Here is a 57,671-nt window from a genome sequence, read left to right as displayed (position 1 = left end):
TGAAAATATAGGCGAACCGGGCAGTCCTGCTTGGGACTTAGTAGCAGATCCCTTGCTGACACTATCTGGTGGGAGTGAAATCAATGTCTTTCTTAATGCCACGGACATCCCTTCGATCGTTGATTTGGACGGGGATGATGATCTGGATATTCTGGTTTTTAATTTTAGCACGGGTACTGATATCGAATTTCATCGGAATGTTACGACCAACTGTGGGTTGGCTTATGAGAAAGTGACTGAGACATATGGTGGAATCAATGTCTGCGACTGTTCGGACTATGTGTTTGATGAATCATGCTCCGCCTCGGGAAGGCTCAAGCATCTGGCAGGCAAGGCGCTGCTTTCTTTTGACTATAATGAAGATGGACTCATGGATCTCGTAATCAGCGAGGAGGACTGTGCAGAGCTTAACTATCTGGAGAATAAAGGTAGCCAGCTAGCAGCTAGTTTTGATAGCTGGGATACGAGTTTTCCTACTTTCGGTACACCGATAGATTTTACTTTGTTTCCAGCGGCTTATTCCATCGATGTGACTTTTGATGGGATTTCGGATCTTGTGATTGCGCCTAATATGAGGGACAATAATGGGATGACTATCGATATGAAAGCGTCGAGCTTTTTTTATCCCAATCTGGGAAATCAAAACTATGGCGCTGCACAAAATTTTCTCCAGGACGAAATGATTGACGTGGGTGAGTGGGCTTATCCTGTCATGATTGATGTAAATGGTGATGGCCGGGAGGATCTATTGATAGGAAATCGAGGGAGTTTGAGAGCGACTGATTTTGTGAGTAGCTTGACGCTTTATATCCAGCAGATGGATGGCAGTTTTACTTTGGAGACCGAAGATGCATTTTCTCTTTCTGAATTGGGCCATTTGGAAATCAAGCCACAGATCGTAGATATGAATGGTGACGGGCGACCAGATTTGGTTTTCAGTTCGATCAATGAGAGTTTCAGCAATCGCATGTATTATTTGCCCAATCAGAGCGAAACTGGCCTGGAGGTAGATTACAATCAACTGCGAAACATTGACTTGAGCTATGGATCTGGAGACGATGTTTACCTCTACGACATGGATCAGGATGGTCATCTAGATGCTTTGATAGGTAGGAGCTATGGGGAGTTGGACTATCTGAGGTTTACCGGGTCTGTCTTTGTAATGGAAGAAAGAAATATACTGCAAGAGGAAAATAGCAGCGGGCGCTTATCTCTGGTAGTGGCGGACATCGATGAAGATGGAAAAGATGATTTATTAACTACTGACGCTACTGGCAATGCCACGCTCTATTCGAATATTAGAAGTAACAGGAGTCAAAGTACTTCAGTGCAAATAATCTGTGATGAAGTCACTTCTGCTCCAAGATTTGGGCGTGCCTCCAGACCTGCTTTTGGTAGAGTTGCTGGACAAGCGACATTGATGGTGGGTAGTATTCAAGGTGGTGTGTGGGCTTATGAAATCGGTGAGGTAGAAAAGCAAAAATTGATGTTGTTGGTTTATCCTAACCCTAGCCTGGATGATCAGCAAGTAACTTTTTTATCGAACCAAAGGGGCAGCCTATACTTACTCACTGCTTCGGGACATTTAGTCCTCAAAGACATTCCTTTGGATGCGAATACGGCTACTGAAATGGACTTCTCATTCTTGAAACCAGGACTGTATATCGCCTATATCCGGAATGGTAAAAATACAAGCTCTCAGAAGTTGGTTTTGAGATAAATGGAAAATGATTTGATTCGGGTAGGTTGATTTTTTTGGGTTTAGAAAATGTCTTGTAGATTACATTTTTTTATCAACCAATTAAATAATAGTAATGACGATTAAGCGTTTCTTATCTCTTTTTTCAATCTTATTCATTTTTCAACTTCATTCACAAGCCCAGCGCGTACATTTCATTGGTGATTTGCAGTTACTTGGAATAGGTTCGGTTAGTCAAAGCGTTACTTCAGGGTCTAATACAGAGCGAGGTAGTGTAACAGGACTGAGTGGATTCGGCGCAGGAGCCAATATTGATTTACCTTATAATTTTGAGGTGAACGTGTTAGGAGGGTTCTTTTTTAATATCTTATTGAATGCTAATTATTCATCGTCAGGTAAAAGCAGCTCAAATAGTTCTCAGAGTTTAGCAATGCCGAGGACCGGAATGGAGTTCACGTATAATTTGATAATTGAAAAGAAATCATTTGTGAGTGGTATAAGTTTTGGTGCAGGTTTTGATATGCTCTGGGCTGGACGATTTAATAAGTCAGATGAAAATGGTTCTATTAGAGTAAGCTATGATGGTGCTGTTAGTCCTTTTTATAGAATTAAGTTGATTTTTAAACCTTTAGGTAAATTTACGATTCAACCCTATCTATCCTATAGAACCTTTGAGATGAGAGCGAACGACTATAATATCACAGGTGATTATACTGCTCCTGATGAATCTTTGATTAATCTAAAAGGTAGAAATCTTGAGTTTGGAGCGGTAGTCATTATTGGCGCTAAAAACTAATGATCAATTGAACCCAGCTCTGAACTCAAGTGGAGATTGCTGGGTTTTGCTTTTGAACAAGCGGCTGAAGGACTGGGCATGTTCAAAGCCCAGACCATAGGCAATCTCGCTCACTGATAGCTGAGTGGTAGACAACTTTTCTTTGGCCTTCTCTATTAGTTTGTCATGGATATGCTGTTGGGTGTTTTGCCCCGTTAGTACCTTGAGTAAGTTGCTCAGATAGTTAGGCGAAACATTGAGTTCGTCGGCAATCTGCTGTACACTGGGAAGTCCCGCACTGGCCAGATCTTCTTTGTCAAAATAGTCTGTTAGCCAGCTCTCCAGACTATTCAGTATTGCGTGGTTGCTAATCTTGCGCGTGATGAACTGGCGCTGATAGTAGCGCTCTGCATAGTTGAGAAGCACTTCGATCTGTGAGAGAATGATCTTCTGACTGAAGGCATCAATGTTAGCATGATATTCTTGCTGGATGTTTTTCATGATGCCGATCATCGACTGTTCTTCCTTGTCCGAAAGAAAGAGCGCTTCATTGATATCATACCCGAAAAATTCGTATTGCTTGTTCATTTTCGCCAGATGAGAACCCCAAAGAAAGTCGGGGTGAACCAATAGCAGCCAACCAGTGGGGTGTGGCGCTGGTGCTTTATGCACTTTTACTTTGATCACTTGACCGGGTGCAACAAAGGACATCAACCCTTCGTCGAAATCATATTGCTGCTGACCATAGCGAACCTTACCGGCCAGCCCTTTCTTTAACGCAATGGAGTAGTGACTATTTATTACAGTGATCTCATCTTGATCCTTTGGGTAGTTGACCTGACTGTAGTCGACCAAACTCACCAGCGGATGCTCTGGTTTAGGGAGCCCCGCCAGCTTGTGGTATTCGGTGATAGATTCGGTTTTGTACATGTTTATATCAAGGTTCCACCAGATGCTTCGATTCGCTGAGCATTGATCCAGTGCGCCTCTTCGGTACACAGGAAGGCGACAATGCCACCAATATCCTCGGGTTCGCCTACTCGACCCAGGGCTGTGGCTCCCGCTACCAGACTTCTTTTCTTCTCGTTGGTTTTGTTTTCGCCTCCACCAAAATCTGTCGCTACGGCACCCGGAGCTACTACATTGGCAGTGATGCCGCGGCTGCCGAGTTCTTTTGCCAGATAGCGAGTGAATACCTCGATGGCACCTTTCATACTGGCATAGGCCGAAGAGCCAGGCAAAGTAAAGCGGGCTAGTCCTGAAGAAATGTTGATGATGCTACTGCCATTGTTGAGGAAAGGCAGTGCTTTTTGGGTTAGGAAGTAGACCCCTTTGAGATGGATGTTCATCATCTCGTCAAACTGCTCTTCGGTCGTCTCGGCAAAGGGCTGATAAATACCAGTGCCTGCATTGTTGATCAAATAATCGAAGTGCGGATTGTCATAGTTAGATTGCAAGTAATCTGACAGGCGCTGGTAAAAATCATCAAAGCCTTTGGTATCGCTGCTATCCAGGGATAAGGCATACCCATTGGCTCCTTCTGCCTGTACGGAGGCCACTACTTCTTCAGCCGCTGACAGGTTGCTATGATAGGTAAGAATCACATCCAGCCCTTTTTTGGCCAGATTTATGGCCATGTCTCTACCGAGCCCCCTACTGCCGCCAGTCACTAATGCAATTTTTCTTTTTCTCATGGTTTTGTCCTTTTGGTTTCTAATAGTACGACACAAAAGTGATTAGGATAAGAAATAGACATGTAACCAAATCTACGCTTGTTGTAACCAGAATCGAGAATCTAGTTACGTTTCATCTTAATTAACCTGCAAATAGGCCTTGATCCTTTGGTTGATACTTTGTGCCTCATCAAAAACCATGAAGTGTGTTCCGTTATCGATAGATACATGATTGGGACCTTTCCAGTCTTTGACCAGTAGATCCTTTTTGCCTGTGAAGTTGAGAAACTGCGGTTGGTAATCTGCCCTCAGGTCCGTGATTTTGATTTGGCGAATGCACCAATTGTTGAAGCGGAAGTCTGCGTCTTGGATCATGGCCTGGATCACAGGTTTGCTTTCCTTTTGACGAGAGTTGATATAATGCCCCATTACATCTGTCAATATTGGGATTCGAAAGTCAGGCAGGAGCTTGTAAAGGTTCCAGATCAAACCATAGTACATCAGCGGTTGTAGGTCTTCTTTGCTTCTAAAGCTGGAGACCAGAATTACCTTTTGATTTCCCATGGTTTTAGCGAACTGCTGCGCTACTAGCCCACCAAAAGATAGCCCGACCAGTACATCTTCTGATCCTATTTGATAGGTCTCTGCTATTCGATCGCAGTAGGACTCAAAGGACTCTTGCCTGTTTTTGAGTGGAATCCAGTCTGCATAGACAGCTTCGTAATTTGGGATTTGAATTCGCTGAAAGGCCCGATGATCTGCTCCGATCCCGGATATAAATACAATACGTTTAGCCATTAGCTTCCTTTTCCTCAATCAAACGATTGATTTGCTCGAGCGTTTATTAATAGTGAGGATAGATTATTTATTCTAGAATAAATCGAACCTGGATTTTCGATTTGATTTTGATTTTGTCAAAATTCACATTGGCTGCCTTGGGTGCGCTGCTGCCATAGATGGAGGAGGCTCCTCTGATTCTCAGACCAGCTACCCGTCCACTTAGGACTTGGGAGAGATCCGCTTCGTCCATTTCAAAAATATAGATGGCTCTGCCTGCTTTCTGCCCTAGTGCCTGGCTCAGTTTGTCTGCTTTCTTTTTTGCGTTGAGGATGGCTTCTTGTTTGAGGTCCATTGTGATCGATTCCAGATCGTTGTGATCCATTTTGCTGATCGAGATATTGGAGATGCCTACTTCCTCCAACCCTACGATCACCTTAGCAGCACTATGGGCATCATAGACCAAAATCTCATATTCCCTCGTTGAGAAAATGTCAGTTTTTAGAAGGAAGTAGAACTGAAAGTTGCTACCAAGGTCTTGGATTGAAAGTTGTTTCTCGATATCGAGCCCAATGCCTTCTAGTTTATTTATCATTTTAGACTCTAGCTGTTCCAGTGACTCTTTCGCCTTATTGTCTTTTTCGCTGATCACGACTTTTAGATAGATTTCATTCGGCATGATTTCTTTTTCAGCCATGCCAATCACTTCTATATAGTTCTGATCTATAAAGTTCTTGCTTCCCTCTTGTGAGAAGGCATGGAGGGAATAAAAGGCAAAAAGGATAAGCACTAGGTAGGACTTCATCATATAAGAGTTTGAGTTGAGTATAAACTTAGTGAATTTTCGAGGGACCAAAAAAATGAGGTTTTCAAATATCCCCTCTAATCTAGTGTAGCTCTAGGTCACTGTATATCAAACTGATCCCCATCCTGCAAAAATGCAAAGCGCTCGCGGAATTGCTCCAGGGCTTCTTTGTTGATGCTTTGGATGATGACATCTTCTTCATCGCCAAGGAATTGCATCGTAGTGCCTGCATAGTCGTAGATGGCACTGTGACCGACATAAGGGTAGTCATTGCCATCTTTGCCGACGCGATTGATACCGGCGACATAGGCCTGGTTTTCTATGGCTCTGGCTTGTAGTAGGGTATCCCAGGCCTGAATTCTTGCTTCGGGCCAGTTGGCCGCATAGATCAGCAGGTCATAGTCGCAGGCTCCATCGTTGATTTGATTTCTTGCCCAAACAGGGAAGCGTAGATCGTAGCACACCATAGGGCAGATCTTCCAACCCTTGTACTCGACGATCAGTCGTTTTTGTCCTGCGTTAAAGTAGTTTTCTTCCTTGGCCAGTGAGAAGAGGTGGCGCTTGTCATAGTGCTGCATCTTCCCATCAGGAAAGGCAAAAACAAATCGGTTGTAGAAGTTTTCTCCCTGACGCACCATGTAGCTGCCTCCTACCAGAGCTTTGGTCTGAGAGGCCATTTGCAGCATCCATTTTTGCGTTTTGAGACCAGGCACCTCAGCCAGAGGCTGGGGATTCATGGTAAAGCCGGTATTGAACATCTCAGGCAGCAGGATCAAGTCCACTGCCTCTGATATGCCCCAGACCTTTTCTTCAAACATGGCCAGATTGCCATCGATATTTTCCCAATAGAGTTCGGATTGTATGATGGCTATCTTGAGGTCCTGCATGTTTATTTCTTCTTCGGGATTTTTATTTTGTAGTCTGCGTCACACTTGCCTTTGCTGATATTGGCGAGCTTGCCTTTCAGCAGTCGCTTTTTCAGTGGCGTCAGGTGATCGGTAAAAAGGATGCCCTCGATGTGGTCATACTCGTGCTGAATGATACGAGCTTTCATCCCGTCAAATTCTTCTTCGTGCTCTTTGAAGTTTTCGTCCAGATAGTTGATGCGGAGGCGCTCTGGTCTACTGATATCTTCGCGAATACCGGGGATGCTGAGACAGCCTTCGGTAAAAGCCCATTCTTCGCCTTCTTCCCAGATGATCTCCGGATTGATGAATACTTTTTTGAAATCCTCCATGTCCTCTTCATCTTCTAGCGGACTGCCATCTACTACGAACATACGGATGGACTTGCCGATCTGAGGGGCTGCCAATCCGATCCCGCTGGCATGTTTCATGGTTTCAAACATGTCCTCGGCTAGTTTCTTTACATCTATGCTTCCTTCTTCGATGTCCTCAGCTTCTTTCTTTAATACTGGGTCACCGTACACTACTATGGGGTAAATCATATACCTGACTCTAAAAACGACTGCAAAATTATGGTCGCGCTCAATTTATCAACGTTCTCTTTTTTCCTCCTATCACTTTTTTTCATTCCACCACTCAACATCGCGCTTTTGGCCATTTTGCTGGTAAAGCGCTCGTCTACCTGATGGATTTTGTGTTGGGGGAATTTTTTCTGCAGCAAAGTTATAAAAGACCGTACAGATGCCGTGCTATCTGTGTCCTTATTCATCAGATCTTTGGGCATTCCGATCACAAATTGTTCGATATCCTCCTGCTGATGATAGTCAGTCAGGAAGGGAATCAGATCGTGAGTCCGTACTGTGTCTAGTGGGGAAGCAATGATTTTGAGAGGGTCTGTCACTGCCAGACCCGTCCGTTTTTTGCCATAGTCTATGGCCAGTATTCTACCCATTTAGTTAAGCGTCACTTTTTTCTGAAAAAGTGACTTGGAGGCTTTTTCTAATTCCATTGCCTTAGGGAAAAGAATGTCATTTTCTATTCTCGCATGATCCTTCAGCTTAGCATCAAAAGCCTGAAGCTCTTTCAGAATCACCTTGAGCTGTACATCTTCGATCTGATCGGTACTGTAGCTATTGGTGATGCCACGGATACCTGCCATCTCATCGTCTGAATCGCTATGGTGCAGCGCAAATTCCTGAATCGAAAAATCTTCGTGACGAATCAGTTGGTTAGAAGAGTAAGACTGATTGTTGAGACATTTGTCCATCTCCAGCACATAGGCAAAGAACTTGTCTTCCTCTTCGTAGATATGTTTGATAAAGTCCTCGATGAACATCGGTAGCACCATTCTCAAATCTTCTTTCAGCTCAGAATAAGGGCCTTCTTCCATGCGATTGACCATTTTGAGTAAGAAAGGAAGAGAATCCTTGATGAATACCTGATGTGAGTGTTTCAAATATTCGATGAGCAATTTGACCGGATATTTTTTCAACTCCAAAAAGTCAATGGCCTGCTTGGATTTTTTGTTCTCCATCACCGAAATCAGCTGTGAGACTTCTATTCTGTTTTCTGCACAGACTTGCTCCAGGGTCTTATTTCTGGATTCATAAAAGGCCACTCCGAAAAAGTCCAGCACCTTGGCATAGACAAAGTTTTCATTGATAAGCGTTTCGATTGACTTGTGTTGCATGGGAAAAACATTAAAGTTCTATCAAAGATAGAAAAACACAAGGCTAGCCACAAGGTCATTTGTCGACTAGCTGATAAGAATCATCGAAAGTTTATGATTCTTATCAATTCCTGACAAGGGCTTGAAAAGAACTGATTTAGCAGCTAATTTTTTGTGGATATATTTAGGGAGTATTGAAGTAAGTCAATGAGAGGTTATAAGGAGGTAAAAACCGATGTGCCGTCAATCAATTTTTGGGCACTCGAAGGCGATAAAGTATTTCATGCTGTTAGAGGAAAAACTGTGTTGACAGAACAGTTTACTCTAATGAGGCCTCATAGGTTAGAGCATTATGTCCTGAGGTTTATGATATCAGGAGATGGACTGGCCTATATTGATCATGTCCCTGTGCCATTTAAGGCTAATTGGGTTATGCTTGGAACACCGGATCAGATCTCCTGGATCAATTTTGAGGGAGAGACGGAAGTAGAGGTGATAACTATAGCTTTCAACCAAAGATTTATAGACCTAATGGGCTTTCCTGCCGATATTACTTCTACTATTCAGGGAGTAAATTCTTTGCTGAGCAGCATACTTGATAATACAAATGGGGAACATATTCGAAGCTATTTTGATTTGATCCTAAAAGAGTACAAAATCAATGAAGCCAACCTTGCTTTATTAGCAACTTTGACTAAGGGGCTGCTGTTGAAAATGAGCTTAGTTTGTCGGCCACAAAAGGTCTTAACGAAGAGCAAACAGAACTACGCAAACATCTACCGTAGTTTTATGGATGATCTTGCTATCAATTTTAAGATGGATCATTATGTCATAGACTATGTAGAGCGCTTAGGAATAAGTGAAAAGCAATTGAACAGAGCCTGCAAGGCCATGACCAAACATTCTGCCAGCTACGTGATTCGTGAGCGCATAGATTATGAGGCCAAGCGCTTACTTTTTTATAGTAATAATAGTGTCAAACATATTGCCTTCTACCTCGGCTTTAAGGATCCAGCTCACTTCAATAAATTTTTTAGAAATATAAATGAAATGACGCCTGGTCAATTTCGTGATGGGGTTCACTAAGAATAAACTGTCTAGTATTGACAATAAATCACCCTTTTTTTACCACAAACCCATACCTCAAAAGACGTTTAATGCTATATACAAACAGTAAAAAATGTCTAACTAAAATCATCTATCATGAAAAAGAGGGCAATCTTATTAGGCGTGATGGTAGTTTTATTTACCTCATGTTCTAGTTTGAAAATCGCAACGGATCAGAAATCCGGAGTTGATTTCAGTTCATTTACTACTTACGCATTGGATATTGAGTATGATGGAGAACAAAACGAGTTCTTCAATGAAATAAACATTGGGAGATTTGAAGAGGCTTTTACCCAAGGGCTGACACAAAGAGGTTTAGTCGAAATGGAGGAGAACCCGGAGGTAAGGATAAAGGTCACAGGTAATATGGATGTTTTGAAGAACTATAGCACTACCCAAAACAGCTATGGAACCATGGGGCGTGGTAGGTACTACTCCGGTGGTGTAGCGACCAGCGATACTCGAGAATATGAATCCTTGGTGGGAAAGTTGATTGTATCGATAGTCGACCCAGAAACAGAGGAATTGTTGTGGTACTCTTCTATTTCAACTGGGATAGCTGATAATCCCCAATCTGCTCAAAAAAGCATGAGTAAATTGGTTGATAGATTGATGGTTGTATTTCCAATTTATCCCGAAAGGAGCGACGATTTGATTTTATAGTATGTTGAGTTTTTGATGTTGATAGGTAGCCATCTCGAGAGGGATGGCTATTTTCTTATTAAAGAAGTTCTTGTATGATCTTCTCCATACTCATCCCTTCCGCTTCTGCTTTGAAGTTGCGCACTAAACGGTGCTTCAATACGGGCTCTGCAATGGCTTTTACATCTTCGATATCCGGAGAGTATTTGCCACTTAGCAGAGCATTGCAGCGTGCCGCTTTGATTAGGAATTGAGAGGCTCTCGGACCAGCTCCCCACTCTAAGTAAGATTTAGTGATGTCTGTAGCTCGTTCTGAAGTAGGACGTGTCTTGTGTACCAAATTTACGGCATATTCTACGACATTATCAGCCACAGGCACCTTGTCAATTAACTCCTGAAAAGCCAGGATCTCCTTGGCATCTAACACAGGTTTCACACTGTCTTGTGGGACTGTGCCTTGCTTGACGATATCCAATTCAGATTCGTAAGAAGGGTAATCCAATGTCACCATAAACATGAAGCGATCGAGCTGTGCTTCGGGTAGTGGATAGGTTCCTTCCTGTTCGATTGGGTTTTGTGTTGCCAGTACGAAGAAAGGCTTCTCCAGTTCCCATTTCTTTCCACCAACTGTGGCGGCATATTCCTGCATAGATTCGAGCAGTGCAGCCTGGGTTTTAGGAGGCGTACGGTTGATCTCATCAGCCAAAATGATATTAGAAAAGATCGGTCCTTTGATGAACTTGAAGTTTCTGTCCTTGTCCAGCGTCTCAGCGCCCAAAATATCTGAAGGCATCAGGTCTGGAGTAAACTGTATCCGGTTGAAATCCAGATGAAGCGCAGACGAAATCGTCTTGATCAAAAGCGTTTTGGCCAAACCCGGTACACCCACGAGTAGCGAATGTCCCTGACAAAAAATGGAAGTGAGTAGCAGCTTGACTACTTCTTCCTGACCAATAATAACTTTAGAAATTTCATTTGTGAGCTGGGTATATGCCTTGTGCAAGGCGTTCGCAGCTTCTACTTCATCTTTGAATTCAGCCATCTATCTCTTCTAATCTGACATGATACGACAGTAGTCGTATTCCGGTTCTATGTTAATATACACTTCGCCTTTGGCCTCATCGAACCAATCGGACATGATACCATTCCGCTTGTTGGCCAGTGCTGCTGATCGGATCTTCTGATAGTCCTGCAGCAGGTTGGCTTGGTGCGGAGGCACTTTTGATTTGTAATATACAATTCTCACGGCATCTTTTCCATCAGGCATCTTGTATTCGAAAGGTTTGGATATTTCGCCGACCTTCATGGTATCTATCGTAAAGAACATTGTCGGGTCCAGTTCTTCTACAGAGATGCGCATTGCCCCTGTAGCATCACTAAAGAAACCGCCATTTCCGCTGGTTTGTTTGTCATCCGAGTGCTCTTTTGCAAGGATATCGAATCTAAGACTGTCGTCAATTATTCCTGTTCTTAGGCTGTCCAAAAAGTCTTTCGTCTCTTGAATATCTGATAGAGTAGGTCTTGGCATCATCAAAATGTGTCGGGTATTGAAACGGTTACCACGTTTTTCGATCAATTGAATGATATGAAAACCAAATTGGGTTTCTACTGGATCCGAAATTTCACCCGGCTTAAGACCAAGAGCGGTAGCTTCATATTCTGGTGCTAGCTCTCCACGGTTGAAGAAACCTAGCTCTCCACCCTGGCGAGCAGATCCTGGGTCCATTGAATACTTTTGAGCCAGGACACCAAAATCAATACCCGCTTCGATGCGATCTTTGATATCTAGTAGCTCCAGGCGTACCTGATCCTTCACTTTGTCATTCGGCTCAGGGATTTTGGCAATATGGCCAATGGTTACTTCAGTCGAGAAGTAGGGCAAACTGTCCTGAGGGATTTTCGCAAAGAATTTTTTAACCTCTGCTGGGGTAATACTTACTTCGTCGCTGATGATGCCCTGCATTTTTTGCACGATCATTTGTTCTTTGATCTGGTCGAAGAGCTCCTCACGGAATTCCTCCATGGTTTTGTCATAGTACTCTTCCAGTTTTTCCTCTGATCCAAATTGCTGAACAAAGTAGTTCATACGTTGATCCAGATTTTGCTCGACTTGTACATCCAGTACCTCTACTGAATCGATTTCTGCCTTGGCTACCATCAGCTTGTTGATGACCAGGTTTTCCAGAATTTGGCATTTGACATCCCCTTGAGTGATTTCACCTCTGGCCATGAATTGCAAATAGGCATTTTCCAATTCAGATTTCAGTACGATGTAGTCGTCTACTTTAGCGACGATCTTATCGATCACCACGCCTTTATTTTCGTCTTGCGCTTGAGCTACACTGCAACTAAGCAATATCAGTAGCAAAAAGGCTTTAATATGTCTCAAATTCATTGTTTTCTTTTGCTGTTTCTAACAGGTCTTCCTCTAGCTGTCTCCTCAGCTCGACCTTCTTCTTATTGATTAGAATGCTTTCTATATCGTCATGGATGTATTCCAATGGAGAAATTTGGTTAGAAATTTTGTAGTCAAGCAGGCGGATGAAATAATAATTCTGTTCGTCCGAATTTTCGATAAAGCTATTGCTTTTCAGGAAGGAAACCTTGTCCTGAATATTGGCAAAGGGAGTGTTGGCGATCACTTCGTCAAAATCTAGCCACATGTCCGTCTCTAAAGAAGACTGGATGGCAAAGCGATAGCAGTAAGACTGGATTTCTTCTAAATCAGTGTTAGGATAGTTGCGGATCAGTTTTCTAAAGTTGTCGATTTGAGGGGCTTCTGACGGCACTACAGCAAACAAACAGCGAATGATGTTTTGTCTCAAAACGAAGTTCTCTGACTTTTCATTATAATAGGTCTTGATTTCCTCTTCCGAGATGTCTTTTTTCAGCCTTTGATTCACATAGTACTTTTCATATTCGTGCACCATGAGGGCATAGCGATAGTCCAGTACTTTTCTCTCGATGTTGGCTTCATCGAAGTTAATTTCCTGAGACGCTCGGGCAATAGTTAGCTGTTTTCTGATCCACGACTCCACATACTTTTGAACAATCTGTGCACTGTCATTGCTGTCCTTGCTGGAGAATGTCAAGCCTTCGACATCCTCTTCGTACAAATAGATGTCACCTACCCTGGCAATAGGTTTTCTTTCTACTTCTTCCTGAGTCTCTAATGGGGCATAGAGCTTGTCACAGGAGGATAATAGCAATGCTACAAGAATGATATTAATCGAAAGTTTTAACAAATCGTTTTAGTACTTTTTTGTTCAATTCGTATGGGTATATTTCTTTCAAAGACGCTACCCATAATTTTTCTAGATGACTTTGGTAATCAGAAATCGCCAACCCTCGCACTTCATTCAATGCCAGAGGACGAGTAGGAAGAACTTCTTTCACCACCCAAAGCGTATAGAAATTGCCTTCTTTTTGATAGTGGTTTCCGAGTTCCCAATTTGTGTCTAAAAAGGCAATTTCTCCTTTCTCGACCTTTAAATCATCGACCTGCAAAGCTAAAGCTTCTTGCGAATTGAATAGACTATCCAACTGGGAATTTGAGAGATCGAGATTTTGAGAGGCTTTTACTAACGTTAGCGAATCTTGAGCGGATAGTTTGCGTACCTCCAGCATTTCATTTGCCTGATAGTTGGATTGATTTTGCTCGAAGAAGGCCGAAAGACCTGTCGTGTCTTCAAGTGCTTTTTGCCACACTTCTTCTTCCATCAGATTGAATAATAAGATGCCGCTTTCGTACTCATCCAAAATCAGTTTGAAATCCTGATTGTTTTGTTCGAGATAGGCCAATTCTGCATCCATGATGCTTTGAGATTCAAAGCGTTCGTAAAGCTGATTTTTATAGTCAGCCAGGTCAGCATTGCTACGAGATCGCTGGGCCTCTACTACAAATTTGTAAAAGTCCTCTACGCTATAAGTGCCTCCTTTAAGGGAAAAGATTGATTGATCGAGTAGGGTGGAGGTGCTATCATAGGTCCATTTGGCGAACTTGATGGTAGAGTCGATTCCTGCCATCGCCTGCTTGTAAACCGCTGAGTCTAATGTAAAGTCCTGTGATTTTTTGAGAGTGGCCAGAACTTCTTTTTTCGATTCTTTGGAACGGCTGTCTCTTTTGATTCTTGCCTCCAGTTCCTGGCGGATTTCTTCGAGCGGAGGTAGAGGTTTTTTGTCAATTAGTTTGATGATGTGCCAGCCAAACCTGGTTTGAACAGGTTCTGAATAATCTCCTTTGTTTTCCAGTGCGAATGCTACATTTTCAAACTCGGGTACTAAGGCGCCTGTGCCGAACCAGTTCAGTTCTCCTCCTTTTGGAGCTGAGCTTTTGTCTTCTGAGTAGATTTTACATTGTTCGTTCCAGTCAGCGCCTGATTGCAGGTTTTCGTAGATGCTAAAGATTTTTTTCTTCACCTCTTCAGCTAGGCTGTCAGATTGATTGCGGATCATGATGTGGGCCACTTTGATCTGGCCTCTGGCAGGTCTTTTGTCAATCACTTTGAGGAGGTGATAACCAAAACGGGTTTTGATAGGACCTACTAAGCTCCCTACTGGGTTGTCATATGCTGCATTTTCGAATGGGTAAACCATCTGAAGAGAGCTAAAGTAGCCAAGGTTTCCGCTATTCATGCGAGCACTTGGGTCTTGAGAATATTTCTTAGCAGCTATCGAAAAATCTAAGCCATCTTCGATTTCGGATTTGATGTCCAGTAAGCGATTGTAAACCTGTAGCGTGTCGGCAGGCAGCGCATTTTCATCTACCCTTAGGAGTATGTGAGCAGCAGACACTTCAAATTTCTTTCTTTCGTAAGCTTCCATCACCAACGAATCGTTGTATTGGGTAGCAGTTAGATAAGGCTCGGCCAGTTGAGATTTGTATCCTTCCAGCTCCTCGATAAAGGCTGGATCCTGATCCATGTTTCTGTTTTTCGCCTCCAGAACTTTTAGTCTAAAGTTGATATAAAGGTCCAGGTATTCTTCAATTTTGATCTGTGCACTGTCAGCGGAGGGCCTTTCAGAGTTTTTCAGGAAGTAATATTCGAAGGTACCCAGATCGTAGGATTGATCACCCAGTGTAAACAGCATTTTGCTATTCAAACTGTTTTGTGAGTGGGAAATTAACGGGGTAGTAAGTAATAAGAGGATTAGTAATAAAGTGCTTCTCATGAATGTTTAGAATTTCTTCATCATTCGGCAAATGTTGCGATTCTTTTCTATTTTGAACTCTACTTTGTCCATAATATTTCTAACCAACATGATGCCCAGTCCGCCTTTTTTTCGTGTTTTGATGATTTCTTCCAGGTTGGGCTCCTGATACTTGTCGTATACAAACCCCTTGCCATGATCGATAATTTCGAATGAGATTTGATTGTCTCCCAGATCTTCGACAAACAATTCTAGTTTTTCGGAGGCATTGCATTTGTTAGAGTGGATGATCAGGTTGGCACAGACCTCATCCACAGCCAGTATGATTTTATGCGCTTCTTTTTCAGAAAGACCAATATCCAGGAGTACCTCCGAGACAAAGGCTCGAATCTCCCTCAATTTTTCTTTCGCACACGATGTCTGAAACTGGTGATGCATTACTTGACGGCCTCCAGGGCTTCCTTTTTTTCGTTTTTAATCACTAACAATTGATCCAGACCCAGGATTTCGAAAACTTCGAAAACCTTTTCTTTCATGCCGAAAAGCACAAAATGAATGGATTCGGATTCTATTTTTTGAATGTTGGACATAAATACGCCCAAACCTGCTGAAGAGATATAGTCCAGATCACTTAAGTCAACCAGAATGTGCTTGCTGCTATTCATCGCTTCGGTAATGGCCTCATCCAAATGAATGGAAGAGGAGGCGTCTACTTCTCCCGATACTTTGAGATCGTAGTAGCCTGTCTGCTCATCTATATGTTTTTTTATGTCTACCATATTTTATTTGAATTTCAGAATAACCAGGGTATAGTCATCGTCCAATGACCGCTTACCGCAGAATTCGTAAAGTTCATTTATGATTCCCTGTTGAATGTTTTTTGGTGGCTGGTCGGCATGTTTCGTCAAAGCGCTGAGTAGACGCTCAGTTCCGAACTGTTCTTTGTCGGCATTGCAAGCTTCGGTGACGCCATCGGTATACAACACCAAGACGTCATCCTTCTTATATTCGAAATCATTGACTTGTACGTATTTATGAAAATTAGAGTTTCTCAAGATACCGAGCCCTAGGCCTTTGTTCTTAAAATAATCAGCACTCTGCCTCTCCGTACTATAGAATAATGAAGGACAATGTCCTGCACGGGCAAAGTGAACTTTCTTTTCTAAGCTGTCGATCAAAAAGTAAGACACGGTGATAAAGGAGGTAGTCTCCAGACATCTGCTTAGTGCATTGTTGGCATGAATCAGAAAGTCCTTTGGGTCCAGATCCAGCTGAACCAATCCCTGAAAGATTCCTTTCATCTGTGCCATGTTAAATGCGGCAGAAGTTCCCTTGCCCGATACGTCTCCGATAATCAACGCACTGCGATGATCATCTAGCTGGAAAAAGTCATAGTAATCACCCCCTACCTCATCAGCAGCCACTGTAAAGGCATGAATATGGAATGCTTCATTGTTCTTCAGCTGAGCAGGGAGCAGCTTGCTTTGCACTCGATTGGCAATTTCTAACTCCTCCTTGTAGCGTTCAGTTACGATAGCCTCATTGAGGAGTCTAAAGTTTTCTATGGAGATACTAGCCTGATTGACAAAAGTATCTATGATGTCCACCATCTCCTTGTTAAAGCCATCGTCTACTTGCTTTAGTAGTGCGAGTGTTCCGATCTTCCTGTTTTTTACCAATACTGGAAAATATAAAATCGACTTAAAAGTCGTGTTTCGTAGATTGGCGGAGATTTTTGGGTATTGCGGATTTTTTTCAAATTCCGAGTTCAAGGTTTTCTTAAATCGGCTGTTATCAAGGGCCGTTTCGATATCCTTGATTTCCTTTTTTTGAAGGTTGTAGGTCAGGGTTAGTTTGACTTCATTTTCTTCATCGTTGATAGCTAGCCAGGCTGCATCCGAATAGACTGCACTTACCGCACTATCCAACAGAATCTCATATACCTTCTCTTCACTCTCGCCAGCGGGTATGGATTGGCTCAGACGCTGAAAGTTGACAGCCTCCTTGATTTTCCTCTCAAAGACCGAAGTAGTAGGTAGATTGAAAAGAATCACCAGGAAGGAAATCAAAGAATACACCACGATGAAAGTGATGATAGATAGCACAAAAACGCTATTAAGAAGATCTCGTACCAGCACCGTCTGTTCTGAGTAGAACATCAGGGATTTGAAGAAGTACCAGATATAAATAACTACCAGTGCGATGAAAAGTATACTTCTCCACTTCTGCTTGAAGTTGAGGTAGGCGATCCATTTGAGATTAAAAGAAAGAAAAACCCCAATAATCGCTAGAATAGAATATAAAACTAAAAAAGCGGTGTCTTGATAATCGTGAGAAAACCAGTCGAAGATCAAAGTGGCCATCAGGCAGTACTCGAATATCTGCCAGGCAGCCAAAAGTGATTTTGATTTTTGGTATAGAATCAGGCGCTTCCATACGACATAGGTAGAGATCAAAAATCCAACGACCAGACCTAATATGATGTGGTAGAAGAAATTAATGATCAAGGCATTGTGCGCGAATTTGTGTGATCCGAAAAGCGTGAAGAAAAACTCAATCGCAAGTGTGACCAATGTGGCAATCAGCCCAAATACAAATACCCGCCATAGCAGCTCCACGAAATTGACACTTTCTGCCTTGCCAATGTTGTATCTATAGAAGGTAAGAACAGAGATGATGAAGAAAGTCAAGAGCATGTTGGACACGAAATTGGGCAGTCCAAACACGATGTTGTTTTCCTGACTAAATAAAGCCATCAGGTCTGTAATAGTCAATAGCGACCAGAAGATCGATCCGAATATTACACTGAGCCGAATGATGCCTTTTTGGGATAGCATAGGGTTTTTACAATTCGGGGCAATTTAGTAAGAAATGTGAAATTAGAATGTCATCTCATTTTGATCTAAATGAAAAAAGGCCACTTCAATAAAAGTTGAAGTGGCCTTTTGAATATTCTTTACTCAAAGATTATCTAGAGTAGTTCGGTGCCTCTCTAGTAATCTGAATGTCGTGCGGGTGAGATTCTGCCATACCTGCACCAGATACTTTCACAAAACGAGCAGTTTTAAGTGCTTCTACATTTTGTGCTCCGCAGTAGCCCATACCTGCTTTCAGACCTCCGGTCAATTGGTAAAGTACTTCTGCTACCATTCCTTTGTATGGCACGCGTCCTACGATTCCTTCTGGTACTAGCTTTTTGATGTCGTCTTCTGCATCCTGGAAGTAACGATCCTTTGATCCATCCTCCATGGCCTCTACAGAACCCATGCCTCGGTAAGTCTTGAACTTTCGTCCTTCGTAAAGGATTACCTCTCCAGGAGCTTCTTCCGTTCCACCTAGCAATGAGCCAATCATGATACAGTTGGCACCAGCTGCGATGGCTTTTACGAAATCTCCTGAGAAGCGAATACCCCCATCTGCAATGATTGGCACTCCACGACCTTCTATCGCTTTGGCTGATTCGTATACAGCAGATAACTGTGGCATCCCTACTCCAGCGATGATTCGGGTAGTACAGATACTTCCTGGTCCTACACCTACTTTGATGGCATCAGCTCCGGCATCTGCCAATGCTACGGCTGCCTCGGCAGTGGCTATGTTACCCACTATTACATCTAGGTTTGGAAACTTAGCTTTGATTTTTTTACAGGTATCGATTACGCCTTTGGAGTGGCCGTGAGCCGTATCGATGGATACTACATCTACGCCTGCTTCGATCAGTTTTTCTACTCTTTGTTCGATATCTGGTGTTACACCTACTGCAGCACCTACTCGCAGACGACCGTATTCATCTTTACAAGCCATCGGCTTATCGATGTTTTTCAAGATATCCTTATAGGTAATCAATCCGGTTAAAATACCTGCATCATTAACGATAGGCAGTTTTTCGATTTTGTATTCTTGAAGGATGGCTTCTGCGCCTTTGAGGCCAATACCGTCTTTGGCAGTGATTACATTTTCACTGGTCATCACCTCTTTCACGCTAAGACCCGGGTCTTTTTGAAAACGAAGGTCACGGTTAGTGACTATACCTATCAATTTTCTATCCTTGTCAATGACTGGAATACCACCGATTTTAAATTCCTTCATGCATTTCAGTGCATCTGCTACTGTTGCCGTTTCTGGAAGAGTGACCGGATCGAGAATCATACCGCTTTGCGATCTTTTCACAGCACGAACCTGTGCAGCTTGCTGCTCGATGGTCATGTTTTTGTGAATGATGCCGATACCTCCTTCTAATGCCATGGATATAGCCAGTGCTGATTCAGTCACTGTGTCCATTGCTGCAGATACCAAAGGGATGTTAAGTTTGATATTCTTAGTCAAGTATGTACTCGTATCCGTGTCACGTGGTAATACTTCAGAATATCCAGGGAGTAAAAGCACGTCATCGTATGTGAGTGCCTCAAAAACTAGTTTAGAACTGTCGAAATGCATGGGCAAATAAGTGTTATTATTTGCCGGGCAAAACTACATTGAAAACATGACTTTCGTCACACCTTTTTTTTAATATTTTGCTAAAATCATCAGAATCGATGTTTTTGTTATTTAAAACGATTATAAATAATCTCGTCGGTCTTGCTATGACATTGATAATTACCTTTTTGACCTATTTTTGTGCACTGTTTATTAGATTAAAATATGCACAATCAGTTTAAAGCGGTAGGACTATCATATAAAAAAACACCTCTTGAAATAAGAGAGTTGTTTTCTATGGATGAAAAAACCAGCAAGGCTTTTTTGGCTTTACTTTCCGACTATGCGGAAGTGTCAGAAGCAATGGTGGTGTCGACCTGCAACAGAACTGAAGTCTATTACTCCGCTACTAGTGATCAATTCGAGACAGTAGTTAAGCTGCTTTGCTTATCCAAGGGAATCACAGATACGGCCAACTACCTTCAATATTTCTTCAATTACACGGACCACAAGGAAGCTGTGCTTCATTTGTTTCATGTGGCAATTGGTTTGGAAGCCCAGGTAGTCGGAGATTTGCAAATCATCAATCAGGTAAAGAACGCGTATCAGTGGTCGGCTGATGAAGATATGGCTGGACCATTTATTCATCGCTTGCTACATACTATCTTTTACACCAACAAACGCGTGGTTCAGGAAACTGCCTTCAGAGATGGGGCTGCTTCTGTATCTTATGCCACTGTAGACTTGATCGGTGAGCTGACCTCAGCGATTGAAGAACCTAAGATTTTGGTTTTGGGTCTGGGAGAGATTGGAGAGGATGTGGCTAGGAATCTGGAGAAGATCACAAGGAAGCAGGTGAAGGTGTGCAACCGAAGCATCGAAAAGGCTGAAAACATTGCTGCTGAGTTGGGATTTGATGTAATAGATTTTGCTCACTACGCAGATGCGGCATTAGAGGCTGATGTGATTATCTCTTCTGTAAGCATTAGCGAACCAATTATTACCAAGGCACTCTTTACTGATAATAAGTTGTTGAGTCATAAATATCTATTCGATCTCTCTGTGCCTCGCAGCATTGAGCAGGATATAGAATCGGTCAATGGACTTTTGCTCTACAACATAGATAACATTCAAGCCAAAGCTTCTAAAACACTGGAGCGTCGATTGGCTTCTATTCCAGATGTGGAGGCTATTATCAATGAAGCTTTAAGTGATTTTGATAAATGGGCGCAGGAGATGGAAGTGTCACCGGTCATCAACAAGTTGAAAAATGCACTTGAGGATATCCGAAAAACAGAAATCGCCAGACATCTGAAAAAAGTAAGCACAGAAGAAACTGAGTTGGTCGACAAGGTAACCAAAAGCATGATGCAGAAAATTATCAAGCTACCTGTGTTGCAACTGAAAGCGGCCTGTAAACGTGGCGAGGCTGACTCCTTGATTGAGGTTTTGAATGACCTCTTCAACCTGGAGCAGCAAGAAGAACAAATCAAAAAGTAAGTGAGGGGATTTCAACTAAAGGCTAAGATTTTTTTGCTGGCCTTATGTTTTCTATCCAGCCTGTCGTTGTGGGCCTTTTCGCCGACTCCCTATGTTTTTTATACCGAAAATGGCAAGACCGGTCTTAAAGATGAGTCGGGTCAGGTGCTGATTGCGGCTCAGTATGAAAAATTAGGCTGGAGCAAGGGGTTAGAACACCCTGTTAATGAAGTTATAGGTTATTTTGATGGGGAACGATGGGGTTTAATTTCATTGAAGGACAGGAGAGTCACCGCTCCTAAATTCTACACTCTGGAGGCAGTTCACAGCGGTCTTATTATTGCTTCTATCAAGGGGCGCTTTTCAAACCTACTTCTATACGGTACTATCAATTCTAAAGGACAGACTGTTATTCCTTTTGAGAATCATTCTTTGAAAGTTCAAAGTGATTTGTTGATTGCTTCTAAAATTGAAAGTGGTCGGACTAGATACGGTCTCTATTCTGAGAACAGTAAGGTTTTGTTGCCCAAGCAATATACTCAAATTGAGCACTTTGATGAGAGCTTGTTTGTTTTCAGGGACACTATGAATCTTTATGGTGTTATTGATAAAGCCGGTGAAGTAAAAGTTGCAGCATCATTAGACAGTGTGGGCAGCTTAGAAAATGATTTGGCAAAGATCTATCGCGCAGGTAAAGTTGGTTTGATTAATCAATATGGAGAGCTGAAGTTAGAACCCAATTTCAAGGAGGTTTCTGGCCCATTTGAAACCGAGTCTTTCAGCTCATTCGAAATCAAAACAGCTAGTGATAGCCTTTTGGGGCAATGGTCTGCAGATTCGATATTTTTAATACGAGGTCAGTTTTTGGCGGTATGTGCCAATGGTTGGGTAGAGGTTTTTGATGAAAATCGAGAAAGCATTTATGTAGGGTTAATTCCTGATCAAGTAGATGCCTTCAAGAATCACCTTATTATTTCGGATCACAGGAAATCAACCATTATTCCAGCAAAAGGGGTAAAGTTTGGGCCCAATGTTTTTGAAGAAATAAGAGTGGATGAGCATGTGCTTTTTGCCAAGAGCAAAAGTGGCTGGAGTATCTATAATGCCTTTGGTAGAAAGTTGACGAATAAGCAATTTGAATCAGTACAAGTCGAAAGTAATAATTTGATTCCAGTTAAAAGAAATGGTTATTGGGGGTATTTGGACCTAAGAGGGCAAGTGGCCATTCCTTTCAAGTATGATCAGGTGAGCCCCTTTCAACAGCAATTGGCAAAAGTTAAAAACATGGACTTTGAGCATTTGATCAATCAGTTTGGTGAAGTGGTAGGCCAGGCTTCCTATGATTCAATCGCACTCAATGACAATAATACTGCTGTGGTGAAAAGTCGTACTCGTACTGATATTGTCAATGAGGATGGGTTGGCACTATTTCAAACCTATAATCAGCTGGTCCCACATGAATTGGGCTATTTAGAAAGAACTACCGATGGTAAAATGGGGTTGCTTTCAGAAGGAGGTGAGATTTTGTTTTACCCTAATTGTGATACTATATCTGGGTTAATTGATGGACAGTACCTTATTCTGAAGAAGAAAGACCAATGGGCTGTTTCTTCTAAAAGTGGTCAATTGTTACTCCCCTTTAGTGATAGATTTGAAGAGGTTTCACTCATCTCTGAAGGTCTGATTGCGATCAAAGAAAACGGTCAATATGGTTTTGTAGACTTGAATGGCCAGTTGAGAATTGCCAATCGCTACGATAGTGTGGGTGGATTTAGCGAAGGTCTATCGGCTGTTAAGCTCAATGGTCATTGGGGCTATGTCAATTTAGGTGAAGAACTTGTGATTCAGCCTAATCTAGATTTTGTAACCCCTATGAAAGCGGGCATGGTCATAGTTAAAAGAGCGGGTCTTTATGGAGCGCTAGATGCCGCAGGAGATGAAAAGGTGATGATTGAGTATGATGCCATCAAACGAACAGAGAATGGTTTGTTCATTGTAAGAAAACAATTTAAATACGGATTGTTTGACCAGGCAGGCAAAATGATCTTAAACCCTTCTTATGATAAGATTGAGTCCACTGTAGATGGGAATTTCATTGTTCGACGTAGAGGGAAATCTGGCTTAATGAATGACCGTGGGCTTTATGTAATCCCTTTGCGTTACGATCTGATTCAGGAATTGCAAGAGGGGCAATATACCTGTCGCCGCTCTGGTGATTAGATAGTTAGTCCTCTAATACCCGATCTCAAAAAGTTTAGGCACAAAAAAAGCAGTCACTTTTCTGTAACTGCTTGATTTTCAATGTTGCTCCTCAGACTGGGCTCGAACCTTAGTGTTAATTAGCTCATTTTCAGCCCATAATGTTTTCGTTTATCGTAAAGGGTACCGATTTGGGGACCTTCGATGTTTTTATCTCGATATTATAAGGAACTACTATTAACTTGCGGGCTATTTGAAATTTAGTATGACAGGATTAATTAAGCCCGCTAAGGAATTAGAAGTAGTAGAATATGTATCCGAAAAGTATCAGGAAGTTGAGAAAGTGGTTTTTGATAATGCCTCAACCCTATTAGTTTCTGAACCATCTTCTGGTAAAACTACCCTTGCTAAAGAACTGATGATGAAAAACAAAAGCATCGGTGGTAGATCTGTTTTTTGCTGTGGATTAATGGGTATTCCCAATCAAATGCAAAATGCAAGTTGGAAATGGGATTTGGTATGTAATTCTGAAGATGAGAAATATAAAAAAAGATTAAAGAGTGGTGAAATCTTAAAAGAGGAAGATTTTTTCGTAGCAGCCACTTTTCAGCAATTTGTTAAGCTTCAAAAATACTTAAATGAAGAGGACTTAATAATTATTGATGAAGCTCACCTTCTTATTTCCTGGATTGATCTAGTAAAAGAGATGGCAGCTGTTCGAAGTATTCTAACGGAGAAAAAGTTTAGAATTCTCTATTTGACAGGAACACCATATTTGTTTGATATTTCGTTGTTAGACATTGAGTCGTGGATTCAAATAAAAGTAAAAGACACCTTTAGAACTAATCTTGATCATTATTTTGTGAAACATGCAAAACATCTTGATCCAATTTTGTTTATCACAGAAACACTGTTGGATTGGTCTAGAAAGCTGGATTGTTTTGTAATCTTCAATAATAATAAAAAACAGAATCGTGGGATACAGGAGTTTCTAAGTTGGTATAATTTTAAATCATACTTGTATGATGCTGATCACAAGACAGAGCAGCATTATAAACAACTAATAACCAATGGCACGATTCCTAAGGATGCCAAAGTATTAATTTGTACTTCTATTGTTTCAATAGGGTTAAATATTTACGATCCAAGAATTATGGCCGGGATTGTAATTGGCAATGAAAGTCCAATAGTAGTTAAGCAATTTGCGAAGCGTTCTAGATGTGTTAAGCAAACTGGTTTTCATCTTCTGTATTTTAGTCTTGAATCAGAGTTTTTGAAACAGAAAGGCAAGATTAAAGATGAAAGGGCTGTCATTAAGGATACATTGATGGATGCTAAACGCTTGCCAAAGAAACTCCTTGAATTAAAGCATCATCCTGAAATTGATTCTGCTCTAGAAAACGAACTTGAGCTACCACTTGGGTTAACTTATAAAACAATAGAAAAGGCATACTCCCCCGGTTACATTCATTCAAGATTTTCTAAGTATTGTGATTTCAATGTTCAGAGTACTTACAGTATCCTAAACTGTAACCCTGACCCAGGAGTTCTGACCTCTATCCAAGTAGCCAATGCAAAACAAGAGAAAAGCCTTAATGAGTTATTAGACAGGATAAATACAGATTTCAATTATTTTAAATCAACTTTTGCTCATTTTTATAAAATCCCTTCCATTCGTCAGAACTTGTTAAGTTGGAATAATCGAGAATTATACAAGCACATATTTCTATCAGCAGAAATGTTCTTAACGAACCCTAAACTTGAGTTCTATGGTGCAGAGATACAAGAGTTTTATCTCACATATACTCAATTCACTGATCGAATAAATTTATATTTTCACTCATTTTGTTTGATGTGGTCAACAGATCTTTTTGCCAAAGAAAGAAAAACTTCAAATCTGGATAAGGAGAATTTTTATTATGAAACAACAAAACGGTTGGTTCAAGACTACAGATCCTACAATAGGTTGATCACTTACCTACAAGTTAGGTTATTACTCTATAGTGAAGACTCTCAATTGGGTAGCTTGACGAAGGAAATAGAGATAAGTATTAATAAGACAGGGAGAATGATTCATATCCCCTCTCTAGTGAATGAATTTAACAGATTACCATACCTATCCTTATATAATTCATTAAAGCTTGATTCTTTTGAGAATTTCAAGATACTGCTGGAAGCAATTTATGGTTCATTAGGAAGAAGAAGGGAATCTATTAAGGAATCAGTTAAGATGGCTTTCGGATTAAAGAATCAATCTAGAATTAAGTATTATCAAATCTAGCCCCCCTCCCCCCTCTTATTATAAATTAAAAAAGAGGGGGGAGGGGGGACATCATGGCGTTGGGAAGGAGGTTTACAGGTCCTTTCAATAGGTGATCTAGAACAAATCCCCAACAGGCCTGGCCCCAAATTCTTTGGCCAGGAATAGAATGGCCTCTTTCAGTTTTCGGGCGGCCTCATTTCTTCCCTGGCCCAAAAGAATCACAGGTGAGGGAAATTCCGACATCTCCCAGGTTGGATTGCCATATACGCTCTCTCCTGAGTTTGAGAACTCCTTTGATTGGTAGCCTTTCTCCATGAAGAGTTTAAGAATAACATACCCATCCTCTTCAAGGATAGCAATGTTCCTAATTCCTTTCATATCAAGGAGATTCAAACAGGACACATCATAAGCCTTCCAATTCCTGTGGATGAGCATGATCCCTTCCTTGTTTTCAACATTTCTCATCTGCCACTTCTTGAGAAGCGAATCATCAAAGCCCTCACCGAACGCTATATCATAGGAATAGGAGGAAGGTTGGTTGCCATAGACCAGGGATTCTATATAGAGTTTAACCTCCTCTGTGGTTTGAGCATGAATGGAAGTTGTAGCACACGTCAATAAAACAATTAATAGTTTCTTCATGGGATTATAGATTTTGTAGGCCTGGAAGGGTGTTTTGCTCATTAGTGCAATTTTGGGTCTCGTTCCCTGTGGCTTATTTCTTTCTATATGAATCTTTTCCCGTAATTGCCTCTATATGGGCGAAATGGCTCCCAATCGTTGAAGAAGGAAACTTTTCTTTCCTTCAATACCTATTGGGAGTCGAATGGAGCGAAGGGAAGGTGCATGTGCGCGGGGCTGTGTGGGCGCGAGCCGTCTGCGAGTATGAAGGAGGCCAGCCAGGAAAAGCCTTGATAAAGGCGACTGGCTGTGAGTAGCATCAGGCGCACATTCTTATTTCCTTCATATAGCGCCTGGTGACTACTGTCCGACTGAATCCGCAGGCGAGCCTAAGTTGAGCTGTGGATGGATTTGTCTGAGTCTTACCTCCAAACTAATCACTCAGGCAAAGACATAGGAACAGCTGTGAGGATTGACGCCAGGAGAAGCAAAAACCATGACAGACAATTGACAAGCAAACAAGGATGTCTATTCCTAAAAAGTTCTATATGAAAAGTCTGGCGTGGTTTTATGCTCGACAAGGAAAGACGAACGCCGCTTTACCAAGGGAGATTCGGCCTTCTACTACAGTTGCTTAGCGACCAGGGGGAGCTACCTAAGCCGGTGAGGACTATTTGCCCTTCCAGAGTAGTCCTTTTTGAAATGATTGTAGCAGGCTAAATGTATACTCAATGTTGCTTCCTGATTGGCGGGACCATTCCTTTGCTATTCCCGATTTGCCTATGTCCTCAAGGTTTTCGGAAATGATGCGATTAATGGCATTTCGAAATTCACTTGATTTATCTAGGTACTTCTTGGCCTCCCTCCCTAAGACCTCTGCTGCTACTCTTTTCTCATCAAAGTCTTTCACATCGGTTACATCGAGAACATCATAATGCTCTTCAGTAATTTGATCAAACTGGAGATCATAGTAATGTTCTATGATTCTTAATATATCACTGAGATCATTGTCCCGGTCTTCTGGACGATCATTCCAGGCGATTAGCTTTAATAGAATCATACCAGACAAAGGAGGGATGTTGACCCAGCTCTCTTCTATTTGAACAGACTCCGGTGTTTCTAATACTTCTTCAAACCCAATGATGTGTAAATCGGAGTAGCGTTTGTCAAAATCCTCTGTATCGTTTTCTTGAATCTCACCAAATGGCAATAAATCAATTACCACATTATCTTTTTCAAAGAAATAAGTCCAGGGCTCTTTTGCCTTTCTAAATCCCTTTCCTTCCAGCGATTTACCAATCGCTTGATATTCTTGCATCGAGGAGATCATCAGCGCAAAGTCGATGTCTTTCGTTCCTCGACTTGGTTTGATTCCCGTTTTGAGCAGTTCTAAAGCAATGGCACTGGCACCAATGAGGTAATAAGGTATCCCATGATCTTTCATGACTTCATCGATCAGATGAAACACTTCTGCAAAGTGGGGAATGGCTAATTCTTTATAAGATTGGTTCGATAAACTCATCGAAAATCAATTTAGCGGTTTCCTTGTTTCTTTTCCCACCTTCTATGATCAAATCTGCATATACTATTAGTGGAGGTGCGGTAAATGGGCTTTGATTGAACTCCTCTTCCCAAAACATGTCATAGACTTCAATCTCTCCGTCTGTTTTGGGCTGTAATTGATAGTTCTTGATAAGGTCTGCTTGATTCTCCCTGGTATACATCTGAAGCTTTTCAGCTCTTAGGTGCATGGTTAAATTCTCACCAGCTGGCTCGCCACTCCATACCGTTCTTCCTGTATTCAACCCTATCTGCTTCCATGGGATCCTTGGTTGATAATTCCCTTTTTTAAGGCTAGGCTTTAAGGTGGTTTGGTAAGCTTCAATCCATCGATCGAGCAACTCCTCTCTATTGTTCCACAGATACTCTTTATCATTCAATGGCAATAAATACCCCGTTTTTTTGAGCCCTTCAATTACCTGTGGGATATTGCCTAGGGCAACACCTGTAACATCCGCAATTTGCCTTTGAGGGAATTTGATCAACTCAGGTTTCTGTAACAAGTGAAAAAGTACTTTTAAACCTGTCTTGGTAAAAGCACGATTCCCTTTTTCTTTTGGGAACGCTTTCGTTTTGTTGGTATCTACGAGCAAGAAAGTGTTGTTATTTTCAAAGTAGATATTCCCATTGGCTTCAATATAGGGAATATGTTGCTCTCGTAGTTGCTGCTTCACTTTGGCTGGAATGTGCTCTGCCACTAGTATGACATGCTGATATTCCTGGACATATTCTGCTAATTGGTCTAGTACGTACTTCCTGACCCCTCCTTTGATTACTGCATGGAGATGATAGGTTTGGTCTTTGTGGGTTAGGCATATATTTCCATCCGGTTGGCCTGCCTCACGGTATTCCAACTTAATTGGTAGATTCTCTTCTACATTTTTTATGGCGATATGAATAATCCTTTCGTTCATTTGTTCACAAAAATAACATGTTCACGACACGTGAACAAATAAAAAACGTGAACAAAAAAACTGAACATAGTCAAAAGGATTCTCACTGGAGATATCTACACTAAATAAGAAGTCTTCAATGAGAACACCTTAAATCCCCCTCCCATCAGGAAAGCGATTAGGATCATACTCTAGTGAATCCCAAAAATCGCTATCTATTTTCTTGAGCTCAATTACCTGTTCTGTTTGCATGCCCAAGCTATATTCATAGATGTAACTAGAGAGTAAGGTTCCATCTATCAATACAATTCTTACAGAAGCTAATTGGTTGACATATTCAATTGCCCTTTGGAGAAACTAGAAGTGGTGATAAAAACACCTTTATCAGATTGTGCAGCGGCTAATGCCCCTACAAATTTTTGGATGCTTTCTCTTAAGTATTTCTTTGCCTAGATGTGAATACGCTTAGTTCAATAATTTGTTAAGTGCTTTTTGCTGCAAAAACAATCAGAACAAGTGAAAACTACTTGATAGTTTTTGGAAACGTTTTTTGATCAAGCTTAATGATCGATTTAAATTAGAAAATACCAAATTATAGGTATTGCTAAAATAATCTTGTGCTCATAATTTCATGTTTTATCCACTTAACTAAATAATCATGAAAATCACCAATTTGAAACCTAAGCATTTGATTGTCAAATCAATACTACCTTGTTTGATAATGCTATTTCTGAGTCAGAATAATTGTAATGCCCAAGCTGAAGTTGCTCTAGCAGGTCAAACTGTTAATGGCATAGTAGATAATTTCGCTGATCGGATCGACGATATTATTGCAAATCTCGATAATGTAATAACCAAGCAATCATTCGATATAAGATCACACCTTCAACTAGTTCTTCAGCAAGCGGATTATATTGTTGGAAAAAATATTGATAAAACCTTCGAAAAGTTAACGAAGGAGCAACAAGACCTACTTACTGATATAAACAATACAATTTCTCAGGTCGAACAAACTGGACAAATACTGATTCAGGATGTTGATCAGATTCTTAATAAGGGAGTGGCCTTAATAGGTACTCTACCAGGTAGTAAAAAGGCACCAGTTTTAACTGGATTATCACCAACATATTATGGAAATTCAGAAAATCAAGATGTTTCAGTTAGAATAGACGGTGCATGGCTAGCTCATAAGGAACCTTACATACTTATTGATGGTGAAGAATATAAACCAACTACAAAAATTGATTCTCGTCTGGAGTTTTTACTGCCATTAGATTTATATAATGACTCAACAAGAATTAATCTAAAAACCGCAGAGTTGATTGTATTTAAAAAGAGACTTTTTGGTTCAAAAGAACAAAAATACACTCTGGGATTTTATTTGGTTCCTGAAATGATGGGGACTTTTAAATTATTAATAAAGACAAATGAAGTAGACTCTCTATATAATTATCGCGCCGAAAAATTTGGGCACAGAAATAGGCATTGTCAAAATTCAAGAGGAAAAACTTGGGTTTTTAATTCAGCTGGACCGAAATGGAAAATTGATGTCAATTCTGTAGAATTATCGGGAGTACATGTAAGTAGAAATTCAACTAGGCCTAATATAGAAAATAAAACTGCCAATGGTTTTAGAGTATCGGGCGAAGTAAGAAATTATGGTTCTTGCAGAAGGATATTAGGAGAATATGTTTACCGGGACGCGAGAGGGTCTGTGAACGGAACAGTAGAATGGAAGGAATTTCGTACTATAGATACATTGTCTGAATTGAATGAAATAGCTTCTGGAACTCTTTACTGGAACACCGAATATGGTATAGATTTAGGGCCGAATTTAAATTCGTTCCGTTTGGAAATTCTACAACTGAATGGTGAAACGAAGATTATTGATGAAAACGAAGTAGAAAAATGGTTCACAGTTAAATTCAATAGAACAACCAATTTTCTGCAAATTGAACCAAATAGTTTAAGTACTGCACTTTATTGATTATTATACCCAGTAAGCACCAATTCTATTGATCTTACTGGGTTTTATAATGCCTTCAAATCAAATGCGTAGTGATAGCTAATATACGAGCGAGATACTTCGTTATCGATCCAACCCTTTTCCTGATGACTGATTTCTACGATTTCATAGGGTTTGGTATCTTTAAATCTCGACTTAATTGTATCCAGAACCATCATTTCATTTTCAGAAAAGAGTTCATTTCTTAGTGGTCGGTCTTTTCGTCCCTGGAGATACTGCTTTTGCCCTCCCTCTGGCAACTCGTCATACCAGATATCTATTACATCTTTTTTGGCTAGACTCTCAAAAATTGACTCAAAACTGTTAGGAACAGGACCATAGGGTATGGCCTTATACATAGCTCCACTTACAGAGTGCCCTTGTTGTTTGAACATTAGAAAGTCAGAATAAAATAGCAGCTTGTTCATTTTGGTCTTGTAGCAGGGCACCTCCTGTGCAAAAAACACTATCATTTCAGTAAGCTTCTCATAATCTGGAGTCTTAAACCCAGTGTAATGACTAGCTTTATGCCCCCCCATCAAATAGCTTTCAAGATTATTAATAAATGAGTTTTCCTGATCAATGAGTTTTCGTACTCTTTTCAATAAATCAGCCTTTGGTTTATCAGAACTCGTTTCCCAATCTTTGACTAGATCAAGAAATTTTTCAGGGTCATTAGCCATTTTCAATAGTTTGGCGTTAGCCAATGATGGTAAATCTCCTTTTTCATATTGACCATAAGTATTAGGGCCAAAACCCAATATCTCACCCATTCTGGACGCTGACACCTCATATTGCTCCCTAATGGATCTAATCTCATCTGGGAGGGGAATGTGATGCTTTGTCCTGAACTGATTGTAAACCATTCGCATGTTTAATTCATCCACTTCAGTGGTAGTGAATTGCTCACCTGAATCCTCACATAAGTAAAATTGGTATGGAATTTCAAACTGCTCTTTTCGAAATGGTATGGTTCTCCATTCGTAGCTGAGTTGCATTTCTTTTCCAGTAATCGGGCTGTTCATATCTCTATTTTTTTAATGGATAGGACATTGGATGCTCTGCAATGTGAAATGATATGCAAATGCTCTTTGCGTTTTCTGCACCCAAGGTAATCTTAATGTAGACCTCTTCTCCTTTCATTTGTCTTCCGAAAACCCACATCTCTTTGCTACCATACCAGTCTTCTGGCAATGGTCCTTCGCTAAAGTCTTCGGCTACTAAATCATCCAAAACCTGCTCTCTATCTACAGGTCGTATATCCAAGGCCGTTAAAGTATTGAAGTTTTTGCCTCGGTCATCTTTGAAAAAGATTCCCCATATCTTTTTCTTCTCTTTGAAGCTCCTTAGGAAAGCTTCTACCTCTTTCTTTTTATTAACGTCCTGCAAAGATACATGTTTTCATTAAATCACTATAAGGTTGCAAATATAAAGATAATCGTGGTATACTCACTTTATAGTGGTGATTAGGTATTAAACGTCTCCTACTAACCCTAATCAGGTTTACGGTAAGTTCTAAACCAATCGATAGTACCACTTTTAAATATCATAGGACTACCCATAATCAGGGTGGTTAAAAATAGAATTACGAATCCAAAAACGCTTATTAACGTATCTCCAAAGGTATCTGGATACAATTCATGGAAGCTATACCCAGCAATTAGAGAATGTACAAAACCAATTATCAACCAGGTAACCAAAAATACTTGGCCAATGCCAATATTAATTTTTGATGGAGAGAATTCACCTGCCTTACCAGAAAAGACACTATTGGAGATTTTGATTTCTTTGTATCCATCTAGCCTATTATAGCAGAAGGCCCCAACTTCAATTGCTTTTTCTGAAGCAAAATCTTTGTGTTTTTCTATGGCGCCTATGGCACTTTCATAAACCTCATACCAAGCCTTTGATGCCTTACCTAGTTTAATCCACATTATGGAAAAAACAATCCCTAAGAGACTCAGAAGAAAGCAGACCACATTGATTGAGATGAAAACTTTATCCTTGTCAATACTATCCACTAATTTGGATAAGGCCGAACCATAACCGGTAAAGCAAAGAATCAGAAATGCAGTGAAGAAAATAGACCTTTGCCAAAGGTTGTTGATTTCAAAATCACGACATTTCCAGATAGTCTCATAGATGTCATGAGAATTTATTTTAGTGTTTTCAGAATCGTTACTCATATTTTTTATTCAGAATCTTTAAGTAACCTATCGAATTGTGACCAATTCACAGATATTGATGATTGGGTATATCTGGGCGTCCAATCTAAGCCCCTTTGGATATAGTACGCAACCCTAGTTTGTTTCGATCTTGTACTATTTCCAATTCAATATCAGAATTTCCAATTTCAGTGGAGGGAAGAGATAGTTTTAAATTGTGTTTAGGCATGTCAATATATTTTTAAGTTTTAATTCAATTTGTAATTATTATACTCCTCTTTACTCATCCAAAACTCCCCATCCGGATTGGTGTTGTGCAGTACCTCCAATACTTCTTCGTAGGTAAGCTCATAGAGTTTGAAGACCATCGCGTCGATTTCTTGTTCTAGTGAACTGGTGTTCTTTCCTTCGGATTTGTCGGATAGGATTTGATTAACGAGTGGTTCAAAGACTACTTCTTCTTGATCGTTTGGATATAGAATCGGAAGGGTTTTAAATACTACTTTATTGATCTCTCTTGCATTCCCCTGTACTTCTGGAAATTCCTCTTCAAAACAGAACTTAAAAAGTTTAGAGTTCAAAATCGCTAATAGATATTTTAGCTTTTCTCCGGTCAGAATATAACATTTCTGATTGGTGTAAAACCCAGTATCATCGTACGAAAAGGCAATTTCTGATGACATATTGGGGTAAATAATTTTGGCATTTTCAAATTGTTGGAGATAAGCACAGTTACGTAGATTACTCCAATGATCACCTTGATCTGCTCTAGCAATAAGTTCCTTCTCCCATTTTTGTAAGTGCTTATAAATTAAAGGAAAGTCTTGTTCAACATTGATCCTTGGTAAGTCTTTCTTTTTTATACCATTGTGAGTATTAATTAGATATGAGTTATTGAAATTAACCTGATACCTGTTCACATCCCTTCCTCGCAACATTGGCTTGATGATGGATGCTTCTTTCGGTGATTGCTCAATGATGCTTTTTCTTGTCTCCCCATCTATCCAAAAAGCGTCATTAAGACCTGTTTTAATACCGTAATTGATATCTATACACCACTCATCAAGGATTTTACCTTTACTTCTGACTTTATCAATAATTAGCTGTGATTGTTTGTCCGTTACCGTCCAAGCATTGTCATTAAGGTTTTGAATATCTACTATGTTTTGCCCCACATAGACATCGAACTGATCTAATGAGACATTTTTCTTTCTCGTAATTCTCAATGCATTAAGTACGCGGTTGGATTTAGTTTTCTTGAATTGAAATATTGCCGTTCTAACTGTTGCCGTTTCAAATATGTCGGAATCTGATAAGTCGATAAGACATAGTGGAGAAGTCTCATCAATGAAATATCGCCTCAATATCTTCCCGTAGTTTGCTCGTAACCATGAGTTGCTAGTAATGTATATGAGATTACCTTTTACCTCCTTTAGTAACTTATTGCCTAATTCAAAGAAAATGCAATAAACGTCTCCTGTTCGATTGAAGGTATCGAAATTGGATGCTTTAATCAAATCCGCCTCTTTACCCATTTTTTGTATTTGCACATATGGCGGATTACCTATTACAATATCAAAACCTCCCGTATCAAAAACCTCTTTGAAGTATAAGTGCCATAGGAAGTAATTCTTTTCTCGTGATTTTTCCTCTTCCACAAGCTTCTCTTTGATAACTTGAAACTTGGCTTGTTCTTGGTAAAGCTTTTGGAGCAAGCGCTCTTCTTTTTCCTTTTTTGTTTTTGCTTTTTTCTGAACCGCTGGCGAGGTTTTAGGGTCTATTTTGATGGATACAAGACGGGCTTCAGTTTCTGCTATGGAAATGGTGATTTTACTTTCTTCCAAACCAATATTGTACTCGATATGCTCATGCACTAGCTGGTCTATCTCTTCTTTGATCTCTTGCTTACGAGCAGGCGTAGTACAGGCAAAATATTCATGCACCAGCGCTTCGAGTTTTTGTTGGTTTTCGGTACTGAGATGATGCTGTTCTTTTACCTTGGTATTGCCATACAAAGATGCCTGACCATCTTCCTCTACATAAGATATAGTGTAGGGCTTCATTAAGTTATTCAGGGGTATACCTTCATAACTTTCCAGCAAGCTATTGCCCTGCATGATCTTGTAATCCAGATTGGGCAGAGGCTTAGGAGTAAGCTCATCCACCACCAGCGAGAGCCAAAAGCGCAATCGAGCAATGTCTACCGCACCCTTTTCTAAATCTACACCATATATTGAGTTTTGAATAATATCGGTTTTGACTTTAGCGGGCTGCCAGTTTTGGTCCGTTTCAAAAGCAATGAGTTCTTTAAGAGAAAATATCTCTTGCAGTAGTCCCATGGGGAAAGCTCCTGATCCTATGGCCGGGTCACAGATTTTCACCTTGTTCAGTAGTTGGCCTATTTCCTTGAGCTTGTCTGGTTTCAGGCCATTGCTTACTTTGTCTTTGATGAACGGCTCGAGATCTTTTCTGGAGAGATTAGACAAGTGGGTGAGCAGGTATTCCATAAGGCTCTCTTGCGTCATGTAGTGTACAATCTGCTTGGGTGTGTAGAATGCGCCTTTGTCTTTGTTGTCTTCCAGTAGGTTTTCGAAGATGTGGCCGAGCATCTCTGGGTCTACCGCTACGGTGTGGTCTTCAGGGCTGTCTTCATAGATGGTGAAGTTGTATTGGTTAAACAGCTCGAAGAGCTCTTCAAACAATGCAGAAGGAAACTTAATATCTGCGTAGGCATCTGACTCTTGCTCGAAAAGGCCACCGTTTAGGTAGGGAATCTTTATTTTGTTGCCATCTGGCATGGTGAAGCTGTCTTCCTTACGATCAGGATTATTGAGCGTATCGAAAAAGAGCTTGCTAAGATACTCAGGATAAAAGTCCTCTGTTTTGCCACTTACTTCAAAGAAATCTTGCATGAAGTTGAGGTTTCCATCTTCATAAGCCAAAGTGGAAGCACCCATCCAGCCTTTCTTTTGGATAAAGTAAAGAAAGACCACACGACCCATAAGTTTTTTGGCAAAGTCTCGGGCAAACTTTTCGTTACCATCGAATGCAGATGCCAGGAATGGGGAAGCTTCGCCTGTTTTTTTTTCTACCTGTTTACCTTTTACAGTGACCATTCGCTTTCCTGTGAGGTACTCACAGAAGTTTTGGTAGTGTTCCCTATAATCGTTGAAGAAATCTTTGGAGATTTTCTCCACATTAAAAGCCTCTTTGATATGAGCCAGATCGATACTCGACTTAGCTGCCAGGTAGGTAAAACGATCAGTTGCAGTCCGACAGGTCTCACCAGGTCCGAGGACATAGGTATATCTTTTGGGATTAGTTTCTATCTGTACTACATCACCATCTTCAAACTGACTATCGAACGCAATAAAGGAGAAACGCCAGTTTCGATCCGTGGCATCTGCATAGGCAAAGCTTGCAAAGACAGCATTGTTTCCAATGATATGTTTTTTCACAATGTTACCGACAGATACTTTGTTTCGCTCTATTACTTTGCTGTCCTGCAGGGTCACTTCAAATAAGTCTATTGTCCTTTTGTCTGAGGTGATGATCTCACCGTACTTGATTATACTTTCAGCAATAGCTTCTTCTCCATCAGTAAGTAATACTTCCTCTACTCGACTCTCATCGTATATAACCAAGCTGTCAACTTTACCTTGAAATACGGGCAGAATGAGCTTGTCTATGAAACTTTGTTTGTTGTATGGGCTGGATAAAAGATCAATCATTGTGGTCGGGTAGTTAATGGTTAGTAAATGTCTCGGAAATCACAATCTGAGGCTTGGCAAATGCCCTGATTGCTTTTTCATGAACATCAGCAGTTGATGAGTTTTCGATATCCGTTTGGAAGTTAAATTTCTTCAATACCTGATCATACATAGAGGAGAGCACAAGTGCTGGATCATTGATTTTCTCTTTTTTTGATTGTTTGAAGAACTTATCCAGTTCATTAGGTAGCATTCTATGAGATCCGTTTTTTACTTCTTCTATGGTACGAGCCATGATTTTTTTCATAAAATCATCTTTAGCAAAGTCTTTATAAAATTCCAGCTTGGGAATAATCCTTTTCTCAGCAGGTGACAGGTCTCCTTTGACTACTTTTTTGGTGGTCTCTGCTTTGAAAGTTCTTTTAAAATGATCCACAGCACTACTCACTTGCTTGTGATGCGTTTCTGTGATTTTTACTCCTTCTTCAGATTCCAATGTTTTGAAAATTCTGGCGGCTTCCACAAAGTTGAGTTCATGGTTGACATTGGTAGCATCGGTAAGGTAGAACACTCCTGGATGATTTTCTGACTTGATGTATGAAATAGTAGCTTCAGGTAGCTTTTCGTGTGCATTGGTTACATTTTCCAGCTTTCTTCCAATTCTGGCTTTTTTGGGAATCAGCTTTATTTTGTTAAACCATTGGGGATTCTCCATTTTGAAATCACGTAGTTCCTGTAGATATAGCAGCGTTTCACTCACTTCTTCTTTGAGCTGTGATCCATATAGTCCAGCTTCACCTATCTCTTCTAGTTGAGAATAAATCTGACTGTCTTCACCAAAAGCGGTATGGAAAGCCTGTAGTTTTTTCAAGGCATTGTTGGTGAGTTTAATATGGTTGTCAGACTTATCTGTTGGGTAGAAGTTATAAATGTTGATTTCAGATGCCTCTGTACCGATACGATTGACCCTTCCAATCCGCTGCATCAGTCGGGTGGCATTCCATGGTACATCGTAGTTGATAATGACATTAGAGCGATGCAGATTTATACCTTCAGCTAGTACCTCAGTTGTAAGTATAAAATTGTATTGCTTTTTCCATTCTTTTCTATCCAGATTAGCGTCAAAATTTTCTCGAATGGTTCTCTCTTTATCCTTCCTATTATCCGCACTTATGGCCAGCGATTTGTTGAACCCCGCAGCTTCCAAATGCTCTTCAATGTAGTCGATTGTTTCTTTTGATTCAGAGAATATGACCAGCTTACCTGAGTGGTTGTTCTTCTTTTTCAAAAAAGTCTTTTTCAGGTCAATCATAAACCTTTCAATCTTTGGGTCAAATGTTACCTTGTCCCAATTTGAAACGAGTTCATCAATGATAGCCTTATCCTTTTTTAGATTGTCAACGAATTCATCATGAAAGTCTGACGCTTCATAGGCCTGATTGTTACCTGCCTTTTCATTGATCTTTTCTTCCAGCTCATCTTCTTTACCCTCATCCAAGTATTTATTGACATCTACGTCTGGGGCAATGTAGATTTTGTCATTTTCAAACATATCTATCATGTGCTGGGTGTTCTTCTGGAAACGGTAAAGAGACATTTTAAAGGCATGGAAGCTACTTTCCAATCTTTTGACCAAAAGTGTTTTCATGATGGCAGCCAATCTGCCCGAAATGGATTTTACATCACCATACTTTGCCTGATGCTCTGGTAGTAAAAACTCAATGGCTCTGTAACGATAATAGTCCAACCCAGGAGCTTCGCGTCCTTTCTCATCCAGGCTAGTGATATATGTCACTGTCAAATCAAATAACTTACTCAGCTCATCATCAAATTCATAATATACTGGATTGGGTGGGTTGATATTTGGAAAGACAATACCTTGTTCTTTAATGTCTTTGACGTATTCTTTATTGTTTAGGATGTCTGTTCTGGTTCTTCTGATTACCAGCGGTTCTATCACCTTGTCTCGGATTTCATCAAAAATCTTCTTTACTTTTTTAACATCTAAACGATCTTCTCGCTTGAGGTCTTTGTACCGATCTTTGAGTGGCTTAAAGAATGATTGAAGATCTTTTACCTTAGGTAGGTTTGCGTTTCTTTTGTCCTGGAATAAGTAGACTTGATTCTCAATATCTGCCGGTTGGTTATTTAAAGGGGTAGCGGTCAGAAGCATTACTTTCTTTCTCCTGTCTCCATCTTCTCCCGGTATCCGCCTATCTGTTTTGGTTATGGTCTGTAGCTTCTCATACATCTGAGAAGTGTCATTCCTAAATTTATGTGCCTCATCAATTATAATTAAATCATATTCATCAGCATTAGGGTAATCAGCTGTTTTGTCATCCAGTATTTTATGAAGGCTTCCAGTTGTTATGAAATAGCAATTGTTAAAAATATGGAAGTCTCTTATCGTGCGTCTCCAATTGTCTTCAAGGGCTGGCGGAAACACTATCAGCACCTTTGTATGGTAGCCATTTTCATAGATAAATTTTTTAGTTATTATCGCACCAATTACAGTCTTACCTAACCCAACTACATCAGCGAGAAAGAACCCGTTGTACTTAAGCAATTTTTCATAACCTTCAATGGCTGCTTCGGCTTGGTAGGTGAGTCTTTTAAAATTGTCTGGCAACAATAGATCTATATTGGCTGGGTCATAATCGATCCTTTTTCCAAAGTATTCAATAAGTAATTTGATATACAGTTCATAAGGAGTGAAATTGTCATTTAGATAAGTTTCATTTTTGATCTTCTGGAGATCGACTGGCAATATGTCTATCGCCTGTTCCCATAAACGCTGAAACTCATCTGTTGCGAATTGTACATCTGAGTGATCTCTAAGCTCAACGTTGAATTCATAGTTTGATGATTCTGTGGTACCCAGACCTGCATCAGTTAGATTGGAAGAACCCGTTATTACGCTAGCAGGTGTATATTCATTAAAGTCATTAGGACGGAGAATGTATATTTTTGCATGTAATTTCCTGTCTGGATGTGCTTTTACTTCAATCTTTCCATTAACCAAATCTTTTAGAAACTGGAATATTCCATCTTCAACCTTTTGGTCATATTCAGCTTCCTGAATATCATTTTTAATATGCTTAATAAATTCGTCTTTTGTATCCTTTGGATCCCTTAGGTATTGTTGACCTATTGATTGATATTTTTCAATTAGAGTATCAACATTGATTCCGACGAGGATTCGAACTTTCGGCACTTTATCAATGAATGGCCGGATACTGAAATAACCTGATGCACGAAAATACCCCACCATGGCATCAAACATATCGATATTGGGAATATGCTTAAACGCACCTTCGAATTTTTTTAGCAGACTATTGTCCTTTTCATTTGTGAAGAACTTTGTAGACATCCAGTTGGTATTGTTTTAGAAGTAGCACCCAATTTGTTAAAAAGAATAGTGCTTTCCAAGCAATTAAAATAAAACAGATAAAAGCCTCACAAGAGGCCCTCATCCGCAAAGCTTTTATATCCACTATTAGAAATGATTAAGTGATCAATCAAGGGTAACTCCATGAGTTCACCCACCTGCTGAAGCCTTCTAGTAACTGACAAGTCCTGATTGCTGGGGTTGAGCTTTCCACTGGGATGATTATGTGCCACGATGAACTGTGAAGCATTGCACAATAGGGCATGCTGAAATATTAGTTTCGGGTCAACCAGCGTACTTGATATTCCTCCAATTGATATGATAGAATATCCCAGGATTTGATTGGCTCTGTTGAGAAACAAGGCAATGAATGCCTCTCTATGCTGAATGTCCACAGGGAATACTTCTCTAATAAGTGAGTTCACCTGCTGAGAACTATTAATTGTTGTTAGATTGATCGGTTCATTAGAATGGTAGGTAGCCTTAACCTCGGCTACTCGCTTGACCGTTTCGATTGTACTTTTCATATATGTTTTTTGAAAGGCACAATGGGTGTACTGAGCTTATGCCAGGCTTTCACCTGGCATACTATCAAAGATTCAATTCGCTGATTCGCAACACTTTTTGAGCTCTATCATTTCCTTCTGCATCTTTCCATTTGTTAGTGACCAATCGGCCCTTTACAGAAATACTCCTTCCCTTGACGAGAAAGTCAGCAACCTTAGGAACGGTTTTACTCCATTTGAAGCATTTGTGAAACTCGACAGTATCTACCTTGTTACCTTCTGTATCGTAGTAGATCTCATTATCTGCTAGAGAAAAGCTTAAAAGTGATTTTCCATTGTTGATAGTTTTGACCTCAGCATCTGCGGTCAATCTTCCTGAAACGACTAATACATTCATGTTTGTAAAATTTAAGTATGACTTTTCTGAAAGGAATGGGTGTATGGACTGAACTTAAGATGACTACAATGATTTTGCTGTGTAAAACATCTCCAGAAAGTGAGGGCTAAGTAAGGTTTTATCAATTGAACATGTCAAAATAAATATGCAACTGTGTTGCAAGAGCAGCGAATTATTCTCATTTTAATTGGTTAATTTTATCGGAAATCGGCAGTCTTATTAAGGCGTGAGAACTGCACTTAATATGAATTGAATTAACTGCTGGAATTGAAGGGTATATGAGTGGGTGCTGCTTTCTGATATGCAAATAAAAAATCCCCCGGGGTGCTTTTCCATTTGGATTAGCCCCGGGGGGTTAGTAATAGGTGCCTATGTGTATGGGGGATATAATATTAAGCCCTTACCTCATTGGCTTTCATGACGGCCATGATCTCATCATAATCGTAGAAAATGGTTCCGTCCAATTTTGCATATGGCAATGTGCCATTGATCCGAAAATTTTGAAGTGATGACATTGAAATGCCCAACATTTCGGCAACCTCCTTCGATCGCAACCATCTTTTTTTGGATGCTCCTGAATGTGCCAATGCTTGTTGGAACCTTTCATTCATTCTTTCTTCAAAATCAGCCAGATCTTTCTTAGTTAATAAATCGTTAGTACTCATGAGACTCTTTTTAAATATTTAACACTTTGTTCATCAACCTTATTCTTGAGGTTTTGAAAGTGCTTAGCCAACCCAATATCCCTCACCTTTGCATAGTGCTTTTGAGTGATGGTTACATTAGAATGACCAAGGGCCTTAGACACAATATCCATAGGCACATCATTAAGTATCAAAACTGTTGACGCGAAGGTCTTACGCGCAACGTGGTGAGTTAGTCTCTTTGTGATTCCACACAATTCGGCTATCTCTTTTAAATAACTATTAACTTTTTGATTAGAGTATACAGGCAGCAAGGTGCCCTTTATCTCACACAATGGATGATTGGCATACTTGTTAAGCAATGCCTCAGCTTTCGGAAGCAAGGGGACGCTATAGGAAAGTTGTGTTTTCTTTCTTACTACTTCTATCCACTTGAATCCGTCCTTTAGTTGTGAGATATTAAAAACACTTAATGCTTCAGATTCTGCATAACCCAATCCTGTATAACATGAAAAAAGGAAGAAATCTCGAACATACTCCAGACGTTCTATTTGAAACTCCTTTTCCTCTAGTCTCTTCAATTCATCTTCATTAAGAAACACAACCTCTTTATTCACATGCTTCATTCGATAATTGCGAAAAATGTTCTTATCAATCAACTCATGTTCTTCTGCATAATTCATCACGTGTTTGATGCGTTGTATTTCCTTATTTACGGTGATTTGCTCTACTCTCTGCAAACAAAATTGTTCGTATCGAGATAGGAAGCCTTTCTTCATTTCGGATAACAATACATCATCCAAGTCCATTTCTGTTTTCAGGAAGTTCTTGAGGTGCTTTTGAATGTACTTGAACTTATTGATAGTAGATTGCTGATAGCTTCTTCCCTCCAATTTTTGAATACCACTGATATACTGGTCAAAAGTATTCATTAGTGTAGCTTGCTCAATTCTTTCACCTTTCAATGCTTTGATGATCTTATCAGGACTCACTTGCATGTTTTTTCTTTCAAGATCGTAGGCTATGTCTAATACCTGAGACCTTAATCGATCGAGCTGGTTATTGTATCGAGTTACTTCAGTACTCCTGCCTTTAATTCGGTTTTTGGAAGCGTCCCAATCTTTCTCAGGGATTTTAATTCCGGTAGAATACTTTGAGCTTTTTCCGTTGATTGTAATTCGTAAGTATATAGGTGCTAGGCCTTTGCTATTCACCTTAGATTTATAATGATAAAACAGCACATTAATTCTCTCCATATAATTGATGTTTATTAAAAGGTCTTATAATAAGTTAATAAAAGTGACCAATAGAAACAAATATAAATGTCTGAAAATCAATGCTATAACAACTATTTTAAGAGTTGTTATAATAGGGGACCGATTTTGAGAATGGGGGACCGATTTGGATACATTCAATCTGCTTCTAATGGTTAGAAACTGGGAGGGTGTAAAAGCAAAAAACCCACTAGAAGTGCTTTCTAGCGGGTTTTGTATCTCTTTAATTTCTCTTTGGCTCCTCAGACTGGGCTCGAACCAGTGACCCTCTGATTAACAGTCAGATGCTCTAACCAACTGAGCTACTGAGGAATAAATCTGAACCATCTTATTGGCTCCTTGATTTTGGGAATGCAATGTTAGCAGCTATATTTTAAATTCACAAAACAAGTACTAAAAAAATATCTAGTTTTTTCATTGTTCAGGAATAGAGTTGGAAGATTCAGGGTTCTTAGGGAATATTTTTAAATCACCTCAGATAATTGCGGTCATAATGACATGTTATTTTGCTATTAATTCGCAAAAACGGACTTAATGACAGTATTTTGTCTGAAAAATTGTATTGGCATAGAACTCGCTATACACTGAGTGAAATTGATTATTAAACTTAAAATTTTAAAGATATGTCACTGATTAAATACAACCCAGCAAAATCAAGAACACAAGGTGTTAGCAGATTTTTTGATGACATTTTTAACGACAACTTTTTCAATACAGACTTGTCGCTTGAAAGATTCTTTATTCCACAAGTAGACATTTCTGAAACTGAAAAAGATTTTGAACTACAGTTTGCACTGCCAGGCTTCAAAAAGTCAGATGTCAATATTGATTTGAACAACGGTGTTTTAACTGTAAGTGGAGAGAGAAAGTTTGAGGAGAAGAAGGATGAGAAAAACTTCCACAGCGTTGAAACCAGATATGGTTCATTTAGCAGGGCTTTCCAATTGCCAGATAATATTGACGATGAGAAGGTAGATGCTAAACTTGAAGATGGAATTCTAAACATCGTCGTACCAAAAGATGTGAAGAAAATCCAAAAGAAGAACATTGCAATAAAGTAAGTTTAGGTTAGGTTGGTTTAGCCCCGGTTATTAACCCTTATGGGGTTTTTGCCGGGGTTTTGTGTTAAAGATTGTTAAGCACTGGATCAAATAATTTTTTATATCGTTAATTGTTCAGATTCCAAATACTAAGAGATATGAGTACAAGAAAAAACTTTATAGGAATGATAGCTGCTTCACTCATAGGAGGTGTAGTAGCGATAGGTGGTTATCATATATTGATAGATAACGAGGTAGTTGAACCAGTAAACCCACCTAAACAAGAAGTTCAGTTTTCTAATTTTAGTAATAGCCCTAAAGCTTCAGTTCCTGCGGAATTAAACTTTGTGGATGCTGCCAAGGTGGTGACTCCTGGGGTAGTGCATATTCGCAGCACAGTAGAGGCTCAGCCTGCTGCAGGTAGATCTAGAGATCCATTCGAACAATATTTTAGAGAGTTTTTTGGAGCACCAGGAGGAGGGGGATACCAGCAGCGACCTTCTGTAGGCACTGGAAGTGGAGTTATTATTAGCCCTGACGGTTACATCGCAACTAATAATCATGTGATTGAAAATGCTGATGATATAGAGATACTACTCAATGATAATAGAACCTACAAAGCCAAGATGGTGGGTACGGACCCAACTACTGATTTGGCCCTGTTGAAAATAGACGAAAAGGGATTGCCATTTGTAAAATTCGGTAATTCGGATGCCATTGAGGTAGGTGAATGGGTGCTAGCAGTGGGTAATCCATTTGAATTTAGATCTACTGTTACAGCTGGTATTATTAGTGCCAAAGGGAGAAATATCAACATCCTAAGAAATCGAAACAGACTTCAGATTGAGTCTTTCCTACAAACCGATGCGGCAGTAAACCCAGGAAACTCTGGTGGAGCATTGGTTAATTTGAATGGTGAGTTAGTTGGAATTAATACCGCTATTGCCACTCCTACGGGTTCTTATGCGGGTTACTCTTTTGCCGTTCCATCCACATTGGTAAAAAAAGTAGTGGAAGACCTTAAAGAGTACGGGGTAGTACAGCGAGCCTTACTAGGTATTAATATTACAGATGTCAACGCCCAGTTGTCTGAAGAGGAAGACTTAGGTGTATTGCAAGGGGTATACGTAAGTGGAGTGAATGCGAATAGTGGAGCTGATGAAGCAGGCATCAAAGAGGGAGATGTGATTATTGCAATCAATGGAGCGAGAGTCAACAAAACTTCGGAATTGCAAGAGAAAGTGGCTCTGAATAGACCTGGTGATAAAATCGATGTTACCATTCTAAGAGATGGAAAAGAAAAGACGGTAACTGCGACTCTTAAGAATACATTAGGCACTACTACTACTGTAGCAGCTACTAACAACAGTGTCATAATTCAGGGGGCGACTTTTGAGGATTTGGCCGATGAAGATAAAGAACGGTTAAATCTGGAAGGTGGAGCCAAATTGGTAGTGCTGGAATCTGGTATCTGGAAAGAAGCCGGAATCAACGAAGGTTTTATAGTCACTAGAATTGACAGAAGAAGCATCAGTAATGTAGAGGATTTGTCCAGAGCATTGACTGCAGCTAATGATGGTTCTGGCGTTTTGATAGAAGGTATTTATCCAAATGGACAAAAGGCATACTATGGTATCGGTTGGTAATCAATGATGTATAGATAAATAATAGAGCCGTTGGACAATAAGTTCAACGGCTTTTTTGTTTAATATCACAAGGGAAGTTACATTTTTGGATGAATGCATGGCATTATTCGATGACTCATTTGATTTTAAGCTTGTAATCTTCCTACATTTGTTTGTATTATACCTATTTGCCGAACCAATATGAAAAAGTTAAGCACCCTTCTCCTTCTTTCAATCATTTGCATTACTTCAGCTTGTATCACTCAAGACAATACGCCAGAGATAGAAGAATTAAGAGAGGAACTACTCGCTGAAATTGACGCACTAAAAAATTTACTAGATCAAAATAATTCGATAACTGAAGTTAGAGTAGAGGCGAACAACCTCGTGCTTGTATTCAGTGATGGATCAATTATAAGTACTCCATTGCCTGAACAACATGTTCCTGTAGTGGGTGAAAATGGTAATTGGTTTATAGGGTCGGTGGACCTTGGAGTTCCTGCCGAATCCGAGATACCAGTCATAGGTTCAAATGGTAACTGGTGGGTTGGCGGTCAAGACACTGGAGTGAAATTTGAAGTAACTGATGGAGTAGATGGTACAGATGGACTGACGCCTTACATAGGATCAAATGGCAATTGGTGGACGGGAAGTACTGATACAGGAGTGCCAGCAGAAGGAGTGAATGGTACAGATGGTCAAACACCCTACATTGGCACGAATGGTAACTGGTGGTTTGGTACAACCGATACGGGAGTTCCTGCCCAAGGTCAGGATGGTGTGGATGGAACTAATGGTACCAACGGTACAGATGGAGCAGACGGTCAAACACCTTACATTGGTACGAATGGGAATTGGTGGATAGGTACAACTGATACGGGAGTTCCCGCCCAAGGACAAGATGGAATAGATGGTACGAACGGAACAGATGGAACAAACGGAACTGATGGTGTGGATGGCCAGACACCCTATATTGGCACTAATGGTAATTGGTGGATTGGAACTACAGATACAGGAGTTCCAGCACAAGGTCAGGACGGTATTGACGGAACGAATGGTACAGACGGGGTTGATGGAACGAATGGCGTAGATGGTCAAACACCCTTTATCGGGACTAATGGCAACTGGTGGATTGGTACGGTAGATACAGGAGTAGCAGCCGCTGGAACGAATGGAACGAATGGGACTGATGGTGTGGATGGTGAAACTCCTTATATTGGTACCAATGGCAATTGGTGGATCGGTACAGTGGATACAGGAGTTTTAGCACAGGGGACCAACGGGCTGGATGGGAATGGCATTGCATCAGTTTCCTATGACCAAACTACTGGTATTCTTACTATAGTATTGGATGATGCCACTACTTATGATTTCTTGTTATCCTATGAGGCTTCTTTGACTGGAGTAAAATTGAATGATCTTAACGGAGAATTCTTGCTGTCAGCAATCTATAATGGAGATGTTCCTTTTGTAACCTTTGATTATAACATCGATGACAGGTTGCAAACCATTACTTATAATACGACTGTTTTAAATGTCCCTACTAAGTATCTGACTATCGATAGAACCTACACCGCGGATGGTGATATTCAGACTCAAACATTCACTGAATTTGCTACTAAGAAAAAAGCGATTCAGGAAGGTGAAGTGTGGCCTGACAAGGAATTGGGAATCAAAATGACTTTAGCTGATGCGTTTACCGAAATTACAGGCGGAGTATATGATCCCACATATGAAAGCGAGCTGTATACGGCCATGTCAACGGATGGGATTTTCAATGATAGTTTGTTATATGTTGTTGTGAATGAATACAATGAGACCACTGAATTGTACGAAGATGTCGTACGTAAGTACATGGTTAGAAATGCTGATGCCACTCAAGAATTTGGTATCGTGGAAGTAGGGCCTGAGGGAATTTATGCATGGTCTACTCCTTACAATGAAACGGATGGGATTTGGTCTGGCACTTACAATTCAATAAACGCCTACGACATTGACTTGAGCTACTATGACATGACCAATAGCCAATTTGTATTAGGTGGGTATACCACTATCAATTATTATCCATGGGGTCAGCCAGCTTTCCCGACTACCTTACCTGTTGATAACATTGATGCTACGGTTACACCAGATTTAATAGAGGATTTTACTGAAATAGCAAGTACTGACTATGAGAATCCAGGTCTTGGTTTGTCAGGTGCTTATAAAACGCTTTTCAAGAGATATTCAGGATACGAGCCAGGAGAAGTGATGGACTCATACACTTTACAGTATTCTTATGATACACCAGGAGGTAATTTTAATCTGCAATCAGATATTGATGGTACGTTTGAGGATGTCGTTAATGTAACTGTTACCAATGGGCAGGTGACGAATGTGGCGGTTTATAATCCGAATTTAGAGGTACCGGGTTTTGAAGATTATTTAGGCTTTACCTATGACGCAAACGGGAAATTGATCAACATAAGTGTAATCAAGGAAAGTGCGCCAGATGTAGTGAGTATTTCATATGACACTGAGGGCAACCCTATCGAGTTTGCAGTCAATCCTTCACTATTGCAGGGGGATGGAGACACAGGTCCTGATCCAACAGTTTTAGCCTCTTTGGGATTAATTTATGCATATGACGAATATGACGCCACTTTGGGAATGGTGGTTGAAAAGTACCATTACCCGAATGACTATACTCCGATGCTGAGTATCAAGTATGACTATACGATGAAGGATTTTATGAATCACACCTTTATGGCCGCTAATCCATTATTGTCGTTCTTTAAGAATTCCAATGCGATCAAGCAGGTTTCATGGGCTGGTCATGGTAGTGCCATTTTCAATGAATATACTGCATTTAACAATGGAGGGTATCCTACCCAAATAAAGACTTACCTTCAGGTATCCGCTAGTGATGTGCCTTTGGATCTGAGTGCAGAACTTGAAGATTTTGGTATTCCGATCAATGGATCAGTAGCTGTGACCTACAATCTGGAGTATATCCAAAAGACAGCTCCTTGATAGGAGCAAAAAATATATTTAATTCAGAACCCTGATCTTATAGATTGGGGTTTTTTAATTTTAGTCTATGCTCACCAAAAATACTTTACTGCTGTTATTCTGCTGGGGATTTTCTTATTTGACCCTAGCCCAAGAATTAATTAGTGGTAGAGTAGTGGGTCAAAATGGAGAAGGTATCTCGGGAGTTCATGTAAAGGTACTAGAAGGAGAAAGGGCTACTTATTCAACTAATAGTGGAGCATTTAGCCTTTCCTGTGAAACTCCCTGCCAATTGAGTTTTACTCATGTCAATTATGAGTCATTTTTCATCAATTTGGTAAAGCCAACAGAGTTGATGGTTAGTTTGAAGGAATCTGATCGAACGCTGGATGAGGTCAAGGTGGAAGCAGATGTGGTTAGTGATATTGAAAAGGTCAAAGCTATTGATATTCAAAATTTGGCCACTCTGTTTGGAGAGGATGATATTGTCAAATATCTGGTAACCCTACCGGGGATCTCCAATATCAATTCTTTTGATGCAGGAATATCTGTAAGAGGTGGTAGTACTACCGAAAATGCCTTTTTAGTCAATGGGGTGAGAATTGCAGATCCGAAACACATTTCTACTTTGGTTACAGCTTTTGATCCTTATATTTTGAATAAGGCGGAAGTATATAAGGGAGGTTTTCCTTCATTGTACAATGGCAAATTGTCGGGTTACGTGGATATGAATTCGAGTCCCGAACTCGAGGCTACAGAATTGGCTGTATCTGCAGGAGTGATTTCTTCTTCAATTAAATTAGGAAGTGCTTTTGGGAAGGAAAAACAACATAAGCTTAAAGTGTCTGGGCGTCAGTCCTATTTGCATTTGGTTTCCGATATGTATGAAAAGCGAGAGAAATTGGATCAAATCCCAAAGTATTCTTTAAGAGATATTACTTTGTCCTATGAATGGCAAGTGAGAGATGATTGGACTGTTTCATTTTTTGGATTGTCCTCATCGGATGATTTGCCATTGGTTTTGAACAATGACAACCTCAACAAACTGAATTGGAAGGCTAATTCTGGGATAGTTGGGGTAACTAGAAAGCTTGCAAATAGAGGCGATCTAAGTTTACAAATTGGATATAATGATAATGACTCTAGATATCGTAATGAGTCTGCGAATCAAAAAATCAGAAGTACATCAAGTAATTACTCCTCCCTTCTCAAATGGTCTCAAGCCTTTAATGACAAGTTATCTCTTATGGCAGGTTATCGATTTGAGCATTCCAGCTACAATATCATCGAAGGAGTGGATGTCGAAAACGAAAGTAATTTGAATACCAGTTTACATAGCTTGTTTATGGATTGGATCTATTTCCCAACAGACCAGTGGAGTTTTACTTTGGGTGCTAACGCCTCCTATTTTTCTAGTCAGGCGGATTTTATAGATCTGGCTCCTCGATTCAAAATTCAGCGTTATTCGGATCATTTGGAGCTGTGGTTAGATTATGCTCGAACTAATCAATATGAAGAAAAACTTCCCTTTTTTACTATTAGAAGCCCGATTGATATTCCGGTGCCTTTGGGGGAGGATAATAAATCTGCTACTAGCGATCAGATTTCTTTAGGAGCTAGATGGAATTTGCTTGAAGGACTGAGCGTAACTGTATCACCATTTTATAAATACATGCAGCATGTGAAAGATTTTAGTGCTGACAGCCGTTCTAATTTGGACTTTGAATCGATCAGGATGTTGGAAGGAATAGGTGAGGCCTATGGTGTAGAATCTTCCCTTCAACTCAATAGTGAGAAAATAGAAGCAAGTATCAATTATACTTATCTCAAATCAATCCGTCTCTTCGACGAAATCAATGATGGAGATATTTTTAGCCCACCGTTTGATATTACTGCTAATATTTCTTCTAGTATTATCTTTCATCTGAATCAGCATTGGTCAGCTACCGCATTTTGGACGTATGCATCAGGTGTATATGTCACCATTCCAGGAGGAATAATTGTTGCAAAGGATTTGACGGATCCAAATTCTATCGTGAACTATGTGCCAGTTTATGGCGATCGATATAATTACCGACTGCCAGCACGCCATAGGTTGGATCTGGGGGTGAATTATTGGACTCAAATGGGAAGCAAAACATCACTAAAAATTGCGGGCGGTACCTACAATACATATAATCGACAGAACGCTGATTTTGTCTATTTCGAAGTAGAGAAGAACGATGAATTCTTTGTTTCGTTCGTGCCAAAATCCAAAATGGTCTTACCTTTTGTGCCTTATCTTTCACTCACGTTTTATTTCAAATAAGATGAAAGGCACATTGAAATATATCGTCATCTTCTCCTTGATTCTCTTTGGTTGTGATCTCGAAAGAGAATTGGACATTCAAAATGTTGATATCGAGCGTCAGTATTTCATCGAGTGCTATTTGCAACCGGATTCTCTGTTCAATTTATCCGCTACAGAGGTCTCGCCTATTTTTGAGGATTTTATCTTGGACTACTCCCTTGATTTCGATGTGTTTATCATAGAGCAAGATACAGTCGAACTTTTACAGAGCCTTTTTATAGAAGATGAAACGGGGTATATATACAATTTTGGGAGTGGCCGACGCTTGCGACCTGAGGCAAATCAAGTGGATTTGCTGGTTGTTTCTCCTCAGGGAGACTCTATCAGAGGATTTACCAAAGTACCTTCCTCCATTGATATTTTGGAAGCCAATTGGACAGACAATCAAATTTCCATCCAATTCGAAAGCTCTGATAATCCACAAGAAAATTACTTTCTCTACATCATCAATTATCAGGTAGAAAACCAAGGCGAGAGGCCTCAGGAAAAAAATGAGTTGACCTATCTGGATTATAGTTTTCTGGAGGAAAGGCAAACCTTGAATGCAGTAATTGATTCAGATTCTTTATCACTAAGCTCAGAAGTAGACGTGACTTTAATGCGAGTGACGAGAGAGAATTTTAGGTATCAAAAGTCACTTGATGCAGCAAAAAATGCCAGTCAGGATAATGTGACTTTCCCATCGCCATTAGAAGGAAACATCATGGGAGGTCTGGGTATTTTCACATGTTTCACGCAAGATCATCGCTTGCTAATAAGGAGCGACAATCCCTAGATTTTATTCACAGAATCGATATGCATTGCATAGATTTGTCTAAACACAAATACCCAAAATATGTCAAATTTTTACGGAATTAAGGAGGCGCTCGATAGTCTTCAATTATCAGCATCCGAACTCGGTGTGAGTACAGGGACCGAGTGGATCAAAACTTCAGGAGAAACCATCATATCTTCTTCGCCTGCCGATGGCAAGGAAATAGCCAAAGTGCTAGCAGCTGATACGGATGCTTATCATCAAGTCATAACTAAAGCCCAGACGGCATTCAAAGAATGGAGAATGGTGCCTGCTCCTAAAAGGGGAGAGGTAGTTCGGCAGTTAGGAGAGGCCCTTAGGAAAAATAAAGAAGCTCTAGGGAAACTGGTTTCTTACGAAATGGGAAAGTCGTATCAGGAAGGTCTTGGCGAAGTGCAGGAGATGATCGATATCTGTGATTTTGCAGTTGGATTATCGCGGCAGCTATATGGGTTGACGATGCACTCTGAGAGACCGGGACATCGCATGTACGAACAATATCATCCACTTGGGATAGTCGGAATTATCTCTGCTTTTAATTTTCCAGTAGCCGTTTGGTCTTGGAACACCGCCCTTGCCTGGGTTTGTGGAGACGTGACGGTTTGGAAGCCTAGCGAAAAGACTCCTTTGACAGCCATTGCTTGTCAAAAAATAACGGCAGAAGTTTTTGCCAAAAACCATGTTCCCGAGGGGGTGAGTAATTTGGTCATTGGGGATGCAAAAATCGGACAATTACTGAGCCAGGATAAGAATGTTCCATTGGTATCAGCCACTGGATCTACCCGAATGGGTAAAGCAGTAGGAGAAGAAGTCGGTAAACGACTAGGCCGTGCCTTGTTAGAATTAGGAGGAAACAACGCCATAATCATGACTAAAAATGCCGACCTGGATATGTCTCTGATTGGAGCTGTATTCGGAGCAGTGGGAACCTGTGGCCAGCGATGCACCACTACTCGTCGATTGATTATTCATGAGGATATTTTTGATGAGGTGGCAGAGAAATTAAAGAGCGCATACGGTCAATTGAAGATTGGCAACCCACTGGATGAATCGAATCATGTGGGACCATTGATCGACAAAGATGCAGTCCAAATGTATGAAAATGCCATTGTCAAAGCTAAGAAGGAGGGAGCCAAAACGATAGTCGATGGTGAAGTATTGGCTGGTAATGGATATGAATCTGGGTGCTACGTGAAGCCTGCTATTTTTGAGGTAAAGAATGAAATGGAAATCGTGCAGAGTGAGACCTTTGCTCCTATACTCTATCTCATCAGGTATAGCGAATTAGAAGAGGCCGTTGCGATGCAAAATGATGTGCCACAAGGTTTGTCTTCGGCTATCATGACCAGAGATATGCGCGAGTCCGAATTTTTCTTATCTCATCAGGGATCAGATTGCGGTATTGCTAATGTCAATATTGGAACTTCAGGCGCTGAAATTGGAGGAGCATTTGGAGGTGAAAAGGAAACTGGTGGAGGAAGAGAATCGGGTTCGGATGCCTGGAAGGTCTATATGCGCAGACAGACCAACACGATCAACTATACCAATGATTTGCCTCTGGCTCAAGGTATTAAATTTGAATTTTAAGAGCATATTATCTTTATCTGTTAGGGCTTAAGTGGTTTTTAATTAAATTAGATAACACTTAAGCTCTATGCAGATTTATTATTTCCTCGCTTTTGTAACCATACTATGGACGTCACTTACGGTGAATGCAGGCGAATTGCGTCAAAGCACCCTTGGAAAGGAACAAAATGGAGCTAAGCCTAAGCTATATTTCAAACATATAGAAGGTCTCAACAACAATCAGGTTACCGCTTTTGCTCAAGATAGTGAGGGCTATGTATGGATAGGAACCAATGATGGGCTTCACAAATATGATGGCCACTCTTTTCGACTTTTCCTAAAAGGAGGTGATTCAAGTGCCATTAATTCCAGCCGTGTCAAATGTTTGCTAACGGATCGATATGGTGAAGTATGGATGGGGGCGACAGATGGACTCTGCAAGTACAATCGAAATTTGGATCGGATCGATGTCCTGCATGTAGAGAACCGATATTTTCCTGAGTTGCAAAATCCAAATGTGATCATGGAACTGGAAGAGGATTCGACCAGAGGTTTGATTTATGTGGCCAGTTTGAATGAAGGACTTTTAGTCTATGATTATAACTCTGATGTAATCGAACCTTTTTTTCCTAAAGGAGAGATAGAACCTATGGCAAATTACTTGCTCAAGAGTATGAGCCTTCGAGCCATTGCCTTGGATAAAAATAATGATCGACTCTGGATTGGTCATAGCGAAATGGGAATGGAATATTTGGATCTCAAAACAAGGAAAACCCATTCCTTTCCTTTGGTGAATAATGAAGGTGACACCATACGTCAGGTCGTGTCTATAGTGGTGGGTAAGGACAATCAACTGTGGGCTGCTACCCCGAATGATGGAGTATTTTTAATTAAGCTTGGACCGAAGAATCCAGTGGTTTTGAAAAATTTTATTCATACCAAGAATGATGAGTTTTCACTATTCAATAATCATATAGTCTCTATTTATAAAGATCGGGAGAGTCGTATTTGGGTATGCAATGACAATGGCGGCTTACACCTATTTGATTCAAATATTGACGGGTTTTATCGATATATACCTGACAACTCCATGAACTCCATTACCAATATTTCAATTCGCTGTGTTTTTCAAGATCGGCAAAAAAGAATGTGGATAGGAACCGCATTAGAAGGGGTAGATGTAGCTGACCCTTATCGTTTCAAATTTCATCTGATCAAAAAATCTAAGGAGAAGGGCGAAAGTTTAAGCAATAATATTGTCAGAGACCTTCATCAGGATAAAGAGGGAAAAATCTGGATAGCAACCGATGGTGGCGGAATTAACATCTACAATCCAGATAACAATAAGATAGAAGTCATCCGTTATCAGGAAGCGTCATCTAATTCAATTAGCTCCGATGCGGTATTGTGTTTTTTAGAAAGACCTAATGATGAAATTTGGATGGGAACCTGGAATGGTGGCATCAATATTATCAATACTCAAACAAGGCAGATAAGGTTATTCAGGCCTGATTTGGCCGAATTGCAAAGTACATTTGAAATGATCACGGATCGGGATGGTGATATTTGGGTCACTGGTTTTAATCAGGGTTTAAGCAAAATTAATCCTGAGACCGGATCTGTTATGAATTTTAGGGCTGACGAATCTATAGCGCATAGTCTCAGGAGCAATATGACTTATGCAGTGTTTGAGGATAGCAAGGGTAATATCTGGGTCGGCGGAGAAAATGCTGGATTGTATCTTTTGAAATATGAAAATAAGGACAAAGGAATTTTTGAGCCTTTGATTTTTGACCAGGTAGAAGGATTGGACATAGCCAATGACTGGGTTTCTCAGATTCATGAAACTAGAGAAGGGAGGATCGTATGTGCAACTTCATCGGGGTTGATTGAGGTCGATTCAGAAACGATGACCTATTCTTTTATCCTTAGTGATAAACTACCCATTGCTGACGTTCGGTCTTTAATTCAAGAAGACGAATCGAGTTATTGGCTGGCTACCACGGCAGGTCTTACCCGATACTTTGTGGAGTCTGATTCGGTGATTAATTATTCTAAACGAGATGGGCTACAGGAAGGCAATTTTACAAAAAACACAATACTTCAAACCAGAGAAGGATTCATCTATGTGGGTGGAACTGGAGGCTTGAATTATTTCGACCCTAAAAACATTCCATATAATGATCAAGCTCCTCAAGTGCACATCACTTCACTCAAACTTTTTAATCACAAAGTAGGTATTGGTGATACGACTCAATTGCTAAGTCGACATATTTCACAAACGGATAAGCTGACTTTTGAAAGTCATCAATGGAGGTTTACATTCGGGTTCGTTGCGCTGAATTATACGCGTCCGGAGTTTAACCAATATGCCTATATGATGGAAGGAATGGAAGATGGTTGGAACTATGTAGGGAATCAGCGGGAGGCCACCTATACCCATCTCAATCCAGGAAAATATACCTTTTTGGTAAAGGCATCGAATAATGATGGAGTGTGGCAAGAAGAGCCTACGCGTTTAGATATTGTGATCTTGCCACCATGGTGGTTGACTTGGTGGGCTTTGTTGATTTGGGCTTCAGTATTCGCTTTGATCGTGTTGGGAGTGATCCAATGGCGAACCTACCGATTGATGAATCGTGAAAAAAGATTGAAGCAAATGGTACGTCAGCGTACTACACAGTTAAGCGAAAAAAACAAGGAACTGGAGCAACTCAATAAGGCAATAATGGATCAAGCGGAAGAATTGAGAACCTACAATGAAGCCCTAAATACCATGAATGAGAAGCTAGAGGATCTGGTGGAGATTCGCACCAAAGAAATTCAGGATAAGAATGGTAAACTAACCAAGTTTGCCTTCGACAATGCACATCGAGTCAGAGGCCCATTGACTAGAATATTGGGTTTGATGAACTTATTGAGAAAAGAAGAAGAGGAGAAACAGAAAGATTTTTGGTTAGATAAGATTCAGGAAGCCTCACAAGAAATGGATCAAATCACGCGTAGTATGAGTAGTGAAATTGATAATGATTTGAAAGACGAAAAATAATGTAGTTTTGAGCTGGGATCAACCAAATTCACATGACTAGTTCTAAATGGCTTCTAGCCGCATTGATTTTATTTAGCTTTTCTTCTTACGGCCAAAATGATTTTCGCGAAGGTTATATAGTTTCCTGGGATCAGGACACGACCTATGGATTTATCGACTATAGAGGGACTCGAATGAACTCCGAAAAATGTTTCTTCAAAAGAAACTTGGAGGGAGAAAGAGAAGAATTCAGTCCTAAAGACATTAAGGCTTATAGATATACTGATAGTAAGTATTACATATCAGAACATATTGAAACAGCTGATGGTTCAAAACAAATTTTCATTGAATACCTCATAGATGGGATTGTAGATATCTACTACTATTTTGATGATACAGGAGGGCATTATTTGATAGATAGTGACGGGAAACTCCTGCCATTGGAAATAAAGGAGAGGGAGGTCTATAAGGATTATAACACCTACATAATGGAGAGTAAAGAATATGTGGGATTACTAAAATATTCTTTCAGTCAAAGCCCAACTCTTATGCGAAAAGCGGAAACTGCTCGTCTAGATCATAAGAGCTTGATCTCGCTATCATATCAATATCATCAGGAAGTTTGCGCTGATCAATCTTGCGTTATTTATGAAAAGCAGATGCCGTCAGTTTTGGTGAATTTTGGACCTTTGATTGGTAGCCAGATGGTTTGGTTGAAAAGTGGTGAGAATGCTTATCCTAATGATAGGAGATATCTAAATGGCAATTTTTATACCTCTACCCCATCGGCAATTATTGGCATTTTTGCACGAATTAACTTGCCCAATGTGGATGAGCGAGTCCATTTGCAATATGAGGCAAGTTACCAAAACTGGAGCGCGACTGCTCTCAACTCTCGGTATTCAGACATATATAATAGCGACATTCGAAACGAAGTGACCTTTGATAATCAGTTATTTAGTAATTCAATTATGCTTAGGTTTCATTTCCCTTCATCTCGATTAAGACCGGTTATAGCTCTTGGTGGTTTTGTTGATTATATCATCAGTAATGATTTCTATCGAGATAGATCAGTATATCAATATGATGATGGAGTTTTATTACCTGTTGGAAGAATTGAATTATTAGACCCTTATCAACAATTTAATTATGGGTTTGCTGTTAGTTCGGGTTTGCTATGCCAGACTGCTAATAAGAGAGAGGTTCATTTAGATCTAAAATATCAATTTTCTCCCAATTATTATATTAGTATGACTTCTCATCAAGTATTGTTGACTTTGGGATATAGTCTAATCAAGATGAAATAAAACCACCGCCTGATTGTCAAACGGTGGTTTTGTTATCCTATAGTTTGGAGACTATTGAGCTCCTTTGATGATTTCATCTACTACTTCTGGGTTTAAAAGTGTAGAAGTATCACCTAAGCTGCTGGTATCGTTTTCGGCTACTTTGCGTAGGATTCGTCGCATGATTTTACCAGAGCGTGTTTTTGGTAGCCCTGGTACAATTTGCACTTTGTCCGGCTTGGCAATTGGCCCGATGATCTTGTTGACCG

General features: G+C 40.2%; 47 protein-coding genes and 1 tRNA gene (2 of these 48 only partly in view). 17 read left to right on the top strand and 31 right to left on the bottom strand.

Annotation, left to right across the window (positions count from 1 at the left end; genetic code table 11):
- On the top strand, nt 1-1,720 hold the 3' portion of the coding sequence (locus N7U62_RS15585) for a T9SS type A sorting domain-containing protein (protein WP_264138929.1). It extends 383 nt beyond the left edge of the window; only the last 1,720 of its 2,103 coding nucleotides appear in the window; its start codon lies off the left edge, out of view; its stop codon occupies nt 1,718-1,720.
- A gap of 94 nt (nt 1,721-1,814) precedes the next feature.
- Nucleotides 1,815-2,495 (top strand): hypothetical protein, encoded by a 681-nt coding sequence (locus N7U62_RS15580; protein WP_264138928.1) that lies wholly within the window; start codon nt 1,815-1,817, stop codon nt 2,493-2,495.
- 3 nt (nt 2,496-2,498) lie between these two features.
- On the opposite strand, the gene N7U62_RS15575 is transcribed toward N7U62_RS15580, so the two are convergent.
- From N7U62_RS15575 to N7U62_RS15540, 8 genes are all read right to left on the bottom strand, one after another.
- Nucleotides 2,499-3,404: a helix-turn-helix domain-containing protein gene (locus N7U62_RS15575; RefSeq protein WP_264138927.1), complete on the bottom strand. Its 906-nt coding sequence runs from the start codon at nt 3,402-3,404 to the stop codon at nt 2,499-2,501.
- 2 nt (nt 3,405-3,406) lie between these two features.
- Complete coding sequence (locus N7U62_RS15570) at nt 3,407-4,168, bottom strand: SDR family oxidoreductase (RefSeq protein ID WP_264138926.1); 762 nt, start codon at nt 4,166-4,168, stop codon at nt 3,407-3,409.
- A gap of 117 nt (nt 4,169-4,285) precedes the next feature.
- Nucleotides 4,286-4,945 carry an alpha/beta fold hydrolase gene (locus N7U62_RS15565; RefSeq protein ID WP_264138925.1) on the bottom strand — a complete coding sequence of 220 codons (660 nt, stop codon included), beginning with the start codon at nt 4,943-4,945 and terminating at the stop codon, nt 4,286-4,288.
- 67 nt (nt 4,946-5,012) lie between these two features.
- The gene (locus N7U62_RS15560; RefSeq protein ID WP_264138924.1) at nt 5,013-5,729 is read right to left on the bottom strand and encodes an SIMPL domain-containing protein; all 717 of its coding nucleotides are present in this window, start codon (nt 5,727-5,729) and stop codon (nt 5,013-5,015) included.
- A 98-nt stretch (nt 5,730-5,827) separates the two neighbouring features.
- Nucleotides 5,828-6,616: an amidohydrolase gene (locus N7U62_RS15555; protein ID WP_264138923.1), complete on the bottom strand. Its 789-nt coding sequence runs from the start codon at nt 6,614-6,616 to the stop codon at nt 5,828-5,830.
- A 2-nt stretch (nt 6,617-6,618) separates the two neighbouring features.
- Complete coding sequence (gene def, locus N7U62_RS15550) at nt 6,619-7,176, bottom strand: peptide deformylase (RefSeq protein WP_264138922.1); 558 nt, start codon at nt 7,174-7,176, stop codon at nt 6,619-6,621.
- Nucleotides 7,173-7,586, bottom strand: a complete 414-nt coding sequence (ruvX, locus tag N7U62_RS15545) for a Holliday junction resolvase RuvX (protein WP_264138921.1) — start codon at nt 7,584-7,586, stop codon at nt 7,173-7,175. The genes def and ruvX overlap by 4 nt, the downstream gene beginning before the upstream one ends.
- The gene (locus N7U62_RS15540; protein WP_264138920.1) at nt 7,587-8,324 is read right to left on the bottom strand and encodes an iron-sulfur cluster repair di-iron protein; all 738 of its coding nucleotides are present in this window, start codon (nt 8,322-8,324) and stop codon (nt 7,587-7,589) included.
- Nucleotides 8,325-8,510: 186 nt separating this feature from the next.
- Between N7U62_RS15540 and N7U62_RS15535 the strand changes: the two genes are divergently transcribed.
- Both N7U62_RS15535 and N7U62_RS15530 read left to right on the top strand, forming a co-directional pair.
- Complete coding sequence (locus N7U62_RS15535; RefSeq protein WP_264138919.1) at nt 8,511-9,389, top strand: helix-turn-helix domain-containing protein; 879 nt, start codon at nt 8,511-8,513, stop codon at nt 9,387-9,389.
- 117 nt (nt 9,390-9,506) lie between these two features.
- On the top strand, nt 9,507-10,073 hold the full coding sequence (locus tag N7U62_RS15530) for a DUF4136 domain-containing protein (RefSeq protein WP_264138918.1): 567 nt from the start codon (nt 9,507-9,509) through the stop codon (nt 10,071-10,073).
- Between the two features lie 58 nt (nt 10,074-10,131).
- On the opposite strand, the gene N7U62_RS15525 is transcribed toward N7U62_RS15530, so the two are convergent.
- From N7U62_RS15525 to guaB, 8 genes are all read right to left on the bottom strand, one after another.
- Entirely contained in the window at nt 10,132-11,094 is a 963-nt protein-coding gene (locus N7U62_RS15525) for an AAA family ATPase (RefSeq protein WP_264138916.1), read from the bottom strand.
- Between the two features lie 9 nt (nt 11,095-11,103).
- A complete protein-coding gene (locus tag N7U62_RS15520) occupies nt 11,104-12,447 on the bottom strand; it encodes a peptidylprolyl isomerase (RefSeq protein WP_264138915.1) in 1,344 nt (447 codons plus the stop codon).
- Nucleotides 12,428-13,297 (bottom strand): peptidyl-prolyl cis-trans isomerase, encoded by an 870-nt coding sequence (locus N7U62_RS15515; RefSeq protein WP_264138914.1) that lies wholly within the window; start codon nt 13,295-13,297, stop codon nt 12,428-12,430. The genes N7U62_RS15520 and N7U62_RS15515 overlap by 20 nt, the downstream gene beginning before the upstream one ends.
- On the bottom strand, nt 13,278-15,143 hold the full coding sequence (locus tag N7U62_RS15510) for a peptidylprolyl isomerase (RefSeq protein ID WP_264138913.1): 1,866 nt from the start codon (nt 15,141-15,143) through the stop codon (nt 13,278-13,280). Before N7U62_RS15510 ends, N7U62_RS15515 begins: the two co-directional genes overlap by 20 nt.
- An 87-nt stretch (nt 15,144-15,230) precedes the next feature.
- Nucleotides 15,231-15,602 carry an ATP-binding protein gene (locus tag N7U62_RS15505; RefSeq protein WP_264138912.1) on the bottom strand — a complete coding sequence of 124 codons (372 nt, stop codon included), beginning with the start codon at nt 15,600-15,602 and terminating at the stop codon, nt 15,231-15,233.
- Between the two features lie 38 nt (nt 15,603-15,640).
- Nucleotides 15,641-15,982: an STAS domain-containing protein gene (locus N7U62_RS15500; RefSeq protein ID WP_264138911.1), complete on the bottom strand. Its 342-nt coding sequence runs from the start codon at nt 15,980-15,982 to the stop codon at nt 15,641-15,643.
- A gap of 3 nt (nt 15,983-15,985) precedes the next feature.
- The gene (locus N7U62_RS15495) at nt 15,986-18,040 is read right to left on the bottom strand and encodes a GAF domain-containing SpoIIE family protein phosphatase (protein ID WP_264138910.1); all 2,055 of its coding nucleotides are present in this window, start codon (nt 18,038-18,040) and stop codon (nt 15,986-15,988) included.
- 130 nt (nt 18,041-18,170) lie between these two features.
- A complete protein-coding gene (gene guaB, locus N7U62_RS15490; protein WP_264138909.1) occupies nt 18,171-19,640 on the bottom strand; it encodes an IMP dehydrogenase in 1,470 nt (489 codons plus the stop codon).
- A gap of 204 nt (nt 19,641-19,844) precedes the next feature.
- Between guaB and hemA the strand changes: the two genes are divergently transcribed.
- The 3 genes from hemA to N7U62_RS15475 all read left to right on the top strand — a co-directional run bounded on the left by hemA (nt 19,845) and on the right by N7U62_RS15475 (nt 25,578).
- On the top strand, nt 19,845-21,119 hold the full coding sequence (gene hemA, locus N7U62_RS15485; RefSeq protein ID WP_264138908.1) for a glutamyl-tRNA reductase: 1,275 nt from the start codon (nt 19,845-19,847) through the stop codon (nt 21,117-21,119).
- Nucleotides 21,120-23,318 carry a WG repeat-containing protein gene (locus tag N7U62_RS15480; protein ID WP_264138907.1) on the top strand — a complete coding sequence of 733 codons (2,199 nt, stop codon included), beginning with the start codon at nt 21,120-21,122 and terminating at the stop codon, nt 23,316-23,318.
- Nucleotides 23,319-23,562: 244 nt separating this feature from the next.
- Nucleotides 23,563-25,578 (top strand): DEAD/DEAH box helicase family protein, encoded by a 2,016-nt coding sequence (locus N7U62_RS15475; RefSeq protein ID WP_264138906.1) that lies wholly within the window; start codon nt 23,563-23,565, stop codon nt 25,576-25,578.
- 96 nt (nt 25,579-25,674) lie between these two features.
- Here the strand turns inward: N7U62_RS15475 and N7U62_RS15470 are convergent, their stop codons facing one another.
- The gene (locus tag N7U62_RS15470; RefSeq protein ID WP_264138905.1) at nt 25,675-26,202 is read right to left on the bottom strand and encodes a hypothetical protein; all 528 of its coding nucleotides are present in this window, start codon (nt 26,200-26,202) and stop codon (nt 25,675-25,677) included.
- 68 nt (nt 26,203-26,270) lie between these two features.
- Between N7U62_RS15470 and N7U62_RS15465 the strand changes: the two genes are divergently transcribed.
- Nucleotides 26,271-26,498, top strand: coding sequence for a hypothetical protein (locus N7U62_RS15465; RefSeq protein WP_264138904.1), 228 nt, complete (start codon nt 26,271-26,273; stop codon nt 26,496-26,498).
- A 353-nt stretch (nt 26,499-26,851) separates the two neighbouring features.
- On the opposite strand, the gene N7U62_RS15460 is transcribed toward N7U62_RS15465, so the two are convergent.
- The 3 genes from N7U62_RS15460 to N7U62_RS23270 form a co-directional block, all read right to left on the bottom strand.
- The gene (locus tag N7U62_RS15460) at nt 26,852-27,703 is read right to left on the bottom strand and encodes a hypothetical protein (protein ID WP_264138903.1); all 852 of its coding nucleotides are present in this window, start codon (nt 27,701-27,703) and stop codon (nt 26,852-26,854) included.
- Nucleotides 27,678-28,655 carry a type IV toxin-antitoxin system AbiEi family antitoxin gene (locus tag N7U62_RS15455; RefSeq protein WP_264138902.1) on the bottom strand — a complete coding sequence of 326 codons (978 nt, stop codon included), beginning with the start codon at nt 28,653-28,655 and terminating at the stop codon, nt 27,678-27,680. Before N7U62_RS15455 ends, N7U62_RS15460 begins: the two co-directional genes overlap by 26 nt.
- A gap of 299 nt (nt 28,656-28,954) precedes the next feature.
- Complete coding sequence (locus N7U62_RS23270; protein WP_404818037.1) at nt 28,955-29,059, bottom strand: restriction endonuclease; 105 nt, start codon at nt 29,057-29,059, stop codon at nt 28,955-28,957.
- 233 nt (nt 29,060-29,292) lie between these two features.
- On the opposite strand from N7U62_RS23270, the gene N7U62_RS15450 reads away from it, so the two are divergent.
- On the top strand, nt 29,293-30,621 hold the full coding sequence (locus N7U62_RS15450) for a hypothetical protein (RefSeq protein WP_264138901.1): 1,329 nt from the start codon (nt 29,293-29,295) through the stop codon (nt 30,619-30,621).
- A gap of 44 nt (nt 30,622-30,665) precedes the next feature.
- On the opposite strand, the gene N7U62_RS15445 is transcribed toward N7U62_RS15450, so the two are convergent.
- From N7U62_RS15445 to N7U62_RS15400, 10 genes are all read right to left on the bottom strand, one after another.
- The gene (locus N7U62_RS15445; RefSeq protein ID WP_264138900.1) at nt 30,666-31,664 is read right to left on the bottom strand and encodes a type II TA system antitoxin MqsA family protein; all 999 of its coding nucleotides are present in this window, start codon (nt 31,662-31,664) and stop codon (nt 30,666-30,668) included.
- 4 nt (nt 31,665-31,668) lie between these two features.
- Complete coding sequence (locus N7U62_RS15440; protein WP_264138899.1) at nt 31,669-32,028, bottom strand: hypothetical protein; 360 nt, start codon at nt 32,026-32,028, stop codon at nt 31,669-31,671.
- A gap of 104 nt (nt 32,029-32,132) precedes the next feature.
- Nucleotides 32,133-32,825: a RipA family octameric membrane protein gene (locus N7U62_RS15435; protein WP_444875407.1), complete on the bottom strand. Its 693-nt coding sequence runs from the start codon at nt 32,823-32,825 to the stop codon at nt 32,133-32,135.
- Between the two features lie 227 nt (nt 32,826-33,052).
- Complete coding sequence (locus tag N7U62_RS15430) at nt 33,053-36,535, bottom strand: Eco57I restriction-modification methylase domain-containing protein (protein ID WP_264138897.1); 3,483 nt, start codon at nt 36,533-36,535, stop codon at nt 33,053-33,055.
- A 13-nt stretch (nt 36,536-36,548) separates the two neighbouring features.
- Nucleotides 36,549-39,884: a helicase-related protein gene (locus N7U62_RS15425; RefSeq protein ID WP_264138896.1), complete on the bottom strand. Its 3,336-nt coding sequence runs from the start codon at nt 39,882-39,884 to the stop codon at nt 36,549-36,551.
- Between the two features lie 86 nt (nt 39,885-39,970).
- Entirely contained in the window at nt 39,971-40,429 is a 459-nt protein-coding gene (locus tag N7U62_RS15420) for a JAB domain-containing protein (protein ID WP_264138895.1), read from the bottom strand.
- Nucleotides 40,430-40,493: 64 nt separating this feature from the next.
- Nucleotides 40,494-40,805: a single-stranded DNA-binding protein gene (locus tag N7U62_RS15415; protein WP_264138894.1), complete on the bottom strand. Its 312-nt coding sequence runs from the start codon at nt 40,803-40,805 to the stop codon at nt 40,494-40,496.
- Nucleotides 40,806-41,197: 392 nt separating this feature from the next.
- Nucleotides 41,198-41,470, bottom strand: a complete 273-nt coding sequence (locus N7U62_RS15410; protein WP_264138893.1) for a helix-turn-helix domain-containing protein — start codon at nt 41,468-41,470, stop codon at nt 41,198-41,200.
- The gene (locus N7U62_RS15405) at nt 41,467-42,705 is read right to left on the bottom strand and encodes a site-specific integrase (RefSeq protein WP_264138892.1); all 1,239 of its coding nucleotides are present in this window, start codon (nt 42,703-42,705) and stop codon (nt 41,467-41,469) included. The genes N7U62_RS15410 and N7U62_RS15405 overlap by 4 nt, the downstream gene beginning before the upstream one ends.
- 253 nt (nt 42,706-42,958) lie before the next feature.
- Nucleotides 42,959-43,035, bottom strand: a tRNA-Asn gene (locus N7U62_RS15400).
- A gap of 311 nt (nt 43,036-43,346) precedes the next feature.
- Here N7U62_RS15400 and N7U62_RS15395 point away from each other — a divergent pair.
- The 8 genes from N7U62_RS15395 (at nt 43,347) to N7U62_RS15360 (ending at nt 57,423) form a co-directional block, all read left to right on the top strand.
- Entirely contained in the window at nt 43,347-43,784 is a 438-nt protein-coding gene (locus N7U62_RS15395; RefSeq protein ID WP_264138891.1) for an Hsp20/alpha crystallin family protein, read from the top strand.
- A 137-nt stretch (nt 43,785-43,921) separates the two neighbouring features.
- A complete protein-coding gene (locus N7U62_RS15390; RefSeq protein WP_264138890.1) occupies nt 43,922-45,409 on the top strand; it encodes a Do family serine endopeptidase in 1,488 nt (495 codons plus the stop codon).
- Between the two features lie 180 nt (nt 45,410-45,589).
- Nucleotides 45,590-48,400, top strand: coding sequence for a hypothetical protein (locus N7U62_RS15385; RefSeq protein WP_264138889.1), 2,811 nt, complete (start codon nt 45,590-45,592; stop codon nt 48,398-48,400).
- A gap of 67 nt (nt 48,401-48,467) precedes the next feature.
- On the top strand, nt 48,468-50,687 hold the full coding sequence (locus N7U62_RS15380; RefSeq protein ID WP_264138888.1) for a TonB-dependent receptor: 2,220 nt from the start codon (nt 48,468-48,470) through the stop codon (nt 50,685-50,687).
- A 1-nt stretch (nt 50,688) separates the two neighbouring features.
- The gene (locus tag N7U62_RS15375; protein WP_264138886.1) at nt 50,689-51,504 is read left to right on the top strand and encodes a DUF4249 family protein; all 816 of its coding nucleotides are present in this window, start codon (nt 50,689-50,691) and stop codon (nt 51,502-51,504) included.
- Between the two features lie 60 nt (nt 51,505-51,564).
- Nucleotides 51,565-53,109, top strand: coding sequence for an L-piperidine-6-carboxylate dehydrogenase (amaB, locus tag N7U62_RS15370; protein WP_264138885.1), 1,545 nt, complete (start codon nt 51,565-51,567; stop codon nt 53,107-53,109).
- A 67-nt stretch (nt 53,110-53,176) separates the two neighbouring features.
- Nucleotides 53,177-56,137 (top strand): ligand-binding sensor domain-containing protein, encoded by a 2,961-nt coding sequence (locus N7U62_RS15365; RefSeq protein WP_264138884.1) that lies wholly within the window; start codon nt 53,177-53,179, stop codon nt 56,135-56,137.
- 206 nt (nt 56,138-56,343) lie between these two features.
- Nucleotides 56,344-57,423 carry a hypothetical protein gene (locus N7U62_RS15360; RefSeq protein ID WP_264138883.1) on the top strand — a complete coding sequence of 360 codons (1,080 nt, stop codon included), beginning with the start codon at nt 56,344-56,346 and terminating at the stop codon, nt 57,421-57,423.
- Nucleotides 57,424-57,474: 51 nt separating this feature from the next.
- On the opposite strand, the gene acs is transcribed toward N7U62_RS15360, so the two are convergent.
- A protein-coding gene (gene acs, locus N7U62_RS15355; protein ID WP_264138882.1) for an acetate--CoA ligase crosses the window boundary here: on the bottom strand, nt 57,475-57,671 show its 3' end. The gene runs 1,699 nt beyond the window's last position; only the last 197 of its 1,896 coding nucleotides appear in the window; its start codon lies off the right edge, out of view; it ends in the stop codon at nt 57,475-57,477.

It is taken from the genome of Reichenbachiella ulvae, from assembly GCF_025833875.1.
GTDB classification, from domain to species: Bacteria; Bacteroidota; Bacteroidia; order Cytophagales; family Cyclobacteriaceae; genus Reichenbachiella; species Reichenbachiella ulvae.
Note: the sequence above shows the minus strand (reverse complement) of the source record. Positions and strands in the feature narration are given on the sequence as shown.

Coding starts and splice junctions, on each gene's coding strand:
- N7U62_RS15580 (WP_264138928.1), top strand. CDS start 1,815: ATGACGATTAAGCGTTTCTTATCTCTTTTTTCAATCTTATTCATTTTT.
- N7U62_RS15575 (WP_264138927.1), bottom strand. CDS start 3,404: ATGTACAAAACCGAATCTATCACCGAATACCACAAGCTGGCGGGGCTC.
- N7U62_RS15570 (WP_264138926.1), bottom strand. CDS start 4,168: ATGAGAAAAAGAAAAATTGCATTAGTGACTGGCGGCAGTAGGGGGCTC.
- N7U62_RS15565 (WP_264138925.1), bottom strand. CDS start 4,945: ATGGCTAAACGTATTGTATTTATATCCGGGATCGGAGCAGATCATCGG.
- N7U62_RS15560 (WP_264138924.1), bottom strand. CDS start 5,729: ATGAAGTCCTACCTAGTGCTTATCCTTTTTGCCTTTTATTCCCTCCAT.
- N7U62_RS15555 (WP_264138923.1), bottom strand. CDS start 6,616: ATGCAGGACCTCAAGATAGCCATCATACAATCCGAACTCTATTGGGAA.
- def (WP_264138922.1), bottom strand. CDS start 7,176: ATGATTTACCCCATAGTAGTGTACGGTGACCCAGTATTAAAGAAAGAA.
- ruvX (WP_264138921.1), bottom strand. CDS start 7,586: ATGGGTAGAATACTGGCCATAGACTATGGCAAAAAACGGACGGGTCTG.
- N7U62_RS15540 (WP_264138920.1), bottom strand. CDS start 8,324: ATGCAACACAAGTCAATCGAAACGCTTATCAATGAAAACTTTGTCTAT.
- N7U62_RS15535 (WP_264138919.1), top strand. CDS start 8,511: ATGAGAGGTTATAAGGAGGTAAAAACCGATGTGCCGTCAATCAATTTT.
- N7U62_RS15530 (WP_264138918.1), top strand. CDS start 9,507: ATGAAAAAGAGGGCAATCTTATTAGGCGTGATGGTAGTTTTATTTACC.
- N7U62_RS15525 (WP_264138916.1), bottom strand. CDS start 11,094: ATGGCTGAATTCAAAGATGAAGTAGAAGCTGCGAACGCCTTGCACAAG.
- N7U62_RS15520 (WP_264138915.1), bottom strand. CDS start 12,447: ATGAATTTGAGACATATTAAAGCCTTTTTGCTACTGATATTGCTTAGT.
- N7U62_RS15510 (WP_264138913.1), bottom strand. CDS start 15,143: ATGCTGTTTACACTGGGTGATCAATCCTACGATCTGGGTACCTTCGAA.
- N7U62_RS15500 (WP_264138911.1), bottom strand. CDS start 15,982: ATGGTAGACATAAAAAAACATATAGATGAGCAGACAGGCTACTACGAT.
- N7U62_RS15495 (WP_264138910.1), bottom strand. CDS start 18,040: ATGCTATCCCAAAAAGGCATCATTCGGCTCAGTGTAATATTCGGATCG.
- guaB (WP_264138909.1), bottom strand. CDS start 19,640: ATGCATTTCGACAGTTCTAAACTAGTTTTTGAGGCACTCACATACGAT.
- hemA (WP_264138908.1), top strand. CDS start 19,845: ATGCACAATCAGTTTAAAGCGGTAGGACTATCATATAAAAAAACACCT.
- N7U62_RS15475 (WP_264138906.1), top strand. CDS start 23,563: ATGACAGGATTAATTAAGCCCGCTAAGGAATTAGAAGTAGTAGAATAT.
- N7U62_RS15470 (WP_264138905.1), bottom strand. CDS start 26,202: ATGAAGAAACTATTAATTGTTTTATTGACGTGTGCTACAACTTCCATT.
- N7U62_RS15460 (WP_264138903.1), bottom strand. CDS start 27,703: ATGAGTTTATCGAACCAATCTTATAAAGAATTAGCCATTCCCCACTTT.
- N7U62_RS15455 (WP_264138902.1), bottom strand. CDS start 28,655: ATGAACGAAAGGATTATTCATATCGCCATAAAAAATGTAGAAGAGAAT.
- N7U62_RS15450 (WP_264138901.1), top strand. CDS start 29,293: ATGAAAATCACCAATTTGAAACCTAAGCATTTGATTGTCAAATCAATA.
- N7U62_RS15445 (WP_264138900.1), bottom strand. CDS start 31,664: ATGAACAGCCCGATTACTGGAAAAGAAATGCAACTCAGCTACGAATGG.
- N7U62_RS15435 (WP_444875407.1), bottom strand. CDS start 32,825: ATGAGTAACGATTCTGAAAACACTAAAATAAATTCTCATGACATCTAT.
- N7U62_RS15430 (WP_264138897.1), bottom strand. CDS start 36,535: ATGATTGATCTTTTATCCAGCCCATACAACAAACAAAGTTTCATAGAC.
- N7U62_RS15425 (WP_264138896.1), bottom strand. CDS start 39,884: ATGTCTACAAAGTTCTTCACAAATGAAAAGGACAATAGTCTGCTAAAA.
- N7U62_RS15420 (WP_264138895.1), bottom strand. CDS start 40,429: ATGAAAAGTACAATCGAAACGGTCAAGCGAGTAGCCGAGGTTAAGGCT.
- N7U62_RS15415 (WP_264138894.1), bottom strand. CDS start 40,805: ATGAATGTATTAGTCGTTTCAGGAAGATTGACCGCAGATGCTGAGGTC.
- N7U62_RS15410 (WP_264138893.1), bottom strand. CDS start 41,470: ATGAGTACTAACGATTTATTAACTAAGAAAGATCTGGCTGATTTTGAA.
- N7U62_RS15405 (WP_264138892.1), bottom strand. CDS start 42,705: ATGGAGAGAATTAATGTGCTGTTTTATCATTATAAATCTAAGGTGAAT.
- N7U62_RS15395 (WP_264138891.1), top strand. CDS start 43,347: ATGTCACTGATTAAATACAACCCAGCAAAATCAAGAACACAAGGTGTT.
- N7U62_RS15390 (WP_264138890.1), top strand. CDS start 43,922: ATGAGTACAAGAAAAAACTTTATAGGAATGATAGCTGCTTCACTCATA.
- N7U62_RS15385 (WP_264138889.1), top strand. CDS start 45,590: ATGAAAAAGTTAAGCACCCTTCTCCTTCTTTCAATCATTTGCATTACT.
- N7U62_RS15380 (WP_264138888.1), top strand. CDS start 48,468: ATGCTCACCAAAAATACTTTACTGCTGTTATTCTGCTGGGGATTTTCT.
- N7U62_RS15375 (WP_264138886.1), top strand. CDS start 50,689: ATGAAAGGCACATTGAAATATATCGTCATCTTCTCCTTGATTCTCTTT.
- amaB (WP_264138885.1), top strand. CDS start 51,565: ATGTCAAATTTTTACGGAATTAAGGAGGCGCTCGATAGTCTTCAATTA.
- N7U62_RS15365 (WP_264138884.1), top strand. CDS start 53,177: ATGCAGATTTATTATTTCCTCGCTTTTGTAACCATACTATGGACGTCA.